Raw genomic sequence first — 40,841 nt, forward strand, 5'->3', positions numbered from 1 at the left:
GCCTTGATGGCATTGCCTACGATGACGTCACTGCTGTTACTTGCTCCACGGGTCAGGAGAAAGATGAAGGAATATTTTGCGAACTGATAGAAAGCAGCTTCCACTACAAGTTGATGACCTTTCCTATCTCTCCTTCAAAATTCGGGGTGAATACACCTTTGCCGATATTTGCCTTGATTTCATCGGGGCTCCAAAAACGTCCTCCGTCCAGCTCGTCACTGGGATGTATTTCACCGTCGTAGACAGTTTTGTGTACGAAGACCAGTTCCTTTTCGCGGGCAGACTCGAAGACGTAATGCATGACGGTTTCGGGAATAAAGTCGGTAATGCCGAGCTCTTCGCGTACTTCGCGTTTTAGCGCCATCTCTACACTTTCACCTAAATCGACGTGTCCGCCTACGGAGGTGTCCCACTTCCCCGGTTGTATGTCTTTCCATTCGGGACGTTTCTGTAGATACAACTCACCTTTGGAATTGAATACATGAAGATGGATTACCGGATGAAGCAGTTTGCTACCGTTATGGCATTCGCCACGGGTGGCGGCACCTGTGATGTTGCCTTGTTCGTCGACAAGGGGGAACATCTCTTGATTGTTATCGTGGTTCATTGTGCTTAGGGTATTAATAATGATGAATCTCCATAGCTCAGGAAGCGGAAATCATGTGCCAGTGCATAGTTGTAAATCTTCGGCCAATCACCGTGTACGAAAGCTGATACGAGCAGCAGCAAGGTACTTTGCGGTTGGTGGAAATTAGTCACCATAGCCTTCACGATTTTGTATTCATATCCCGGAGCGATAATGATTTGAGTGCTGGTATGCAGAGCCTCCATGCTATGTCTGTCCAGATAGGCAGCAATGGCTTGCAGGGCTTCTACTGCAGAGGTGGCGGTGGCCTTGGCAGACATTTCATAAGGTTGCCATTGGTGGACGTGCAAGTCTTCCTCTGTGGCTTCTGGATTATTCAGTAAAGTGACTCCGATGTGATAAAGGCTTTCCAATGTGCGCACTGAAGTTGTTCCTACGGCCACTGCCTTGCCGCCGTGTACTATGAGTTTTTCCAATGTGTTGCGCGAGACAGAGATGTATTCCGTATGCATTTCGTGCCCTTCTATTTCTTCACTTTTCACCGGTTTGAAGGTTCCGGCTCCCACATGGAGTGTCAGCTCTTCCAATTCTACTCCTTTATTGCGCAATGCGTCCAATACGCGTGGGGTGAAATGCAGTCCCGCTGTAGGGGCAGCCACCGAACCTTTGATTTTGGAGTAGACAGTCTGGTAAGTCTCCTTGTCACTTTCCTGGGTCTCCCGGTTCAAGTAGGGGGGGATGGGCAATTCACCGAAGACCTCGAGAATGTCGGCAAAAGTCACTTCCGGATTATTCCAGCGGAAGTTTATCCAATGGCTGGTTCCGTGGCATTCACCCCGTTCGGCGGTCAGGGTGAGTGACTTGCCTTTCACGGTCATCTCACGTCTCAGCATGCCTTCCTTCCATTTTTTCAGGTTGCCGACCATGCAGAGCCAGGCGGCATGCTCGGTTTGCTGGAAGTTGAGGGCGTAGTCGTTCGGCTGTATGGGTTCCAGGCAGAATACTTCAATCAGTGCTCCCGTTTCTTTCCGGAAATGCAGGCGTGCTTGGATGACTTTGGTATTGTTGAATATCATCAGGCTTCCCGATGGCAGATACTCCGGCAGTGAAGTGAATCTGTCTTCTGAAACTTCTCCGTGGCGATACAATAACAGTTTGGACTGGTCACGTACGGACAATGGGAACTTTGCAATGCGTTCGTCCGGCAACGGGTAGTTGAATTCGCTGATTCTGATATGTCTGGGGTCTTCTTTCATGATGGCTTTCTCTTTATTATATCGGCTGCAAAGGTACGGATATTTGGGAAGATTTGAAGAATAAGGGAAATAATTCCTAACTTTGCAGGAAGAAAGTAGGAAAAGACAAACTAAAAGATAAGTTACTATGAAGATAGGAGATAAAGTTCGTTTCCTCAGCGAAGTTGGGGGCGGTGTTGTGACAGGATTTCAAGGGAAAAACATCGTGTTGGTGGAAGATGCCGACGGTTTTGACATACCGATGCCCATAAACGAATGTGTGGTGATAGAGACCGATGATTATAATATCCCCACTCCGGCAGCCAAAGCGGCTGCCAAGAAGAAGCGGGAAGAAGAGCAACAATTGCGCACGGCCGCTACTGTGGCAAGGCCGTCTGCTATGGAGTCTCAGGTTTCGGAGCCTCAATCGGTCCGTTTGGAGAAACCGCAGATATCTGTTTATCGTCAGCCCGAGATGAAAGGCGGAGATATCCTGAATGTTTTTCTGGCTTTTGTTCCGGAGGATATCAAGGCTGTCAGCACTACACCTTTCGAGACATATTTGGTGAACGATAGTAATTATTATATGTATTATACCTATTCGAGTGCCGAAGGAAAGTCCTGGACAGCCTGTTCGCATGGTTTGATAGAGCCGAATACGAAACTTCTGCTGGAGGAGTTCGAAAAGTCCGAGTTGAACGACCGTGAACGTGTGATGGTACAGCTGGTGGCATTCAAAGATAACCGTGCGTTCACAATGAAACCGGCTGTCAGTGTGGAAGTCCGCATAGATATGGTAAAGTTCTATAAACTGCATACATTCCAGCAGACGGTTTTCTTTGAAACACCGGCCTTGGTGTATGATATTGTCCGGAATGACCAGCCTGTCAAGCAGGTGTATGTTTCGGCAGAGGAACTGAAGGAGGCTTTGATACAGAAAAAAACGGCAGATACTCCGTTCAAACCGCAGACGGTCATCAAGCGTGGCGGCAAGAATGGGATTGTCGAGATTGACCTGCATATCGGCGAGTTGCTGGATGACACCTGCGGTATGAGCAACAGCGAAATATTGAATTACCAGCTGGATAAGTTTCGTGAAGTGATGGAACAATACAAAAAAAGGCGCGAACAACGCATCGTCTTTATTCACGGCAAGGGAGATGGAGTGCTGCGTAAAGCCTTGCTGGACGAGCTGAAACGTAAATATCCTGACTGCCGCCATCAGGATGCTTCGTTCCAGGAGTATGGATTTGGGGCGACGATGGTGACGATTAAATAAAATCAAGTATTTGAATAGTGAATAGGGCAGTTCAAACGTTGGAATGCCCTATTCATTATTTATAGTCTGACATTGACTCTTGTATTTTTTCTTATGTGTATTTCTTGAGTGGAAGGATTGGACTGCATCATTTCTGATTCTATTTGCTGGATTGCTCTTTTGGCTTTGTGTACAAACCTGCCTTTGGGATATTTTCGCAAATATTCTTCGTAATCTGCTACCGACTGGCAACTATAGAAGAGGCGTTCTTCATTTTCTCTTCTGACTTCTCTTATATCAGTAATGGGAAGAACTGGCTGTGAAGAAGGTTGTGGATGTGGGTGGACAATCTGTTTTTTAGGTTCCTCTTGGAACTGTTCAAGTTTTGCAGTATCCGTTTTTACCGAGTCCATAACGATGTTTTCTTCTCTATTTATTGGGGAGATTGGATTTACCTTGTTTCCCAAAAATTGTTTTATAAAGTTTGCATGAGATGAGGAGGGGTATTCTTTTAGAAAATCTCTGTAGTCTTCTTCTGTACGGCATGCAGCGTACTTGCGCTCTTCTTCAAGGTGTCTAAAGTATATGGAACCTCCTTTGACAAGCAATAGAATCAATACTATACCAAGGCCGGTCCATCCTGCTATGCGTTTATGCATGTTCGAAGGACAGAACTTTTCTTTAAGGCGTGGTGATGTTGTTTTAGGAAAAAGTGGAGCAATAGGCTTCAGCTGTACTGAAGGAGAGTCTGTCTTTGTTTGTTTTAGTATGGAGCAAGCAAACTCATAGGCTTGTTGGGCTGTGGGGCGGTCCCAAGTGTTGAGGGCAAGGCATGCGTGAACAAACTGGGACAATTGGGAAGAATATTTCTCATCTAATGCTGGAATATGTGCACCATTCAGTTGGACACAACCTCCCATACCTTCCCATAATACAAGACCAGTGGATAATTCATAAACACTCATCCCTAAAGACCATATATCGCTGGTAGCCACAATCAGTGGTTTCTCTGCAAAACGTTCTGGTCCCATATAGGCAAGTGTTCCGGAACTTTCTACTTTGTTGATACTTTTACGAAAAGTATGCTCCAGTTTACGGCTGATGCCAAAATCTGAGATGATGAATTTGTCATCATCCCCTATCAAAATATTATCGGGTTTTATATCTTGATGAATGATAGGAGGATTCTGATTATGAAGAAACATCAATCCGCATGATACATCGCGTATGAAGCGCCAGATTTGCTTTTCAGACATTTTGCCTTTCAAGCTCGCTGAGGACCCTTTGGGACAGTAAGGCATTACCAAAAAAGGGCACTGTCCAAAAACATCAAAATGATTAAGGTGCAGTAGATTGGGATGGTGTAATTTGTAGGCAAGTTTGAATTCTTCCCGGAAATCTTTTATGCCGTTGTCATCCAACAGTCCGTACAACTTTATGGCAACGTCTACATCTGCCAATATATTTCGGGCAAGCCAGACTTCACCAAAGCTTCCGACTCCTAATAGTTTCTTCAGCTGATAGTGTTCAGCAAATATATCACCATTTTTCAGTTGCATAGTTTCACAATAGTAATCAATCTGTTAGGGTAGTGTTAGTAGTGTCTGTCTCTGTAACTAGAACCGTATCTGCCTGATATAGTATCGTTTTCCATTTTGCATATTGCTGTGGATTTCTATATAAATAGAAGCCTGCCGCTAAAGCCAGTACCAGGAGTAACAGAAGAATTTTCCGGATTTTGTGGTGGTTGGGTTTGCTGAACACTGTATTATTCAACTTTACTTTGGGCTCGGTATCCTGTAGCATGATGTGGCATAGCACAATCGTAATATTGTCATATCCACCTGCTTCAAGAGCAGCTTCTATCAACCTATCCTTGCATGTCATTAAATCATCCTGGTTCTCTTCTATAATTTGCATTATCTCTTCGTCGTGGCATAAACCACATAACCCATCACTACACAGTAGGAGAGTATCGCCATCCTTTAAATTATAGGAACGGAAATCGGGATTGGAACGATTGGTCGGGTCTCCCAAACAGCGGGTAATGATATTACTGTAAGGATGGTCAAACGCATTTTCAGGATCTAGTTTTCCCTGATCTACTAAATCTTGTACATAGGAATGGTCTTTAGATAAACGGCAAAAACCTGAATTGCCATTGAATACATAACAACGACTGTCGCCACACCAACAGATATAGGCTTTATCGTTCAATATCCAAGCAATGACAATAGTAGTACCCATTCCCTGGGTACTACTATCTTCTTTACTTGCATTGACAATATTTAAATCAGCGGTTTTGACAGTTCTGCTCAGAAATTCTTCAACGGCTTCTTCTGAGGTAACAATGCCTTCCTGCGTAACGATATCTCCTAAATTCTCGGGGGTGAATGCATTTTGCACCGTCTCAATGGCTATGGCAGAAGCAACTTCTCCGGCATTGGTGCCGCCCATTCCGTCGGCCACTACCAATATGCTGCCATACCGTCCTAAAGAAATGGGTTCTATCGATTGGGGGATAATCCACTCTGATTGGCATAAATCACGATTGACAACAAAATTGTCTTCGTTGTTTTTCCTGACTAAACCAACATTGGTACCTGCCGCTAATTTAATGCTTATCTCGGACATGTTTAATTTTAATGTATTAAATTTCTGATTGGTACTAAACGATCCTTACCCTCTATGCTTCCTACCATGAAACCCACTACTTTGTAAGAACCATTTTCTAGAAGGAATGCTGGAGAACCATAATAACCGGGCTCTGCCACACGATTCTGTAATATGGTAGTCTCATATTTTGTGTCGGCTATATTGGTATGGTCATTGAAATGAGCCGGAGTAAGATTATGAATATCAGCATAACCTGCATAGCCCACCATTTGAACTTCTGTACCTCCACTCATGTTGTCTGCGGCGGTAATGTCGTAAGGCAATCCCTCACCATAAACGCCTTTTCCTCTAATGTATGCCCAACTGTTGGCAGCAGGGGTAACAATGCTGACACTGATATATTTCCTACGTGTATAGGTCAATTTTATCCCATGTTCCCTTAGTTGTACCCTGATGGATTTATCTACTTCTATTTCGGTCACTTGTACATCATTTCGTCCGTCTTTGGCAAAATCGCTACTGGTAAATGTCAGAGGCTTTCCAGTTCCTTTGGTACTGTATGCACGGTAATGGATAATGATATTACATCCTGCTCCTTTGTATACAGCCAATAGTTTACGCCATGGGTCTTTCCACTCTGTGTTGGAGTATATCCATGGCTCGACATTCTGCCTGTCTGTTACAAACATTCCGTTTGATAGCATGAAGCCAGTTCCGCAGATTATATCTGAAACTTGTATGCCCGGATCAAACTTTGTTCCATTATATTCGATTTCAATACGGTCGACTTTAATTGTATAGATATAATCATAATAATCTTTCAAATCTCCTGAAGCATTACTGTCTTGTTCATCTGCTATATCAGGGTCTTCATAATATTGGTCTTTGGAGAGTCTGGTGCCTTCTTGTATATTTGCGTTAATGGCATTGCTTGAATTCTCAATGCTTTTAGTGCTTATGCTGTTTGAAAGATTGTCCAAGTCTGATTTGACCTTATAGAAACTTGCATTGACATTCTTTAATTGACTATTAACGTTGTCCAACTGTGTTTTTAAGGCCTCTGCATTACCGTCACTGTTTCGTAATTTGGTCTCTAACTCCCGTTGCTGTGCTTCTAGAGATGCTCTTTCGGTCCCCAGTGAATCCAATTGGTTTTGGTATCCTTTCAGTTGAAGTTCTTGTTCTTCTGTCTTCTGTGCCAACAAATCATTTTTTACACCTAAACTGTAGTTCCAGGCAGCCAATCCTGCCACCGCCAGTACGAAAACAATTCCCATGATTGTTAATGCGGTCTTGTAGGGGCGTAAGGCTTGTTTGCGGAAAAGGCTCATTCTCTCAGTCAATCCAATGCTGGAAGTTAATGCTTGGCGACCTTGTGGAACAATGAATCCCAAGCGTGGTCCGCCAACGGATAATTGTATTTCATCTCCTGTTTGTAAATAGTAGGACCCATTTATAGGATGTCCGTTGACCAATGTCGGATTGGAGTGTGAAAGGTGGATAAGTTTCCAGTTTTCACCGTCGCGTACAATTGCAGCATGTTTGCGGCTAACTGTTTCGAAACTTTCATCAAAGCGTACTTGGCAGGAAGCGTCTCTACCTAATTCTACTTGGTCGACAATGATTTTTTGGGATTCTCCCGCTTGATGATACTTTGAAGAGGTCTTGTGCTCCAAAATAAAGTAAGTTCTACCGGAAGCACCCATTAATGCCCCCATACCAGCCCCTACTGAGCCGGCTAAGGTACGTTTGTAATTTTGTGTATCCATACTACTTGATATATAATTAATAGTTTTCAAATCTCATTTTTACATCTCCAATGGAGATGATATCTCCAATTTTCAGTATATGCCCTTGTTTGGTGACTTGGGTGGAATTGACATAAGTCCCATTACTGGACTCCTGCCACAACTTTAACTCCTGCTGCCATTGCCCGTCCCGAATAATCCATTTATCAGTGGCGGGATTTGTTTCTATTGTGCAATGATGGCGTGATATATAGGCACTTTGCTGTTCCGTTATATGTAGCAGATTGTCGCGTTCTCTCCCGATAGTAAGGATTCTATTGCCATATTTTATAAGTTCACTTAATTGATATATTTTTCCGTACTCTTCACCTTGCATAATACGTATACAGAAACCATTGACTGTTTGTGGTGGACAATATCCTCTTTCCATAGGGACTTGGCTTATTGCTGGCAGGTGTTCCAATACCTCTTGCACAGACTGGAAACGTTTTTTGAAATCTGGATTAAGACATCCTGCAAAGAGTTGCTGCCACTGCTCTCTATGTTTCAACTGTGTCAATTTCTGCCGGTTCCAATCTCCATTTTTCCCACGTTTCTGGTATAGTGCCAATTCATTATGACTGCTCAATTCGCCAAAGGGCAAACTGCCAGTCAATAATTGAAAGGCTAATACTCCAAAAGAAAAAATGTCCGTAGTGGGTAGGACAGTGGCCTCACCTCGCATGCGGTTCACTTGTTCTGGCGGCATATATGCATAAGTCCCGAAGATTTGGTTGGGTTTACCAAAAATATTGCGTTCAGTCATACGTTTGTTTCTATCCCCTGCTATACCGAAATCTGTCAACGCAGCAATTCCGTTACTCTTGAAAAGGACATTCTCCGGCTTTAGGTCACGGTGAACCTTGCCTCTGGTATGCAAAGCATGTAAACCTATTAGAATTTGTTGGCAAATTAGAGTAATCTTACTGCTTCCAGAACCTAAATAAGGTGTTAAATCTCCTCCGGAACAGTATTCCATTACAATATAAGGGTTGCCTCCAACTGTACCGTAGTCCAATGAACGCACTAAATAGTCACAATCAATTTGCCCAGTTTTGAATTCCATCTCGAAACGTTCCATTAATGGTTTACGTATTTCAGGAGGAACTTCCCATAATCTCAGTAGTTTAAGCGCATAATCTTTGCTTGCGCTGTCCGTAACCCGATATACTTTACCGAATGAACCTTCGCCTAATGTTTGGGAAACCCTATAACGGTTATTGATATATTCCCCTACATTATAATCACATCTGTCGACAGTCCGGTTATTCACAAGAGTTATATTTAGTCACATTCAAACTTGAATCTTCGGTCGCCTAGTACAATGATATCATCCGGTATGATTTCTATTTTTCTGTTTACCTGGATATAGGTCGTTTGGAGCATACTTCGGTCAAGCAGATACCAATGACCATCATCGAAAACTATTTCAGCTTGTTCCTTTGAGGTGATTGTACGATTAGACATTTCTGTATTTTCCCGGTTCAAGATGATGGAGTTCCCTTCATATTCAAATCTTTTCGGAAGAATGTTCTCTTCTTCTTCCGGTATAATTGTTAATGAACAGTGAGGTTTGGTTTCCGGTTCTGTCTCTGTGATGTTCTTTATTTGTCGGCGTATGGTTGGCCGATGTACGCGGACACCGCAGTTCGGGCAAAAAGAGCAGGTTATTGCTATCTTACTTCCACATTCATGACAGAGCATTTTCTCTTCAGAAACGGAAGATGCTTCCTCTTCTACTCTTATTGTTTTGTATTCATTGTTTGTTGATATGTTTGCCTTTTTTAATGGAGTTCCGCAGCAAGGGCAACTTGTGAAATCTCCTACTACCGGGTAATTGCAATTGGGACATTCTATAATTGGCTGTACAACAGTAGAATGATTCTCTTCTTCATTTGTTGTGGAAAACACTACAGTTTTTCTGCATTTTTCTTCATTAGAGCTGACATTCAATACTGTCGGTTTGGGTATAGCTTCTCCATGACCTTCTTTTGAAATAAAAATGTCCTGACTGTTGGCATAATTCTCCGGCATTCGCAAAGGTTGCCCGCATTTCAGGCATACTGTTGTGTTGGAATGGTTGTCCCAACCGCAATTCATACATCTCATAAGATTTTACTTTAATAATGGAATTACTTTGTATAAATCAGAGTTTCTCACCATTGTCGGTTTACCATGAATTTAGAATAGACCTCCCTTTTTCTGGGAAAGAATAATTGAAGATATTTTTCCTCCTTTGCTTTTAACTATGAGAGTTCCTTCTCTGGCCTTCTTGGTTTTTCCCACTTTTAGAATGAGTTTGCCACGGTCTTTTGCTATAGCTTCACACCATTCAGGAATATCTGCAACTTCCCATTCGGCATTGGAGTCTACTTGCAGTTCCTTAATTTCTCCTTTGGAGCCGAATTCCAATTTATCTAATGCGATATTGATGAATTCTTCTTGGCCACCTTGGGTAACACTGACCGTAGCTTTCATCTTTTCATTACTGATTGTAATGGTGGCTTTACGTTCGGTAGTCAGCCAATTGGTCTGGCAGCTTATGGAGAGTTTCTTCTCACCGGGAGTCACTTGACACCAGTCTGCATCTGATATTGCAGTCCATTGTTCTGGAAGACTTTCTATTTTTATACTTTCTGCAGTCTTTGTCTCACACCCAAATTCCAGGCTTTTTCTGTCTATGGTAAGTCTGGTGATTTCGGCAGGAGGCGCTGGCTTGGGAGCAGGATTTATTTTTTCCTCACACTCTTTGATTTTATTTTTGCATGCTTGCTCCAGATTGCTGTCGCATTTCATGGCTGCTTTAAAACTTTTAATAGCGTCTCTGTATCTTCCTCTTTTCATGTATGTCTCTCCCTTTTGATAGATGGAGGCGCATTGCCCCCATATACTTATTGGCATAGAGAGAGCGAACGCTAAAACAATCAGTCTGATAAGTTTATTCATTTTCATTGTTGTCTATGTTTATATATGGTTCTATTTTTTTTGCACGGTCTTCAAAAGCCTGGGCTGCTACGGCTTGGTCAAGGTCTTTCATGATATTTGCCTTTTCTTTAAAAACATGATAGGCAGAATCCAGTATGGCCTCTACTTGCTGTTTCAGTTCTGTTGCATTTAAGTATATTTTCGCGGAGATGGAATCTTTGTAGTAATTTATTTGGCGGTATTTGCCAATGGCATTTATGTAAAAATCCTCAAATACGGAATCATTGTTTTGCTTTAAAGTGTCAATGTCAAATCGGAAAACATCTCCTTGTATTTTAGAGTTTTCGCCTTCTTGAATGATTGACAGACACATTTTGTCGTAATCAATCGTTGGAGTCGGTTCCGGTATGGATTCCACTACTGGTTCTTTGCCGCTTATTAGCGAAAAGATGATGACAATTGTTGCGAATATAGCTGTGATTGCTGCTACGACTATAACTTTTTTGCGTTTCCCTTTGTCTTGATAGGGTGACATCTTATTTATGTCAGAAGAGTGTGCGCTAATGGAATCCTCATGGGTTTTGTCCTCTTCCTCTTGCAAAGTATCATGGCTGTTGTTTGACAGGCTAAAGGGGACGGGACTTCCATTGATATGTTGGGAAGTGTAGTCTGCAATTTGTCTGGCTGTGGGTCTGTCCCATGGATTTAAGGCAAGGCACTTGTAAATGATATCCTTTAATTCTTGAGAAAAGTCTTCGTTGATAAGTGGAATGTCTGCACCGTTTTTTTGCAATACGCCTCCATGATCGCCATAGGGCGGCATACCGGTTAGAAGCTCATACATTGTTGCTCCCAATGACCAAATGTCACTAGCCATAATAGGGGCGGGAGATGGACCAAAACGTTCTGGTCCCATATAGGCCAAAGTTCCTCCACTGGATTCTTGGCCTTGGTTCCTGCGTAATGTACTTCTAATCCGTGCGCTGATTCCGAAATCCGTAATCATATACCTATTCTCATCATTAATCAGAATATTATCGGGTTTTATATCCTGATGGATAACCGGGGGAGTTTTTGCATGAAGATAAGCCAGTCCCTCTGCAACATCATGGAGCAAATGCCAGCTTTCCGTTTCTGTTATCCGGTTGTTGTCAGTAAGGTATTGGAAGGCCGAACCGTTTTTGCAAAAAGGCAAAATCAGGTATGGCATCCGTTCCCAGCAGTCATAATAAGTAGGATGCAGTAAATTGGTATGATTCATATCAAATACGAGGGAGAACTCTTGTGTGAAAAGGGATATCCCCGCATCGTCAAGCCCCATCCCTGGAGCATATATTTTTATGGCGACCTTAACATCCGTAAGTTTGTCTTGTGCCAGCCAAACTTCAGAAAATCCTCCTCTTCCTAGTTGTTTGAGTAGCTCGTATCTATCTGCTATGATTTGTCCACTGTCTAACATAGAACTTATAAATTATGTAAAAGAACTGTTTTCTTTTGGAAACAGCCTTTCTTTGTGTGATTGTATTATTTTGTTTGATTGAGTATATTCGCAATTCTTTATCCACAAAGTAATTAATAAAAATGTAAATAAGAAAATGAGAAAAAGTTTGAAATGTACTAAAATGTTGTTTCAATGGTTTATGTAGCTAAATATTGTACTATGATGTGATTTTTTGTTTCGTTTTAATAAAGCGGTAGCGTATGCTCTTTTGTGGTTGAGAAATACACCTTATGCTTGACGGTATTTCGCAAAAATATTTTAAGTTTGCAGATGTATTGAATAAATAATCTAATTACGAGAAACATGGGAGAGAGGATGGATAAGCGAATTCGATTTTATATTTATTGGATATTAGGGTTTGTGCTTCTAGGAGCTTGTGCGCCCGGAGATAAAGAGGACGTATACACAGAAATGAGAGCTTTTGAGGATTTTTCCCATATAAATGGAGATTCTGTGGCCATTGTGCCCCGAAAGGTAAGGCTGAAGGCTTTTCAAAAGATGGAAGAGGCAAAGGATAGCTTGGTCAAGTATAATTATCTGGCAATGACACTGAAAACATATTTGATTACTTCACAGCTTGATTCGGCACAAATCGTAATCCAGCAGATACATGACTTTATAGAAAGGCAGCATAGTTCTTCTCAAATGGCAGATTTGGAGTCTGAATGTTTCAATATGAAGGGAAATATCTTTGCACGTGTTGGGAATATGGATTCTGCCGAAATTTGTTTCCGGAAGGCTTATGAATTACGGATGAGAGGGACTAGGATTGAAGTGGTGCCGGATATTTTGATGAATCTTGCTGATGCGAATAACCGTTTAGGAAAATTGGATATAGGGGCAGCTTGGTATAGGAGAGCTTTATTGATGTGCGACTCTTTGCATATAGCTTCTACCAAGAAACCTCCCATTTATTATGGTTTGGCACAAGTATATGTTACCATGCGTGATTTTGAACAGTGTGATTACTATTATAATCTGGCAGGAGAAAGCTATGACAGTATGCTACCTTATGAAAAATATATTTATTTGAATAATAGAGGGACTTCTTACTATTATAGGGAGGATTACCAGACAGCGATAAAATATTTCCAAAAGGTTATTGATTTAGTCGAAGGATATGCTGATATGAGTTTTGAACTTAATCTGGGGAGGTTGAATTTAGGAGACTGTTATCTTCAACTGAATAAGGTTGATTTGGCTGTTAAATATATAAATGAATGCCAACTTTTTTTTGAGGAAATGGGGGTGAGTACTGCACTATATTATATCGATACGCAGAAAATAGAATTGGCTCTGCTTCAGAAAGACTTTCAAGAGGCACGTCGTTTATTGTCCGAGAGTGTAGTCCCTCCGGGCATCGACCCTGATATGGTACATATCCGTAATAAATACCTTCAGCAGTTTTACGAGGAAACCGGCAACTACAAGAGGGCTTATCACTATCTGCAGAGGAACAACCTGCTTGATGATTCTATCAGGAATGAGCGTGTCCGGATGCGTACGGCAGACTTGACTTTGCGTTATCAGCAGGATTCTACCTTGATGGCACATCGGGTTTTGCTTCAGGAGCAGAAAAACGAGGTGCTGGTGCTGAGGCAGACACAGTTTGTCGTGTTTGCTGTAGCTGTTGTATCTATATTGACGGCGGTTTTCCTTTATCTGTACAGCAAAAAGAAACGTGCTTTGTTGCTTGCACGGAATCATCGCACAGTCTCTACACTTCGTCTGGAGAATATCCGTAACCGCTTGTCCCCTCATTTCATCTTCAATATGCTGAACCGGGAGATGGCGGAGCGGAATGTGGAAGAAAAGCAAGAGCTTTCGTCGCTGGTAAAACTGATGCGTCGCAATCTGGAATTGGCGGAACAACTGTGTGTAACCTTGGCAGAGGAGCTGGATTTTGTGAAAACATATATTAATCTGGAACGCCGTTCTTTAGGTCCGGATTTTCATTCGGAACTGAAGATAGAAAAGGATGTGCAGCCGGAGCAAATAAGGATTCCGTCTATGATGATTCAAATTCCGGTTGAAAATGCAGTGAAGCATGCGTTGCGCGAGAAGGAAGGTGAACGTAATCTTTGGGTTTCGGTCTGCCGCCGGGGAAGCGGTATCTGTATAAAGATAACGGATAATGGTGGCGGTTATCGTCCGGACAGTCGGAACCGGGGCACGGGGACGGGAATGAAAGTCATTATGCAGACCATTCAGATTCTCAACAATAAGAACAAGGAGGCCATTGATGTTTCGGTGTACAATGTCTCTCTACAGAGTGGTGAGATGGGCTGTGAGGTGACTTTCTGGCTGCCTGACAACTACGATTACAGAATTTAAAAGAACCGTTTAATCTTATTTTTTGCAAGGATAGGCATATTTACAGACAAATAGTCCGTAAATGACCTTCTATTGCTTTGTATGGGAGTAGGATTATGTATATATTCGCGAGAAGAAAAACATAAAAGGAACATGGATAAATATAAGGTTGCAATAGTTGACGACGATGAGGTGGCTCTTGAGAATCTGAGTTTTGAATTGGGAAAGGATGCACGCTTCTTTTTGAAAGGAACTGCCCGTAATGGTAAACAAGGGAAAAAACTCATTGCCAAGGTACAGCCGGATTTGTTGTTCTTGGATGTGGAATTGCCGGACATGACTGGAATGGAATTACTGCAGGAAATACGTGACAGTGTTTCGTGGAATATGCGGATTGTTTTCTATACGGCTTATGATAAGTACATGATTCAGGCTATCCGGGAGGCTGCGTTCGACTATCTGCTGAAACCTTTTGAAGAGCAGGAGTTGCGGGATATTCTTGCGCGTTTTGTAGAGCAGGCAGAGGCTGGGCAGAGAATGTCATATCCCATTGGTGCACCGTTGCATACCGGACAGACATTTATCGTATTTACGCCAACTAATGATATGCGTGCGTTGCGTCCGGCTGAAATCGGCTTTTTTCGCTATTGTTCCGAGCGTAAACAATGGGAGGTGATACTAAACAACCAGCCGCCGTTGGTGTTGCGTCGCGGAATGACTGCTGAGCAGATTACTCAATATTCATCCAGTTTCGTGCAGATACATCAATCGTATATTATCAATATTGATTATCTGATGATTATAAAGGATAGCAAATGCATGCTTTATCCACCATTTGACAAAGTGACGGAACTGCTGGTTTCCAGAAAGTATAAGAAAGAGCTGCAAGACAGATTCTGCTTGTAAAGTGATAAGAATTATTTGGTTAGGGAGTTGACGCCGCAGGTTTTGGTGGCGTTGACGTAAAGAAAAGGCATTGAACCTCTAAAGTCCAATGCCTTTTTATTTATCAAATACTATTTTCGTATTTATCAGAAGCGAAGTTTATTTCACTTCGATACCTTTGTTCTGCAGTGTGACGTTCAATACTCTGGCATAATCAGCATACTGCTTTTCATTCAGAGTCTTTTTCATCAACTTCAGATTACCATAAACTGCATTACGGAGTAACTTCTCCTGATTCTTCTTGGAATTTGTAGCGCGTTCCATCTGTTCTGTAAAATATTCGCAGATGTTTGCCACTTCTTCATGCTGGTTGGAATCCAGATTCAAATACTTGCTCAACTTTGTTATGTTGATATTACCTTCCCATTTTGCAGTTGTAGGTTGGTTTCCTGCTGCAAATGTTGTAGCAGTCAGGCAGACTGCTGCCACTAATGTTAATCCTAAACGTTTCATAATACCTACTTTTTAATTGTTATTCCTAAAAACTAATCTCAATCTAATACCTATTGAAAACTCTCTAAGCGCTTAGCTTTTTCTTTTTACCTATGCAAATATAGGTATATGTTTTATAACACAAAAATGAATACGTAAAAAAGTGTAGTTTATACCTTCATTTCTTGACTTAAATCAATTTTGTAGTGTGAAAATGCTTTATTTGGATGCTTTTTGTAATACGAATGTAATGTAGGTTAAATGAAATTCAGTTTATTGTAATGGATAAAAGGATTTTTATTAGTCAAAATGTTATTGCCAAACAGTTTCGGGCAATTCTATGATTACTCTGCTTTCAGAGCAGACTCCCACAAAGCCTAATCCACCTATGACGTTGCAAGGCAGACTGATAGGTTCCATTAAAGTATTGTCGTAATCCCCATCATCCAGGCAGTTTAAGGCTTTCAGGTAGCGGTATTCGGCTTCAGTGATACTAAGCAGCCGTACGGTGATGGTTTGTTTGCGGGATATATGGTCGTAGTAGTGTCCCTCTACCGGATAATATTCTTGGTAGAGAGGGGTATATACTTTTAATGTGGCATACGAATCACGGAAAGTGTTATCATTGAATATGTTGTATTTGTTATTTATGGTGGGAAACAATTCATTTTCTTCATCATCATAGTTGCCAGGGTGGCCGTCAGTCAGTATAACATCTTCCCGGTTGATGATTTCGTTCTGTCGGGGAGCAAGGATGGTAGTGTCTCTGGGTATGGAGGCCCAATGCCAAGAGCCGTCCTCGTCTTCCACTTTGATGAGGCTGCCGTTTTCATCTTCCAGGTATTCTTTCCATTTGCAATAGTAACTACGGTCATTCCAAATGTCCAGCCGGTAGTAGTTCTTCTCGTTGGGGCGGTCTTGCAATGTAATTTTGTATTGGCGGTAAAGGGTTTGTCCGCTGTACTCGCGCAGGTAGGCCAAGCAAGTGTCCACGTGCAGGCTCTCTATCGGTTGCGGCACGGTGACTTCGGCACTGGCATGGTATTTTCCGTTTTCGGCAGTGGCTTCTAGGCGTATGTTGTCGCCGGGATGCAAAGGGGTGTTGAGGCGAAACAGCTTATACAAGATAGCATCGTATACAAAGATGGCGTCTTCCGGATAATTTTCCGGTGGACCGAAGATTTCCTCCGGTGTCAGTGCTTGAGGAGTTTCAGCAATGCGGTTATTGATAAACAAGGTCAGTGTAGCTTCGTTCAAACGTACTATGCTGCTGCCCTTGCTCAAGTGCAGAAAGACTTCATTAACGTCTTTTCCTGTATCCAGTTGGGCATTCATGATGAGTAGCGGTTGTTGGTTGTCTGGATTGTAAGGAATTTCATTTTCACATGATGCCAACAAGACAATAGCTACTATATATAATAGGTGTAATTTCATTTGGATCTTCATATGCTGATGTGTTTAAAATCTGTAAGTATAGGTAACTGAAGGGATGCAGGGCAGGATGGTCAGTTTTTTGATACTGATTTTCCCTTCCTCTTTATGTTCTATGAATCCTCCATTACCATCCGGTTGGTATAGATAACTGCTTTTCTTGTATTTGCTGTAAACGATGTTCGGATTCATGGCATTGTATGCATTGTAGATACTGATATTCCAGGTGCGTATGCCATGTTTGGTTTTTTTGTTGAAGTTAACACCTAGGTTCAAACGATGGCTGGCAGGCAGGCGATAGTTGTTGCGTCCGGAGATGTAGCCGGTCTCTTCGATGACTCCATCGGGGCTGACGATAATAGTAGCCTTTTCGGGGATAGTGATACATCCACCGGTATTGAATATCCAGGAAGCTCCTGCATCAATGCGGTCACTGAACTTATGGCTGAGATTGAGGCTGATGCTGTGGCGGCGGTCATATTTGTAGGGGAACCATCGGCCTTGGTTGATGGTACCGTTCTTAAAACGGTGATCGGTCTTGGATAGGGTATATGCCAGCCAGCCGGTAGTCTTACCCAATGTTTTCTGTACCATCAGTTCCAGACCGAAGGAGCGGCCTTCGCCCATTTCCACTTTTTCTTCCCAGTTGGTAGAGGTGCCGAAGAAGGATACACCGTCTTGATATTCAAGTATGTGTTTCATCTGTTTATAATATCCCTCGACGGAGAACTCCCAACCCGGCAGTCCGGAATAGTAGCCTCCTATGGAGAACTGGTTGGCATACATCGGACTGATGTCTTTGGTAATGGGTACCCAGAGGTCGGTAGGCATAGACAGCGGAGTAGAGGACAGCAGATGCACATACTGTGCCATGCACGTATAGGATGCTTTGGCAGAATATCCTTGTCCGAGGTCATAGCGGGCGGAAAGGCGGGGCTGCAGCGAATAGTAGCTTTTCCCTTGTGTGTGGAACAGCGATGTGCGTACACCTGCATTCAGACTGAGCCTGGCGTTTACATTGAAATTGTCTTCGGCGTAAAGGGAGATTTCTTGTCCGCGCATGGCATGGCTGTTGCTGGTATTGTAAACCGTATCTTCCTGGAGGGCGCCATTATCTATATCTTGTATTTTCGAGGTAGCTATTCCCGGACGGAACGTATGGTGGATGTACTCTGCACCGAACTTGATGTGGTGCTGCGGCATGGGGGTGTAGTCAAAGTCCATACGCGCACTCCAGTCACGGATACCGGAGTTGAACTTGGAGGAGTAATAGTATCTGTCTTGTACTTTATTGGCGACAGTATAGGTATCTTCCATGTTTCCGTCCAGCCCCATCTCATATTTGTTGTATGAGACGGTGGTGTTGCAAAACAGCTTGCTGTTGAATACATAGTTCCAGCGGCCGTAGGCGATGGTGTTTCCCCAATTCAGATGGCTGTTGTCCTTGGAATAATTCTTAATGCTGTTGTCGTAATTGTCACCGTGGTAGTAACTGTCATAATGATAGTGGTCTTTCCCCTTGTAGAAACTGAGGAAGATGCGGCTACGGTCGCTGAACTTATGATTGACCTTTGCATTGACGTCGTAAAAATAGTAGTTGTATTTGTCGGAATAGGTGTCGTCTTTGTCTACAATGAGATTTTTGAAGAATAGGGTGGGGATGGCTCGTGCGCTGAAACTGAAGGAGGTCCGTTCTTTCCAGATAGGGCCTTCGATATGCAGTTTGTCCGTCAGCAGGCCTATGCTGAATGCGCCGTGGTATTTATGCATGTCCCCGTCGTTGGTCCGTACATCTACTATAGACGAAAGACGCCCGCCGTAGCGGGCAGGAAAAGAACTTTTGAAGAGTGTGGTGTTCTTTACCGCCTCGGGCGTAAAGATGGAGAATACTCCCAGCAGGTGGTCTGCGTTGTAAACTGGAATTCCGTCCAGCATAACCAGGTTCTGGTCGGGACCTCCCCCTCGCACATACATGCCGGCAAAACCTTCCATGCCGGCTTGCACGCCCGGCATCAGCTGAATGGTCTTCAGCAGGTCGGCTTCTCCCAATATGGACGGGGTATGCCTGATTTGTGTCATCGGTATCTCATGCGCTCCCATGGCTGTGCTTTCTATGCCGGCCTCCCGCTTGTCCGAGAGCACCACGACCTCTGCCAGCTGGTTATTGCTGTCCAGCCTGACGTTGAGTAAGGTGTCTTTCGTCAGTTCGAACCGGCTATGCCGGCTTTCGTAGCCCAGGTAGGAGAAAACCAGTTCCGTTTCCCCTTCCGGCAGGGTGAGGGAATAGAAACCGAAAGGATTGGTGGCAGTACCTGTGGAACGACGACTCTCAAGGATATTGGCACCAATCAGCGTCTCGGAAGACGCTCCGTCGGTCACGTATCCGCTGATGGTGAACTTACGGCTAACGGGTTTCTGCGGCACGGGTCGCTTATGGAGTAGAATGTGCTTTCCGGATATTTCGAACGTGATGGGTTCGTTTTCAAAGGCACGTTGTAATATCTCACTGATGTTCTTTTGTTTCATCTCCAGTGTGATGCGGTGCGTGAGCTTTACTTCTTCCCCATAGATGAAGGAGAATCCGGTTGCATTTTCCAGTTGCTTCACGAAACTCTCTAAAGTTGCGTTACGGATATTCAGGTTTATACGTGTTTCCTTGTTTTGTGCCTGTGCATGGAGTGAGGCGCTTAAAAGAACCACACACATCAGAAGTACGGTTCTGATGCGGTGGTGCGAACAGATAGTAGAGCTGGTCATTGTCAGTTAAGTTTAGTAGTAAGGATAATAGTGTTGTTTTCTTTTTTATAGGTAAAGTTGCCGGCGTCCTTCAGTAGGTCGAGGATTTCTGTAAGACTCTCCCCTTCGCGGAAGGTAGCTGTCATATGATAGTTCTTCAGGCTGTCTCCTTCGATACGTATATCGGTACGGAACGTTTCGGAAAGTTGACGGACGATTTCCTGCAAGGGTTGCTGATCGAATGTCAGTACGCTATGGATTACTTGGGTTTCCTCGGTAGTATGTATGGCTTCTGTGGGAATGGCTTCCCGTTGTGGTGCTACGTATAAGAACTGATAGGCTGCCCAGCTCGTTACACAGAGCAGGACTACGGCTGCGGCACTGGCTGTACGCATCCAGAACCGCTTCATGCTGCGGCGCTTTAGCAAACGGCTTTCCAGCAGCCTCCAGCTGTTCTCTGCCGTAAAGCGTCCTCGTGGGGAACGGGTAGAAGCAACCAGTTTGTTCAGTACCTTGTCGAAATTCTCGTTATTCACTTTCATTTTTGGCAATTTATTAAGAGCCTATGACTCCTTTTCTGCATGTAAAGACAGCTCCTTTTCAGGAATTCCCTATGCCTATATCCTGAAATAATGTTAATCTAAAGCTCTTTGTCCGTGAAAGTCCGTCCTGCCTACGTGTGACTTCCTTGCTTCTCTGTTTCAATCAATAGGGAAAGTCTGCATGAGATGTGCATCTCATGTTGTGCGAGATGTGCATCTCATGCGGTTCGAGATGTGCATCTCATATATGCATACGGGGCTTCTTGCGAGGAAGATGAAGCAGAGTTCACTCCGTCAGCAATGCTTCCTTGAGTCTTGTGAGTGCTTTTTGCAGTTGCGCGTCTACTGTCTTTGTGCTGATGTTCAGCTCCTTCGCCACTTGTGCATAGCTTTGTTTCTCTTCGCGCAGACGGATGAATACTTCACGGCAACGCTCCGGCAGGCGGTCGAGCGCCTTGACATATCGGGCAAACAGTTCTTCGCTGATAAGAGTGTCTTCGGGAGAATCGGCCTGGCCGGAAAGTTCGGGAAGCTGTTCGGACGAGAGTGTAGGGTGTCGGTTCTCTTTTTCCAGGTAATTGAGGGAGGCGTTTTTGGTAAGGATAAAGCAGTAATCCTCTATGTTGTTCACTTCCGGCAACCGGGCGCGTTGTTCCCAAAGCTTCATGAAGACGTCGAGCACAATTTCTTGCGCCCACTCTTCGTACTTCACGAAATAGCAGGCAATACGGAACAAGCGGTCGTAGCACAGATTGTAGAAACTGTGAAAAGCCCGTTCCGAGTCTTCTTCCTTCATTTGGCGCAAGTAGCGTCTGACTTCTTGTTCGGTCATGCAGTCTCCCGGTTTTGTTGTTATTCAATGAACATCAGGTCACTTATTATACCGTCCGAAACAAAGATGCCTTCCCGGGTCAGGTGCAGGCGGTCTGCCTGCATCTCCAGTTTGTGGCTTTGGAGGTAGGGGGCTGCCATCTTCGTGCAATATTGGCGCAACTCTGTGCCGAAGGCTTCTTCCGTATATGTCAGGGAGACTCCCCACATGGTACGCAGGGAAGTCATGATGTATTCATTGTAACGGGTCACTTTATCCAGAATTTCTGTTTCGGAGGAACGGTGCCCCTCTTCAATGGACTTTATGTATCCTTCCAGAGAAGCTGTGTTCCATTCCCTTGTCTCCGCATTGAAGGAGTGGGCGGAAGGGCCGCAGCCCAAATACGGAATGCCTTTCCAGTAAGCAGTGTTGTGGCGTGAGTACATGCCGGGCTTGCAGAAGTTGGATATTTCGTAATGCTCATACCCCGCGGCTCCCAGGGTGTCCATGAGCGCCGAGAAGAAGCGCAGGCTACTCTCTTCGTCCACTTCGCTGATACGATGGCTCTGCAGCATTTCGTAGATGCGGGTGCCTTTTTCGTAAGTCAGATGATAAGCGGAGATATGCTCCACATCAAGGCCGACGGCTTGTTGCAGGTCGCGTTCCCACCGTTGGTCTGTTTCATCCGGTAGTCCATAGATGAGGTCGATGCTGATATTCCGGAAGCCGGCTTGGCGGAGGCGGTGTATGGCTGCGATGGCTTGCGCGGCATTGTGCCGGCGGTTCAACAGTTTCAGGGTGGGGGCGTCGAATGTCTGTATCCCCATGCTTATGCGGTTGAAGGGGAGGGTGCGCAGCATGGACACATATTCTTCCGTCAGGTCGTCGGGATTGGCCTCGAGGGTAATTTCTTCGGCATGTTCTGTTCCATACACCTCTTTGATAGTCCGGAATATCTGCTCGAAATCTTCGTGAGCGAGCTGTGAGGGAGTTCCTCCGCCAAAGTAGATGGTCTCTATCGGTTCTTCCTTCAGATAACCCTTGCGGGTTTTCAGTTCAGTGCACAAGGCACGGATGTACTGCTGCTTCAATTCGCTGCGAGTGGTGGAATAGAAATCGCAATAGATACAGCGTGTCTTGCAAAAAGGTATATGAATATAGATGCCTGCCATGGTATGCTTATGGATATTTGTTGCAAAAATAGTCTTTTGGCAGGAGAATATATCGGTTTTCGGGACATTTAATGTAATATGGAAGTAGTCAGTGTCTTGGTGGATATTCTCAGTTTTGTCTGTAATCCGGAAAAATAGAACATTTTTTGAGTCGTATGGAAATTCATTATTCCGAATAAACTCCTTTCCTTTGTTATCAGAAAAAGGAATGGGTGTCTATTAAAATAATGAGTAATATGTTTGAAGGACTTGACTTTTGGTTTGAACAGATTATAGCTTATTGCATTGCCCTCGTACTGGTGCAGTTCATGAAGAAACAAATATAGCGGCAAATACTTTATTCACTTCCGTCGTAGCACGGCTTAATCTTAGGCTTTTTCTTGTGATTTCTGAGCTTTTGGGGTACTAATGACCGATATTTACCCCTTTTTGAAACAATAGTGCCCCCGAAATTACCGGGAATGGGGTAATTTTGCAGTATTGAAAAACAAACTTAAATAATATCATGAGAAAAAGTAACTACTTATGGCTGCTGCTGGTGGCAGTTTTATTGCTGCCCGCTCAGGAAATGGCTGCCAAGAAGAAAAAAGAGAAGGAAGTGACAGACCGCGAACTTTGGGCCGGGGTGTTGTATCAAATGGCTGCTCCGGTACTGAGCAATATGAGTGAAGGGAAGCTCCAGGAAAATATGCAGGTGGAGCTTAGCCCCACTTGGGATGGACGCGACAAACGGGTGACCTATATGGAATGTTTCGGACGTCTGATGGCGGGGTTGGCACCCTGGCTCTCTTTGCCGGACGATGACACTGCCGAAGGCAAGCAGCGCAGGCAGCTCCGCGAGTGGGCATTGAAAAGTTATGCGCAGGCGGTAGACCCGGAAAGTCAGGATTACCTACTTTGGCGGAAAGAGGGACAGCCGCTGGTCGATGCCGCTTATGTTGCTGAAAGCTTCCTGCGAGGATACGATGCTTTGTGGGTGCCTCTGGATAGTTTGACTAAACGGCGTTACATTGAAGAGTTCACCCAGTTGCGCCGTGTGGACCCTCCTTATACCAACTGGCTGCTGTTCTCGTCTACGGTAGAATGTTTCCTGCGCAAGGCTGGTGCCAAGAGTGATGCTTACCGTATTGTCTCCGCTCTGCGCAAGGTGGAAGAGTGGTATGTAGGTGACGGCTTCTATAGCGACGGACCGGGATTTGCCTTTGACTATTACAACAGCTTCGTACTCCATCCCATGTATGTGGAGTGTCTGGAAGTCTTTACGAACAGTGGAAAAAATAAGATATGGAATGCGCCGGATTGCAATTTCCAGCGTGCCCAGAAGCGCATGCAGCGTTTCGGCATGATTCTGGAACGTTTCATCTCTCCCGAGGGGGCCTTCCCCGTATTCGGGCGTTCCATTACCTACCGCACCGGTACCCTCCAACCATTGGCTTTGTTGGCATGGCGTGGATGGTTGCCCAAGGAATTGTCGAACGGACAGGTACGTGCTGCCATGACAGCTGTCATCAACCGTATGTTCGGTGACAACCGGAACTTCAACGAGAAAGGTTTTCTGACATTGGGATTCAATGGTTCCCAGCCTCATATCTCCGACTGGTATACTAACAACGGCAGCCTTTACATGGCTTCCCTGGCATTCTTGCCCCTGGGTTTGCCCGCCGACCATCCGTTCTGGACAGATGCTCCGCAGGCATGGACCTCGAAAAAGGCGTGGGGTGGTGAAGAATTCCCCAAAGACCATGCCTATTATGAGTAAGACTGATTCATTTTTTATAGTATTTATATTAATTGTTTGGGGGATTGGTGGATTTCCGGTGGCACTCTGTGCGCAGGGTGCTGCCGGTGTCCTTCCCGAAACGCATCTGGTGGAAGTGGGGAAAGGATACAGCCAGACTTCCGTCAACACCGCCGTATTCCGTAATAATTCGCTGGTGACGCAAGGTGACGAGCAATACATCAGTTACTATGATGCGGAAGGGTTCCTGACTCTTGGAAAACGGAACCTCCATGCCGGACAGTGGACACTGCACCGTACACAGTATAAAGGGAATGTGAAGGATGCCCATAACGTCATCAGCATGATGCTGGACGGTGACGGGTATATTCATGTAGCCTTCGACCATCACGGACAGCCCTTGAACTACTGTCGCAGCATTGCACCCCATTCGCTGGAATTGGGTGAGAAGGAGCCCATGACGGGCGTGGATGAAGGCAATGTAACCTATCCGGAGTTTTATCTGCTGTCCGGAGGCGACCTGCTGTTTGCATACCGTTCCGGTTCTTCCGGCCGAGGCAACCTGGTGATGAACCGCTATTCCTTGAAGGAGAAGAAATGGAGCCGTGTGCAGGATGTACTGATTGATGGCGAGAACAAGCGCAATGCTTACTGGCAGCTATATGTAGATGAGCTTGGAACCATCCATCTGTCGTGGGTCTGGCGCGAGACTTGGCATGTGGAAACCAACCATGACCTATGCTACGCCCGTTCCTTTGACAATGGCGTAACATGGTATAAGGCAAATGGCAAGAAATATGATTTGCCCATCCGTCTGGGTAATGCAGAGTATGCCTGCCGCATTCCTCAGAATTCGGAACTGATAAACCAGACCAGCATGAGTGCCGATGCAGGCGGCAATCCGTACATTGCTTCCTATTGGCGCGACCCGGACAGCGACGTCCCGCAATACCGGATTGTCTGGCATGACGGGCAGATGTGGCACAGCCGCCAGGTCTCCGGGCGTACCACTCCGTTTTCCCTGAAAGGTGGAGGCACGAAGATGATTCCGATGGCCCGTCCGCGCATCGTAGTAGATGGCGGGGGGATATTTTATGTATTCAGGGATGAAGAACGGGGGAGCAAAGTCTCTTTGGCGCACGCTACGGATGTGGCAAACAGTAAGTGGAGCATCAGCGATTTGACCGACTTCACTGTCGGTGCCTGGGAACCGTCTCATGACACGGAATTGTGGAAGAGCAGGAAGCGGCTGCATCTATTTGTGCAGCATGCCAAGCAAGGAGACGGAGAGCGGGTTGTGGAGTTTGCACCGCAATCGGTATATGTATTGGAAGTAATAAGATAAAAGAACAGTATTAGTATATGAAAACGACATGCTTATTTTTATTGGGTTTGGCTTTTTGCTGGGGACTGTTCTCATGCACCGCTCAGCAGCCGAAACCGGAAGAAGTGATTGAGATTATCAATCGGGTGAACAACTATTGGCAGGAGACCCATCCGCAACATGGGCGCTCTTTCTGGGACAATGCCGCCTATCATACGGGAAACATGGAGGTGTTCTTCCTGACCGGTAATCCGGAATGCTATGCCTATTCCGAGGCGTGGGCAGAACATAATGAATGGAAAGGCGCGAAGAGTGACAACAAGGAAGAGTGGAAGTACAGCTATGGGGAGAGTGATGATTATGTGCTTTTCGGTGATTATCAGATTTGTTTCCAGACTTATGCGGATTTGTATACCGTGAAGCCGGATTCCGGGAAGATAGCCCGTGCGCGCGAAGTGATGGAATACCAGATGAGTACGGACAAGAACGATTATTGGTGGTGGGCAGACGGACTTTACATGGTAATGCCCGTTATGACAAAGATGTACAAGCTGACCGGCAATCCGTTATATCTGGAGAAACTGCATGAATACTGGACCTATGCCAACAGCATCATGTACGATGCGGAGGAAGGCCTATACTATCGCGACGGCAAATATATTTATCCAAAACATAAAAGTGTGAATGGTAAGAAAGACTTCTGGGCGCGTGGCGACGGTTGGGTGCTGGCTGCCTTGGCAAAGGTACTGAAAGACCTGCCCGAAACAGACCAATACCGCCAGGAGTACATAGACCGCTTCCAGACGATGGCCAAATCCGTGGCTGCCTGCCAGCAGCCGGAAGGCTACTGGACACGCAGTATGCTCGACCCTGAGCATGCTCCCGGTCCTGAAACCAGCGGTACGGCTTTCTTTACCTATGGTCTGTTATGGGGGATGAACAACGGCTTGCTGGACAAGGCTACTTATCAACCCGTAGTGATGAAGGCGTGGAATTATCTGACTACTGTAGCCTTGCAGCCCGATGGCCGCATAGGGTATGTACAGCCGATTGGCGAGAAAGCCATTCCCGGACAAGTGGTTGATGCCAACTCTACTGCCAACTTTGGGGTAGGGGCATTTCTGCTGGCAGCTTGTGAGATGGTGCGTTTTTTGAATGCCGACTGATTGGAGAGATTAAATAAGTGTATATGTTACACAACATATACACTTTCTTTGTATTATAATGTATATAGTGTTAATTTTACACCCGTTAAAAGGTTTAATATAAAAAGATTATGATTGTACGGATGAAAAACACTTTCCGGATGCTTTTGGCGGCAATGTTATTGTCGTTGTTTGCACTTCCGGGATATTCCTGGCAAAAATCCTTTCCCGAAAAAGATTATGTAGCTTATTTGTTCACTTATTTCACTGGGAATAGTGGCGATGAAGAAGCTGTGCGCTATGCTGTAAGCATGGACGGTTATACCTACTGGGCATTGAATGATAATGAACCGGTAATCGACTCGAAAGTCATCAGCTCCACCGGGGGAGTCCGCGACCCGCATATCCTTCGTTGCGAGGATGGCAAGACTTTCTATATGGTAGTGACAGATATGGTTTCAGCCAATGGATGGAGTTCCAACCGTGCCATGGTTTTGCTGAAATCTACCGACTTGGTCAACTGGTCTCACTCCGTTATCAATATACAGAAGCGCTATTCAGGTCAGGAGGATTTGAAGCGTGTATGGGCTCCGCAGACTATCTACGACCCGGAGGTGGGAAAGTACATGGTGTATTGGTCCATGCTGCATGGCGATGGAGCCGATGTCATATATTATGCTTATGCCAATGCGGAGTTTACGGATTTGGAGGGAGAGCCCAAGCCATTGTTTCTGCCGGAGAACGGGAAATCGTGCATCGATGGAGACATTGTCTATAAGGATGGTGTTTTCCACCTTTTCTATAAGACGGAAGGGCATGGAAACGGCATAAAGGTGGCCACCACCCGTTCCCTGACCTCCGGGGCATGGACGGAAGAACCCGATTACAAGCAACAGACTAAGGAAGCCGTAGAGGGTGCGGGCACTTTCAAACTGATAGGGCAGGATAAGTATATCCTGATGTACGACGTCTATATGAAAGGAAGCTATCAGTTTACGGAAACCACTGACTTGAAGAATTTTAAGGTGATAGACAGCGAGGTGAAGATGAACTTCCATCCCCGTCATGGGACCATTATCCCCATTACCCGGCATGAGCTGTTGCGCATTACCGATGAATGGGGCAAGCCGACAGAACTGGGCGCATTGCCCAACAATCCCGTATTGCCGGGTTTCCATGCCGACCCGGAAATCCTTTATTCCCATCAGACCCAAAAGTATTACATCTATTCTACTACGGACGGACAGCCGGGTTGGGGAGGCTGGTATTTCACCGTATTCTCCTCCACGGATTTGAAGACCTGGCAGGATGAAGGCGTCATGCTGGACTTGAAGTCGGAGCAAGTGCCCTGGGCAGATGGCAATGCTTGGGCGCCTTGCATTGAAGAGAAAAAAGTGGACGGTAAGTATAAATACTTCTTCTATTACAGTGGAAACCCCAAGAATGGCGGCGGCAAGCAGATTGGAGTGGCTACGAGCGATTCTCCGGCCGGCCCTTTCACCGATTTGGGACGCCCTGTCGTTACTGCTTCACCCGTCGGTGGCGGGCAACAGATTGATGTGGATGTGTTTACAGACCCTGTTTCGGGCAAATCCTATCTTTACTGGGGCAACGGCTACATGGCAGGTGCCGAGCTGAACGACGATATGGTGTCCATCAAGGAAAATACCGTTACGGTGATGACACCGGCGGGAGGCACCTTGCAGGACTATGCTTTCCGCGAAGCAGCCTATGTCTTTTATCGCAACGGGCTCTACTATTTCATGTGGTCGGTAGACGATACCGGTTCGCCCAATTACCATGTGGCATACGGTACATCCAAGTCGCCGCTCGGTCCTATCGAAGTTGCCAAGCAACCCGTTGTGCTGATTCAGAATCCGGAAAAGGAAATTTACGGTCCGGCACACAACGCTGTATTGCAGATTCCCGGTACAGATGAGTGGAGAATCGTTTACCACCGTATTAATAAATGGTACTTGAAAGATGGCCCCGGCGTTCATCGTGAAGTCTGCATAGACCGGATGGAGTTCAATGAAGACGGAACCATCAGGCCGGTGGTGCCTACCTTTTAATTTAATGATATAACATAATAATTTAATACCATGAAGAATAGATTGAAATTACTGGTTTGGTTGTTTGCCCTCTCAGGTCCGCTGGCAGCACAGAGTGTATCTGTCAATGGTCCGGATGGAAAATTGCAGCTTACGGTATCCTGCCCGTCAGCCAACGGCGAAGTGTCTTACGCCGTCACCTACAATGGAAAGCAAATGCTGGAATCTTCTCCCTTGGGGATGGAGACAAATGTGGGTGATTTCTATAGAGGATTGCAGTTGAAGGAACATAAAGTCACAGCTTTCGATACGGTTTATGAACAATCCCGAATCAAAGCTTCGCACATCCATTACCGGGCAAACGAATTGCTTTGTTCATTCGTCAACGGTGAGGGGAAGAATGTGCAGATAACTTTCCGCGTCAGCAACAATGACGTGGCTTTCCGTTACACCCTGCCGAGGGAGCAGGGAAAAGGAAGCGTCACGGTGAACAGCGAACGGACCGGCTTCCGCTTCCCGTCGCAGACCACCACTTTCCTTTGTCCGCAGAGCGACGCCATGATAGGGTGGAAGCGTACCAAACCCAGTTACGAAGAAGAATATAAGGCAGATGCCCCGATGAACGAACGTTCGGGTTATGGACATGGATATACATTTCCCTGCTTGTTCAAGGTGGGGGATGACGGCTGGGTACTGCTCAGTGAAACCGGAGTGGACAGCCGTTATTGTGGCTCGCGTTTGAGTGATTGGGATAACGGCGTGTATCGCATTGCTTTCCCCATGCCGGAAGAGAACAACGGCAATGGAACGGTGGCACCTGCCTTTTCCCTGCCGGGCTCCACGCCGTGGCGTACTGTGACGGTGGGGGAAACCTTGAAGCCGATTGTGGAAACCACCGTCCCCTGGGATGTAGTGGAACCACGCTATACCACCACCCATGATTACAAGCCGGGCCGTGGCACATGGAGCTGGATTCTCTGGCAGGACGGCAGCATCAACTACGACGACCAGGTGCGCTATGTTGACTTGGCAGCCGCCATGGGATACGAATATGTATTGATTGACAACTGGTGGGACAACAACATCGGTCGCGACCGCATGGAACAGTTTATCAAGTATGCCCGTAGCAAGGGTGTGGAGGTATTCTTGTGGTATAGCTCCAGTGGTTACTGGAACGATATAGAGCAGAGTCCCGTCAACCGGATGGATAACTCCATTGCCCGCAAGCAAGAGATGCGCTGGTTGCAAAGCCAGGGTGTGAAGGGTATCAAAGTAGACTTCTTCGGCGGTGACAAGCAAGAGACCCTGCGTTTGTACGAGGAGATTCTGAGCGATGCCGACGACCACGGTCTGATGGTTATCTTCCACGGCTGTACCTTGCCTCGCGGCTGGGAACGGATGTATCCCAATTACGTAGGCAGCGAGGCGGTGCTGGCTTCCGAGAATCTGGTATTTAGCCAGCATTTCTGTGATAACGAGGCGTTCAATGCCACGCTGCACCCTTTCATCCGCAATGCTGTGGGATGCATGGAGTTTGGCGGTGTGTTCCTGAACAAGCGTTTGAACCGCAGCAACGATGGCGGAACTATTCGCCGCACCACGGACATCTTTCAGCTGGCAACGGCAGTGCTGTTCCAAAATCCTATCCAGAACTTCGCCTTGGCACCTAATAACTTGACGGATGCTCCGCAAATCTGCCTCGACTTTATGAAACAAGTGCCCACTACTTGGGACGAGACCCGTTTCATTGACGGCTATCCGGGGAGATATATTGTTCTTGCCCGTCGTCATGGAAACACGTGGTACATAGCCGCTGCCAATGCAACGGTGGAACCGTTGAAACTGAAACTTGACCTTCCTATGCTGGCAGGACAAGAGGTGTCTCTGTATAGTGATGACAAGAAGATGCAGCCTCAATTAAAGCTGCAGAAGATAAAGACTGACGGCTCTCTGCAACTCACGGTTCAGCCGCAGGGAGGGGCGGTAATCGTGGAATAAAGAAGGCATGGAGCAACCCTTGTTTTGTAATGATATGTCATAACGGATTACTCCTTTTGCAAATCTTTGATTATCAAAGGTTTATAATTGTCCTGATTCAGTCGTATACTGAATGGCATTCACTATACGACTGAACCCTATTCACTATACGACTGAATGGCATTCAGAATACGGCTGATTGTGACTATCGAACTAAATGTGAATGATTAATACCGACTTAATACCATGAATAGATTCTTGAAATTATTGTCCTTGTGTCTGTTCTTGACACTGACCGTTCCTTTGCAGGCTATAACGAATGGAGTGGCGAATGAACCCGATTCAGTCTATCTCTTTTCCTACTCCCATGCCGACGGCAGTGGCGGTCTGAAACTAGCCTGGAGTCCCAATGGCAACCGATGGTTCAGCGTGGCAGAGGGCAGCTCCTTTGTCAACTCGGACTTCGGCCCCTGGGGGCAAATGAAGCGGATGCTGAAACCGCACTTGATGCAGACCCGTGCCGACGACCGTTGGCACTGTATCTGGGAACTGACGGAAAGCGGAAACTCCCTTGCATACGTCGAGTCTCCCGACTTGCTGCAATGGAAAGCGCAGAAATACTTTGACCGTTCTCGCCTTGCCGAATACCGGCCGGCGGAGGTCTATCCTAACGTGCGGAAGGAGGTTCTGCTGAACGGTACCGTACAGCAGGGTTGGATGCAGCGTGTACCGTATGCCACGGTGCAGCGTGTCATCTCCTTTGCAGAGCATAAGAAGTACCGCCAGGCACTCCATGCCGAACGTACCGAGCAAGACCCCGTACGTTTTGCCGGACTGAAACCGGTGGAGGCGACTATCGAAGTGGAGACGGAATGTGCAAAAACCATCAGCAAGCATCTGATAGGTATTTTCTTCGAAGACATCAACTATGCTGCGGATGGAGGACTGTATGCCGAGCTGGTACAGAACCGCGACTTCGAGTATTCGTCTAAGGACGGTTCACACCAAGGTTGGGACGGCACATATGCCTGGGCGGTGAAAGAGGGGAATACTTCGGCTGCCGTTACCATTGCCGCTGCCGACCCCATTCATCCCAATAACCCTCATTATGCCGTATTGGAGGCGCGTCCCGGAGTGACATTGCAGAACGACGGTTTCGACGGCATCAGCTTGAAGAAAGGGGAGAAGTACGATTTCTCTCTCTTCGCCCGCGTGGCACCGGGCAGCAAGGGAGGCAAGGTGGTTGTTTGCCTGCTCGACCAGACGGGCCGTGAGATTGCCCGCTCTTCCGTCAATGTGTCCTCCAAAGAGTGGAAGAAACAGCAGACGGTGCTGACGGCGAATGCCGACGTGCGTGCCGCCGTCCTCTCGCTCCAGCCGCAGACGGTGGGGACACTGCATCTCGATATGATTTCCCTTTTTCCGCAAAATACATTCAAGGGCCATAAGAACGGCTTGCGTGCCGACCTGGCGCAGACGCTTGCCGACCTGCATCCACGCTTCGTCCGCTTCCCCGGTGGCTGCGTGGCTCATGGCGACGGCATTGATAATATCTATGACTGGAAAGGCTCTATCGGACCGCTCGAAGCGCGTAAGCCGTTGCGCAATCTGTGGGGGTATCATCAGACACGCGGACTGGGCTACTTCGAGTACTTCCGCTTCTGTGAAGATATAGGTGCCGAACCTCTGCCGGTATTGGCAGCGGGCGTGCCGTGCCAGAATTCGGGCACACACTCGCACTATGCCGACAACTGTCCGCAGGGGGCCAACAAGGAACTGATGCGCTACGGCCAGCAGGGTGGCATCCCGATGGAAGAGATGCCTGCCTATATCCAGGATGTGCTCGACCTGATAGAGTATGCCAACGGCGATGCACGCCGCACCGTGTGGGGCAGGAAGCGTGCTGAGGCAGGCCATCCCAAGCCTTTCAATCTGAAGTATATCGGCATCGGCAACGAGGATATGATTACCGAAGTGTTTGAGGAGCGCTTTGCCATGATATACAAGGCTGTCAGGGAGAAGCATCCCGAGATTACGGTTGTCGGCACCGTAGGTCCCTTCTACGAAGGCACGGACTATGCGGAGGGCTGGCGCCTTGCCACGGAAATGGGCGTGCCCATGGTGGACGAACACTATTACGTGGATCCGGGCTGGATGATTCACAACCAGGACTACTACGACCGTTATGACCGTACCAAGTCCAAGGTCTATCTGGGCGAATATGCCGCCCACCTGCCCGGACGTCCCAACAACATAGAGACAGCGTTGGCAGAAGCCCTCTATCTGACTTCTGTGGAACGTAATGCCGATGTGGTGGAAATGACCTCATACGCTCCGTTGCTGGCAAAGGAAGGGCATACGCAGTGGAATCCCGACTTGATTTATTTCAATAACACGGAGGTGAAGCCTACCGTGGGCTACTACACACAGCAGATGTACGGACAGAATGCGGGTACGCAGTACATCACCTCGCACATCACACTGAGTAATGGGCAAGAGGCTGTCCGCAAGCGCGTCGGCGTTTCGGTGGTAAAGGATGAGGCCACGGGTGACCATATCGTAAAGCTGGTGAACCTGCTTCCGGTGGAGGTTTCCTCTACAGTGAAGCTGAAGGGCATCGACTTGCAGAATCCCTCGGCAGTGAAGACGCTCCTGACGGGTGACCCGAAAGACAAGCAGGCACGTTCCGTGACTTCCGCCTTCGTCGACATCGGCGGTACGGAGTTTCCTTATACCTTGCCTGCCTATTCGTTTACGGTGATACGTATCCATGAGAATAAGGGGAAATAAGGATAAATCCGTGTAATTCCGTGCGTGGGAACTTAAGAACTTAAAAACTTAAAAGATATGATACGATTATTGACTTTGGCACTTGTTGCAGCCATGACCGGCAGTGTGTCGGCACAAAAGCAACAGACTTTGCATTCCGGTTATCCCATCGACCCGGTTCCTTTCACTTCAGTGAAGGTGACGGACAGTTTCTGGGGACAACGCTTGAAGGCAAGCCGCGAGGTAACCATCCCGTTGGCTTTCAGTAAGTGTGAGGAAACGGGACGTTATGAAAACTTTGTGAAAGCTACTCATCCCAGTGATGAGTATAAGGTGGGAGGCTTCTCCTTTGACGATACGGATGTCTATAAGACGATTGAAGGTGCAAGTTACTCCTTGCAGACTTACCCGGACAAGAAACTGGAAGAATATATCGACAGCGTATTGGTCATAGTGGCCGCCGCCCAAGAACCGGACGGGTATCTTTACACCGCACGTACCATGAACCCCAAGCATCCGCACGATTGGTCGGGGCCGGAACGCTGGTCGGAGGTGGAGAATTTGAGCCACGAGTTCTATAATCTGGGTCACATGGTGGAAGGGGCTGTGGCTTATTATCAAGCTACAGGCAAGCGGAACTTCCTGGATATAGCTATCCGTTATGCCGACTGCGTATGCAAGAATATCGGTGAAGGCCCCGGACAGAAGCGTGTGATTCCCGGACATCAGATTGCCGAAATGGCATTGGTACGCCTCTATACCGTGACAGGAGATAAGAAATATCTCGACCAGGCCAAGTTCTTCCTCGACGCGCGCGGCACTACGGCACGCAAGGACATCTATTTGCAGTCGCACAAGCCTGTACTGGAGCAGGAAGAGGCAGTGGGACATGCCGTACGTGCCGGTTACATGTATTCCGGTATGGCTGATGTGGCTGCCATTACGGGTGACAGCTCCTACATCAAGGCTATCGACAAGATATGGGAGAATATCGTCGGCAAGAAGATATATATTACCGGCGGTATCGGTGCGCGTCACACGGGCGAAGCTTTCGGTGATAACTATGAATTGCCGAATCTGACTGCCTACAATGAGACCTGTGCCGCCATCGGCAATGTTTACATGAATTACCGCCTCTTTCTGCTGCATGGCGATTCCAAGTATTTCGACGTGCTGGAACGTACGCTTTACAACGGATTAATCTCCGGCGTTTCATTGGACGGAGGCAAGTTCTTCTATCCCAATCCGTTGTCTTGCGATGGTAAGTATCACTTTAATGCCGACCATACGATTACACGCCAGCCGTGGTTTGGTTGTGCCTGCTGTCCTAGCAACATCAGCCGGTTCATTCCTTCTTTGCCGGGATATGTGTATGCCGTGAAAGACAATCAGGTGTACGTCAACCTTTTCTTGTCCAACCGTGCCGAGCTGAAGTTGAATGAAAAGAAAGTGGTGCTGGAGCAGGAAACCGGATACCCCTGGAACGGAGATATTCGTGTGAAGGTGGCTCAGGGCAACCTGCCGTTTACGATGAATATCCGTATTCCGGGTTGGGTGCGCGGCAGTGTACTTCCGAGTGACCTTTATTCGTATGCCGACGACCTGAAGTTGGGCTATCGTGTATTGGTGAATGGCGAGGAGGTGACCGGTGAACTTCGTAAAGGCTATCTCCGGATAGACCGGAAGTGGAAGAAAGGGGATGTGGTAGAGGTGCATTTCGACATGCACCCCCGTGTGGTGAAAGCCAATGAAAAAGTGGTTGCCGACCGTGGACGGGTGGCCGTTGAGCGTGGTCCTATCGTTTATTGTGCCGAGTGGGCCGATAATGATTTTAATATACAGAATATCATCCTGAACCGTCATCCGAAATTCCAGGTGACGGAGAAGCCCGAACTGCTGTATGGCATCAACGAAATTACCACAGAAGTGCAGGCTCTTGGTTTTGATGCTGCCGGAAAGTTGGCAACCAGAGATGTGACGCTGACCCTGATACCTTATTATGCATGGGCACACCGGGGTGAGGGCAAGATGGATGTATGGTTGCCGGTAAATAGGATTGATGTAGAATAGGTAAGTATGTCGTCATAATTTAGCTTATGCTATCGTTATAAACAGATTAAAACCATGAAAAGACTTTTATTTCTATTGACATTGTTCGTTGTTCTTGGCATGCAGGCGCAACAGCATGTGATGACTGTTGATGTATCAAAACCGACGGCTCGGATAAATCCTGCCATGTATGGAATCTTCTTCGAAGACATTAATTTCGGTGCGGACGGTGGTTTGTATGCCGAACTGGTAAAGAACCGCTCTTTTGAGTTCCCGCAGCCGCTGGTGGGGTGGATACCTTTCGGCGAGGTGACGGTACAGGACGAGCGGCCCTGCTTCGACCGCAATCCGCATTATGTGCGCATTACCAATGACGGCTGTCTTTTGCGTGCCGGACTGGATAATGAAGGTTATCGTGGCATCGGCCTGAAAAAAGGAGAAGATTACCGTTTCTCCGCCTATGTCCGTACGCCGGATACCAAACCAATGAAGCTTTCCGTCGAACTGGTGAATTCCAACGGAGAGAATCTCCTGAAGAAGGAACTGGAAGTGAAAGGCAGTGAATGGCAGAAGCTGACGGCTGTGCTGAAAGCTCCTTTTACCGATGTTCGCTCGCGTCTGCGTGTTGTGTTGCAGACGGAGGGTACGGTAGATATGGACCACATCTCTCTCTTCCCGGTGAACACTTGGAAGAAGCGTGAGAATGGATTGCGTGCCGACTTGGTACAAGCCCTCTATGACCTCAATCCCGGAGTATTCCGTTTTCCCGGTGGCTGCATCATCGAAGGCAACAGCCTTGCCACCCGTTATCAATGGAAGAATTCCGTGGGTCCGGTAGAGAACCGTCCTTTGAACGAAAATCGCTGGAACTATACATTCAAGCATAAAGCTTTCCCGGATTATTTCCAGAGTTACGGACTTGGCTTTTACGAATATTTCCTGCTGAGTGAAGACCTCGGTGCAGAGCCTCTGCCGGTACTGAGCTGCGGGCTGTCCTGCCAATACGAAAGCAACGAAGTGGTTCCCCTTGGAGAACTCGGCCCGTACGTGCAGGATGCCCTCGACCTCATCGAGTTTGCCAACGGTGCTGCAACCTCCAAGTGGGGAAAGGTGCGTGCCGATATGGGACATCCCGAACCGTTCGGTCTGAAAATGATTGCCATCGGCAATGAACAGTGGGGGGAAGTCTATCCCGAGCGTCTGGAAGTGTTCACGAAAGCCATCCGTGCGGAATATCCCGATATGCAGATTGTAGGTTCTTCCGGTCCGAGTGCAGATGGGGACAAGTTCGATTACCTATGGCCCGAAATGAAACGCATCGGGGTGGATTTGGTGGACGAGCATTATTATATGGCTCCCGACTGGTTCTTTGCCAATGCTGCCCGCTATGATGACTATGACCGTAAAGGACCGAAAGTCTTTGCCGGTGAATATGCATCGCATGACCACCCCACCGGGAAAGCCAATAATTTCTTGGCGGCACTGTCCGAAGCAGCTTTTATGACGGGACTGGAACGTAATGCCGATGTGGTGCGCCTGGCTACCTATGCTCCGTTGTTTGCCCATGTGGATGCCTGGCAGTGGAATCCCGATTTGATTTGGTTCGACAATCTCCGTATGATGCGGACTCCCAACTATTACGTACAGCAGATGTACGGTATGAATGCCGGAACAGATGTGCTGAACCTGCAAATGGACGGAAAACCCGTGACGGGGCAGGACAGCCTTTATGCATCGGCAGTGCTGGATGCTCCTACGGGAGAAGTAATTCTGAAGCTTGTCAATGCGGGCAGCAGATCGGAGAAGGTACAGATAGAGTTCAGCGGATTGAAGAAGCGGCAGCTTGTCTCGGGTTCCTGCACCTATTTGCAAAGTGATGACTGGAAAGCCAAGAATACACTGGAGCAGGAGGCTATTGTTCCACGTATTCGTCCGGTGGAGGTGGCTTCCCGTTCTCTGAGCCTGGAGCTTCAGCCCCGTTCGTTCGGAGTCTATCGTTTGCGGATAAGTACTCAATCAAAATAAATTCCCATTTAGTCACCTATTTAATTATGTGAACTAGTTATGAACACTTATTTAAAGAATTAAATTCAGCCTTTTTTGAACGATTATTCTTCCTTTTAATTATAGGATAGGCGTATCTTTGTGACGGCATACCGGTTCTGCTTGTATGCCGTTGCTAATTTTTATAAACTATTTACCATGAAGAAACATTTCATTACCGGACTGCTTGCGACTTTTGCCATTGCCGCAAGCGCACAGTCCTTCACTGAATGGCAAAACCCTGAAGTAAATGCCGTGAACCGTGCTCCGATGCACACCAACTATTTTGCCTATGAGTCGGCAGATGCTGCGGCTCGTGGAGCAAAAGAACATTCTTCCAATTACATGACTCTGAACGGTATCTGGAAATTCTTCTGGGTGAAGAATGCCGATGCCCGTCCCACGGATTTCTGGAAAGTGGGGTTCAACGACAAGGGATGGAGCGATATGGCCGTTCCCGGTATGTGGGAACTGAACGGTTTCGGCGCCCCTATCTACGTGAATACCGGATATGCCTGGCGCAATCAGTTCAAGAACAATCCACCGCAGGTGCCAACGGAGAATAACAATGTAGGTTCCTACCGTCGTGAGATTGTAATACCTGCCGACTGGAAGAGTAAGGACATCATTGCTCATTTCGGTTCCGTGACTTCCAATATGTATTTGTGGGTAAACGGCAAGTACGTAGGTTATAGTGAGGACAGCAAACTGGAGGCTGAATTCAACCTGACACCCTACTTGAAGCCGGGACAAAAGAATCTGATAGCCTTTCAGGTATTCCGCTGGTGTGACGGGACGTATCTGGAAGACCAGGACTTCTTCCGTTATAGCGGTGTAGGGCGCGATTGCTACTTGTATGCCCGTGACAAGAAGCGCATTCAGGACATCCGTGTCACTCCCGATTTGGATACTGCTTATAAGAACGGTTCCCTGAAAGTACAGCTTGATGTGAAGGGTGGCGGCAATATCAGTCTTGAACTGCTGGACGCTGCCGGAAAACAGGTGGCTACAGCTGTCGCCAAAGGTAACGCTACTGCCTTGATAAATGTGGAGAATCCTCATAAGTGGACGGCAGAAACGCCCTACTTGTATACCCTGCGTGCCACTTTGCAAGGCAGCAGTGAAGTGATTCCCGTAAAGGTGGGCTTCCGAAAGATAGAGCTGAAAGGAAGTCAGATACTTGTCAACGGCCAGCCCGTTCTCTTCAAGGGAGCCAACCGCCACGAGATGGATCCGGACGGTGGTTACGTCATTTCTCGCGAACGCATGATTCAGGATATTCAGGTGATGAAGCAGTTCAACCTGAATGCCGTGCGCACCTGCCACTATCCCGACAATAATCTCTGGTACGACCTCTGCGACCAATATGGTATTTACGTAGTGGCCGAAGCCAATATCGAATCCCACGGAATGGGTTATGGGGAAGAGACACTTGCCAAACGTGAGGACTATAGGAAAGCACATATGGAGCGTAACCAGCGCAATGTGCAGCGTAGCTTCAATCATCCCAGCATCATTTTCTGGTCTTTGGGCAACGAAGCCGGCTATGGCGCTAATTTCGAAGCTGCCTACGATTGGATAAAGGCTGAAGACCCGAGCCGTGCCGTACAATATGAACAAGCCGGTAAAACAGGCAAGACAGACATCTATTGCCCGATGTATTATGGCTATGACGGATGTAAGAAATACAGTGAGGATGATTCTATGACAAAGCCCCTGATTCAGTGCGAATATGCTCATGCGATGGGAAACTCGCAAGGAGGTTTTAAAGAATATTGGGATTTGGTGCGTAAATATTCCAAATTCCAAGGTGGCTTTATTTGGGATTTTGTTGATCAGTCTGTACGTTGGACAGGAAAAAACGGTAAGATGATTTATGCCTACGGCGGTGACTTTAACCGTTTTGATGCCAGCGACGGTAACTTCTGCGATAACGGTCTTATCAGCCCCGACCGTGTGCCCAATCCCCACATGTATGAGGTAGGCCGTATCTATCAGGACATCTGGACTACTCCGGCCGACTTGAAGAACGGCGAAATCAATGTGTTCAATGAATACTTCTTCCGTGATCTTTCTGCCTATTATATGGAGTGGGAGGTACTGAAAGGCGGTAAGGTGATACGGACCGGTCGTGTGGATAATCTGAATGTAGCTCCCCAACAGACAGCCAAAATCAAGTTGGACTTGGGCAAGACTTGCCAATGCACCGAGTGGTTGCTGAATGTTTCCTATAAGCTGAAGAACCGTGAAGGATTGCTTTCCGCCGGACATGTAGTGGCAAAAGACCAGTTGACGCTCAATCCTTACCAAGCTCCTTCCATGGAATTGAAGAACTGCGAACAGAGCAATATCGAGATGACGGCTCCCCAAGTACAGGATAACGATTGGAACTACCTCATCGTCTCCGGTGATGCTTTCCGTGTAGAAATCAACAAGCACAACGGTTATCTGACTAAGTACGAAGTGAATGGCCGGGATATGATTAAAGACGGCGAGGCTTTAAAACCAAACTTCTGGCGTGCGCCTGTTGACAACGACTACGGTGCCAATCTGCAACGCAAATATATCGCTTGGAAGAATCCGGAAATCAAACTGACCTCTTTCAAACAGCGCACGGAGAACAATCAGGTGATTGTAGAATCTGCTTACGACATGCCGGGTGTTTCAGCTAAGCTGAACCTTGTTTATGTCATCAACAATGCCGGTGCCGTCAAGGTGACCCAGAAGCTGACTGCCGACAAGAATGCCAAAGTATCGAACATGTTCCGTTTCGGTCTGCAGATGCCTATGCCGCGCAGCTTTGAAACCGTTGAATACTATGGACGCGGTCCGGTTGAAAACTATATTGACCGTAATCATTGCGCCGACTTAGGCATTTATCGCCAAAGTGTGGCTGAGCAGTTCTATCCCTACATCCGTCCGCAGGAAAATGGAACAAAGACCGATATTCGTTGGTGGAAGATGTTGGATCAGTCTGGTAATGGCATCAAGATTGTGGCGGCCGCTCCCTTCTCCGCATCTGCCTTGCACTATACCATCGAGTCTTTAGATGAAGGCTGGAGCAAAGAGCAAGGACACTCGCAAGAGGTGGATGAAGCTGATTTGACTAATCTCTGTATCGACAAGGTGCAAGCTGGTCTGGGTTGCGAAGACAGTTGGGGACGTATAGCCCGTCCGGAATACCTGGTGCCATACGCTGATTATGAGTTTACGTTCATCCTTTTTCCCGTATGCCATAGTATCGGAATAGAATAACATTTCTTCTCAGTGTATTACATACTGAGAAACAGATTTTATAACACTGAAGCGGTCGCCTTTCCGATGGGGGAGGGTGACCGCTTTGTGTTGATGTTTTGCTTGCTTCTGTATATTTCTTTGTTTTATTGTTTCTGATTTCGGCAAATGCAATCCGTCAGATGGTCGTTGATAAACCCCGAAGCTTGCAGATGGGCATA

Annotated in this window: 28 protein-coding genes and 1 pseudogene (1 of these 29 only partly in view); 13 read left to right on the forward strand and 16 right to left on the reverse strand. The window is 46.7% G+C overall.

The window, feature by feature from the left end; genetic code table 11:
* Positions 1–87, forward strand: partial view of an alanine/glycine:cation symporter family protein gene (locus DXD65_RS16145; protein WP_117887789.1) — the end only. 1,269 nt of this gene lie to the left of the window's left edge; 87 of the gene's 1,356 nt are visible here — the last part of the coding sequence; its start codon lies off the left edge, out of view; the stop codon is at positions 85–87.
* Positions 88–103: 16 nt separating this feature from the next.
* On the opposite strand, the gene DXD65_RS16150 is transcribed toward DXD65_RS16145, so the two are convergent.
* Positions 104–607 carry an NUDIX hydrolase gene (locus DXD65_RS16150; protein ID WP_005830075.1) on the reverse strand — a complete coding sequence of 168 codons (504 nt, stop codon included), beginning with the start codon at positions 605–607 and terminating at the stop codon, positions 104–106.
* Positions 608–612: 5 nt separating this feature from the next.
* Positions 613–1,842 (reverse strand): S-adenosylmethionine:tRNA ribosyltransferase-isomerase, encoded by a 1,230-nt coding sequence (locus DXD65_RS16155; RefSeq protein ID WP_005830078.1) that lies wholly within the window; start codon positions 1,840–1,842, stop codon positions 613–615.
* 127 nt (positions 1,843–1,969) lie between these two features.
* On the opposite strand from DXD65_RS16155, the gene DXD65_RS16160 reads away from it, so the two are divergent.
* Complete coding sequence (locus tag DXD65_RS16160) at positions 1,970–3,100, forward strand: DUF2027 domain-containing protein (protein ID WP_117887790.1); 1,131 nt, start codon at positions 1,970–1,972, stop codon at positions 3,098–3,100.
* Positions 3,101–3,159: 59 nt separating this feature from the next.
* On the opposite strand, the gene DXD65_RS16165 is transcribed toward DXD65_RS16160, so the two are convergent.
* From DXD65_RS16165 to DXD65_RS16195, 7 genes are all read right to left on the reverse strand, one after another.
* A complete protein-coding gene (locus DXD65_RS16165; protein ID WP_005833302.1) occupies positions 3,160–4,638 on the reverse strand; it encodes a serine/threonine-protein kinase in 1,479 nt (492 codons plus the stop codon).
* Between the two features lie 16 nt (positions 4,639–4,654).
* Positions 4,655–5,713: a PP2C family protein-serine/threonine phosphatase gene (locus DXD65_RS16170; protein WP_044467752.1), complete on the reverse strand. Its 1,059-nt coding sequence runs from the start codon at positions 5,711–5,713 to the stop codon at positions 4,655–4,657.
* An 8-nt stretch (positions 5,714–5,721) separates the two neighbouring features.
* A complete protein-coding gene (locus tag DXD65_RS16175) occupies positions 5,722–7,464 on the reverse strand; it encodes an FHA domain-containing protein (protein ID WP_005830088.1) in 1,743 nt (580 codons plus the stop codon).
* 16 nt (positions 7,465–7,480) lie between these two features.
* On the reverse strand, positions 7,481–8,755 hold the full coding sequence (locus DXD65_RS16180) for an FHA domain-containing serine/threonine-protein kinase (RefSeq protein ID WP_117887791.1): 1,275 nt from the start codon (positions 8,753–8,755) through the stop codon (positions 7,481–7,483).
* Between the two features lie 11 nt (positions 8,756–8,766).
* Positions 8,767–9,591 (reverse strand): double zinc ribbon domain-containing protein, encoded by an 825-nt coding sequence (locus tag DXD65_RS16185; protein WP_005833295.1) that lies wholly within the window; start codon positions 9,589–9,591, stop codon positions 8,767–8,769.
* Between the two features lie 72 nt (positions 9,592–9,663).
* Entirely contained in the window at positions 9,664–10,434 is a 771-nt protein-coding gene (locus DXD65_RS16190; protein ID WP_005830094.1) for a BACON domain-containing protein, read from the reverse strand.
* The gene (locus DXD65_RS16195; protein ID WP_057097586.1) at positions 10,421–11,866 is read right to left on the reverse strand and encodes a serine/threonine protein kinase; all 1,446 of its coding nucleotides are present in this window, start codon (positions 11,864–11,866) and stop codon (positions 10,421–10,423) included. Before DXD65_RS16195 ends, DXD65_RS16190 begins: the two co-directional genes overlap by 14 nt.
* Before the next feature lie 345 nt (positions 11,867–12,211).
* On the opposite strand from DXD65_RS16195, the gene DXD65_RS16200 reads away from it, so the two are divergent.
* Positions 12,212–14,242 carry a histidine kinase gene (locus DXD65_RS16200; RefSeq protein ID WP_117887792.1) on the forward strand — a complete coding sequence of 677 codons (2,031 nt, stop codon included), beginning with the start codon at positions 12,212–12,214 and terminating at the stop codon, positions 14,240–14,242.
* 132 nt (positions 14,243–14,374) lie between these two features.
* Positions 14,375–15,127, forward strand: a complete 753-nt coding sequence (locus tag DXD65_RS16205; RefSeq protein ID WP_005833286.1) for a LytR/AlgR family response regulator transcription factor — start codon at positions 14,375–14,377, stop codon at positions 15,125–15,127.
* 138 nt (positions 15,128–15,265) lie between these two features.
* On the opposite strand, the gene DXD65_RS16210 is transcribed toward DXD65_RS16205, so the two are convergent.
* The 6 genes from DXD65_RS16210 to hemW all read right to left on the reverse strand — a co-directional run bounded on the left by DXD65_RS16210 (position 15,266) and on the right by hemW (position 22,290).
* Complete coding sequence (locus DXD65_RS16210; protein WP_005830102.1) at positions 15,266–15,619, reverse strand: hypothetical protein; 354 nt, start codon at positions 15,617–15,619, stop codon at positions 15,266–15,268.
* 291 nt (positions 15,620–15,910) lie between these two features.
* On the reverse strand, positions 15,911–17,044 hold the full coding sequence (locus DXD65_RS16215) for a DUF4249 domain-containing protein (protein ID WP_117887793.1): 1,134 nt from the start codon (positions 17,042–17,044) through the stop codon (positions 15,911–15,913).
* A 12-nt stretch (positions 17,045–17,056) separates the two neighbouring features.
* Positions 17,057–19,786 (reverse strand): TonB-dependent receptor domain-containing protein, encoded by a 2,730-nt coding sequence (locus DXD65_RS16220; RefSeq protein WP_233555728.1) that lies wholly within the window; start codon positions 19,784–19,786, stop codon positions 17,057–17,059.
* A 2-nt stretch (positions 19,787–19,788) separates the two neighbouring features.
* On the reverse strand, positions 19,789–20,307 hold the full coding sequence (locus DXD65_RS16225) for a DUF4974 domain-containing protein (protein ID WP_005830106.1): 519 nt from the start codon (positions 20,305–20,307) through the stop codon (positions 19,789–19,791).
* A 286-nt stretch (positions 20,308–20,593) separates the two neighbouring features.
* On the reverse strand, positions 20,594–21,139 hold the full coding sequence (locus DXD65_RS16230; protein WP_117887794.1) for an RNA polymerase sigma-70 factor: 546 nt from the start codon (positions 21,137–21,139) through the stop codon (positions 20,594–20,596).
* Between the two features lie 20 nt (positions 21,140–21,159).
* Complete coding sequence (hemW, locus tag DXD65_RS16235) at positions 21,160–22,290, reverse strand: radical SAM family heme chaperone HemW (RefSeq protein WP_117887795.1); 1,131 nt, start codon at positions 22,288–22,290, stop codon at positions 21,160–21,162.
* A 505-nt stretch (positions 22,291–22,795) separates the two neighbouring features.
* Here hemW and DXD65_RS16240 point away from each other — a divergent pair.
* The 9 genes from DXD65_RS16240 to DXD65_RS16280 all read left to right on the forward strand — a co-directional run bounded on the left by DXD65_RS16240 (position 22,796) and on the right by DXD65_RS16280 (position 40,641).
* On the forward strand, positions 22,796–24,049 hold the full coding sequence (locus DXD65_RS16240; RefSeq protein ID WP_005830116.1) for a DUF2264 domain-containing protein: 1,254 nt from the start codon (positions 22,796–22,798) through the stop codon (positions 24,047–24,049).
* Positions 24,042–25,373, forward strand: coding sequence for a BNR repeat-containing protein (locus tag DXD65_RS16245; RefSeq protein ID WP_022401394.1), 1,332 nt, complete (start codon positions 24,042–24,044; stop codon positions 25,371–25,373). Before DXD65_RS16240 ends, DXD65_RS16245 begins: the two co-directional genes overlap by 8 nt.
* Before the next feature lie 17 nt (positions 25,374–25,390).
* A complete protein-coding gene (locus DXD65_RS16250; RefSeq protein ID WP_005830120.1) occupies positions 25,391–26,518 on the forward strand; it encodes a glycoside hydrolase family 88 protein in 1,128 nt (375 codons plus the stop codon).
* 140 nt (positions 26,519–26,658) lie between these two features.
* Positions 26,659–28,569: a family 43 glycosylhydrolase gene (locus DXD65_RS16255; protein ID WP_373151307.1), complete on the forward strand. Its 1,911-nt coding sequence runs from the start codon at positions 26,659–26,661 to the stop codon at positions 28,567–28,569.
* 30 nt (positions 28,570–28,599) lie between these two features.
* A complete protein-coding gene (locus DXD65_RS16260; RefSeq protein ID WP_022401396.1) occupies positions 28,600–30,546 on the forward strand; it encodes a glycoside hydrolase family 97 protein in 1,947 nt (648 codons plus the stop codon).
* A 225-nt stretch (positions 30,547–30,771) separates the two neighbouring features.
* A complete protein-coding gene (locus tag DXD65_RS16265) occupies positions 30,772–33,315 on the forward strand; it encodes an alpha-L-arabinofuranosidase C-terminal domain-containing protein (protein ID WP_005830127.1) in 2,544 nt (847 codons plus the stop codon).
* Between the two features lie 57 nt (positions 33,316–33,372).
* The gene (locus DXD65_RS16270) at positions 33,373–35,364 is read left to right on the forward strand and encodes a glycoside hydrolase family 127 protein (RefSeq protein WP_005830129.1); all 1,992 of its coding nucleotides are present in this window, start codon (positions 33,373–33,375) and stop codon (positions 35,362–35,364) included.
* A 54-nt stretch (positions 35,365–35,418) separates the two neighbouring features.
* Complete coding sequence (locus DXD65_RS16275; protein WP_005830131.1) at positions 35,419–37,368, forward strand: alpha-L-arabinofuranosidase C-terminal domain-containing protein; 1,950 nt, start codon at positions 35,419–35,421, stop codon at positions 37,366–37,368.
* Positions 37,369–37,545: 177 nt separating this feature from the next.
* A complete protein-coding gene (locus DXD65_RS16280) occupies positions 37,546–40,641 on the forward strand; it encodes a glycoside hydrolase family 2 TIM barrel-domain containing protein (RefSeq protein ID WP_005833261.1) in 3,096 nt (1,031 codons plus the stop codon).
* 125 nt (positions 40,642–40,766) lie between these two features.
* Here the strand turns inward: DXD65_RS16280 and DXD65_RS16285 are convergent.
* Positions 40,767–40,841: pseudogene (locus DXD65_RS16285) on the reverse strand (DNA-3-methyladenine glycosylase I); the annotation flags it as partial.

The sequence above is a fragment of the Bacteroides sp. 4_1_36 genome, from assembly GCF_003466325.1.
GTDB lineage: Bacteria > Bacteroidota > Bacteroidia > Bacteroidales > Bacteroidaceae > Bacteroides > Bacteroides uniformis.

Bases quoted from the DNA above. Each gene is read 5' to 3' on its own strand.
- DXD65_RS16150 (WP_005830075.1), bottom strand. From the start codon at position 607: ATGAACCACGATAACAATCAAGAGATGTTCCCCCTTGTCGACGAACAA.
- DXD65_RS16155 (WP_005830078.1), bottom strand. From the start codon at position 1,842: ATGAAAGAAGACCCCAGACATATCAGAATCAGCGAATTCAACTACCCG.
- DXD65_RS16160 (WP_117887790.1), top strand. From the start codon at position 1,970: ATGAAGATAGGAGATAAAGTTCGTTTCCTCAGCGAAGTTGGGGGCGGT.
- DXD65_RS16165 (WP_005833302.1), bottom strand. From the start codon at position 4,638: ATGCAACTGAAAAATGGTGATATATTTGCTGAACACTATCAGCTGAAG.
- DXD65_RS16170 (WP_044467752.1), bottom strand. From the start codon at position 5,713: ATGTCCGAGATAAGCATTAAATTAGCGGCAGGTACCAATGTTGGTTTA.
- DXD65_RS16175 (WP_005830088.1), bottom strand. From the start codon at position 7,464: ATGGATACACAAAATTACAAACGTACCTTAGCCGGCTCAGTAGGGGCT.
- DXD65_RS16185 (WP_005833295.1), bottom strand. From the start codon at position 9,591: ATGAGATGTATGAATTGCGGTTGGGACAACCATTCCAACACAACAGTA.
- DXD65_RS16190 (WP_005830094.1), bottom strand. From the start codon at position 10,434: ATGAAAATGAATAAACTTATCAGACTGATTGTTTTAGCGTTCGCTCTC.
- DXD65_RS16195 (WP_057097586.1), bottom strand. From the start codon at position 11,866: ATGTTAGACAGTGGACAAATCATAGCAGATAGATACGAGCTACTCAAA.
- DXD65_RS16200 (WP_117887792.1), top strand. From the start codon at position 12,212: ATGGGAGAGAGGATGGATAAGCGAATTCGATTTTATATTTATTGGATA.
- DXD65_RS16205 (WP_005833286.1), top strand. From the start codon at position 14,375: ATGGATAAATATAAGGTTGCAATAGTTGACGACGATGAGGTGGCTCTT.
- DXD65_RS16210 (WP_005830102.1), bottom strand. From the start codon at position 15,619: ATGAAACGTTTAGGATTAACATTAGTGGCAGCAGTCTGCCTGACTGCT.
- DXD65_RS16215 (WP_117887793.1), bottom strand. From the start codon at position 17,044: ATGAAGATCCAAATGAAATTACACCTATTATATATAGTAGCTATTGTC.
- DXD65_RS16220 (WP_233555728.1), bottom strand. From the start codon at position 19,786: ATGACCAGCTCTACTATCTGTTCGCACCACCGCATCAGAACCGTACTT.
- DXD65_RS16225 (WP_005830106.1), bottom strand. From the start codon at position 20,307: ATGAAAGTGAATAACGAGAATTTCGACAAGGTACTGAACAAACTGGTT.
- DXD65_RS16230 (WP_117887794.1), bottom strand. From the start codon at position 21,139: ATGACCGAACAAGAAGTCAGACGCTACTTGCGCCAAATGAAGGAAGAA.
- hemW (WP_117887795.1), bottom strand. From the start codon at position 22,290: ATGGCAGGCATCTATATTCATATACCTTTTTGCAAGACACGCTGTATC.
- DXD65_RS16240 (WP_005830116.1), top strand. From the start codon at position 22,796: ATGAGAAAAAGTAACTACTTATGGCTGCTGCTGGTGGCAGTTTTATTG.
- DXD65_RS16245 (WP_022401394.1), top strand. From the start codon at position 24,042: ATGAGTAAGACTGATTCATTTTTTATAGTATTTATATTAATTGTTTGG.
- DXD65_RS16250 (WP_005830120.1), top strand. From the start codon at position 25,391: ATGAAAACGACATGCTTATTTTTATTGGGTTTGGCTTTTTGCTGGGGA.
- DXD65_RS16255 (WP_373151307.1), top strand. From the start codon at position 26,659: ATGCTTTTGGCGGCAATGTTATTGTCGTTGTTTGCACTTCCGGGATAT.
- DXD65_RS16260 (WP_022401396.1), top strand. From the start codon at position 28,600: ATGAAGAATAGATTGAAATTACTGGTTTGGTTGTTTGCCCTCTCAGGT.
- DXD65_RS16265 (WP_005830127.1), top strand. From the start codon at position 30,772: ATGAATAGATTCTTGAAATTATTGTCCTTGTGTCTGTTCTTGACACTG.
- DXD65_RS16270 (WP_005830129.1), top strand. From the start codon at position 33,373: ATGATACGATTATTGACTTTGGCACTTGTTGCAGCCATGACCGGCAGT.
- DXD65_RS16275 (WP_005830131.1), top strand. From the start codon at position 35,419: ATGAAAAGACTTTTATTTCTATTGACATTGTTCGTTGTTCTTGGCATG.
- DXD65_RS16280 (WP_005833261.1), top strand. From the start codon at position 37,546: ATGAAGAAACATTTCATTACCGGACTGCTTGCGACTTTTGCCATTGCC.